This is a genomic window from Bacteroides caecigallinarum (assembly GCF_016901995.1).
Taxonomy (GTDB): Bacteria; Bacteroidota; Bacteroidia; order Bacteroidales; family Bacteroidaceae; genus Phocaeicola; species Phocaeicola cellulolyticus.
The window spans coordinates 57,672-115,342 of the sequence record NZ_JACJLE010000002.1; the positions used below are offsets into that span (position 1 = coordinate 57,672).

The window sequence follows — 57,671 nt, forward strand, 5'->3', positions numbered from 1 at the left end:
ACTTCAAGAAGGAACGGACCGTCTGTTGCAAGCATCTCCTCTATTCCGTCTTTAAGCTCTTCACGCTCAATAACTCTTCTTGAAGGAATACCATACGCCGATGCTATCTGCATATAGTCAGGATTCATCATCGGAGTGAACGAATATCTTCTGTTGAAGAACATTGCCTGCCACTGACGTACATTTCCCAGATAATTGTTGTTCATCAGAATCATCTTGACCGGAGCCTTCTGTTCCATGATTGTACCGAGTTCCTGCATTGTCATCTGAAGACCACCGTCGCCCATTATCGCACAAACAGTACGGTCCGGACGACCGAATGTAGCTCCTATGGCTGCCGGGATACAGTATCCCATTGTTCCCATACCGCCTGAAGTAACCACGCTCCTACTCTTAGTAAACTTGAAGTATCGGCATGCCATCATCTGATTCTGACCAACGTCTGTCACCAATATCGCTTCATGATTTGTAGCCTCACTGACAGCGTTTACTACCTCACCCATATTTATCGGACCATTTTCAGGATAAATCTCGCGTTTTATTACCTTGTCGAATTCCTGTTGCTCGTACTGGCTGAAACTCTCAATCCATGCAGTATGTTTATTAGGCTGGATAAGTTCTGTAAGCAGACCTAAAGTACGTTTGCAGTCACCAAGCACCGGAACATGTACAGGTACGTTCTTGCCTATCTCCGAAGGATCAACATCAAGGTGTATCACCTTTGCCTGTTTGGCGTATGTTTCAAGTTTTCCTGTCACACGGTCGTCGAAACGCATACCGACTGCAATAAGCACATCACATTCGTTGGTTTTTACATTTGGACCGAGATTTCCGTGCATTCCCAGCATTCCCTTGTTCAACGGATGAGCAGAAGGCATCGCCGAAAGTCCCAACAATGTACATCCACAAGGAATATCAGCTTTTTCTACAAACTTAAGCAACTCTTCCTGAGCATTACCTAATTCAACGCCCTGCCCTACGAGAACCAAAGGTTTTTGAGACTCATTGATAAGTCTTACAGCCTCAGCCAAAGCCTTAGGATCTGTTTCCGGATCAGGATCATAGCTGCGAATGAAATCAACATCCACCGGTTCGTAATCCGTCATTTCTATCTGGGCATTCTTCGCAAAGTCGAGTACCACAGGTCCCGGACGTCCTGAACGGGCAATATAGAAAGCTCTTGCCACAGCCCAAGCCACATCTTCTGCACGACGTATCTGATAGCTCCATTTTGAAATAGGCTGTGTGATACCAACTAGGTCAACCTCCTGAAAGGCGTCAGTGCCGAGAAGACCTGCTCCTACCTGTCCTGCTATCACCACTATAGGTGTACTGTCTATCATTGCATCAGCTACACCTGTTATGGTATTTGTCGCTCCCGGGCCACTTGTCACCAGACATACACCCACTTCACCGGAAACTCTGGCAAATCCCTGTGCGGCATGTGCAGCACCCTGTTCGTGACGTACCAATATATGGTTAAGTTTATCTCTATGATCATATAAAGCATCGAATACAGGCATTATCGCTCCTCCGGGATAACCGAAGATAGTCTTTACTCCCTGATGCTCCAGCGAGCGCATCAATGCTTCACCACCTGATATTTTCTCTTTCATATGTATATGCTTTTTAGTCAACAATTCTTACTCCACCTTTATCAGCCGAACTTACCATGCTTGCGTAAGCCTTGAGTGCCTTAGACACCTTGCGGTCGCGAGTGACAGGAGTCATCGGACGTGCGGCAAGTTCTTCATCCGAAAGTTTCACATTGATACTGCGGTTCGGTATATCTATTTCGATAATATCACCATCCACAATCTTGCCGATATTTCCTCCGGCAGCCGCTTCAGGAGATATATGTCCGATACTCAATCCCGATGTACCGCCACTGAAACGTCCGTCGGTAATCAGTGCACATTCCTTACCGAGATGTTTAGATTTGATATACGATGTAGGATAAAGCATCTCCTGCATTCCAGGACCACCCTTAGGTCCCTCGTGAGTGATTACTACCACATCGCCGCTTACAACCTTTCCGCCAAGGATACCTTCGCAAGCCGATTCCTGAGAATCGAACACCTTTGCAGGTCCCGAGAACTTCCAGATACTTTCGTCCACACCGGCAGTCTTCACTACACAGCCGTCCTGTGCGATATTACCTTTCAGCACTGCCAGTCCGCCGTCCTTGCTATAGGCATGTTCCAAATCGCGGATACATCCTGTGGCACGGTCTGTATCGAGTTCCTTATAATAATTGCCCTGCGAGCCAAGTTTGATAGAAAACTTTCCACCCGGAGCGCTTGTATATATTCTTTTTGCTTCAGCATCAACACTTTCTACAGAGATATCATATTTTGCAATAGCCTCAGCCAGTGTCATACCGTCAACACGTGAAACTGATGTATCGAGCAAACCGCCCTTGTTCAGCTGCGCCAGAATATTCATGATACCTCCGGCTCTGTTCACATCCTGGATATGATATTTCTGAGTGTTAGGAGCAACCTTGCAAAGACAAGGCACACGGCGTGACAACATGTCGATATCGTCCATTGTGAAATCCACTTCCGCTTCATGTGCTATTGCCAGCAGGTGAAGAACGGTATTTGTAGAACCGCCCATGGCGATATCAAGTGTCATTGCATTAAGGAAAGCCTGACGTGTAGCAATGCTTCTCGGCAATACGCTTTCGTCGCCGTCCTGATAATATTTATAAGCATTTTTTACGATGAGAGCCGCAGCATCCTTGAACAACTGCTTACGGTTTTCGTGAGTTGCGACTATAGTTCCGTTGCCCGGAAGAGCCAGACCGATAGCCTCGTTCAGACAGTTCATTGAGTTTGCAGTAAACATACCCGAGCAGCATCCGCATCCCGGACATGCATGTCTTTCTATCTGATCTACATCCTCGTCGCTCACTGTCGGGTCGGCCGACTTAATCATCGCATCTATCAAGTCAAGATGCTGACCGCCCCACTCTCCTGCTTCCATCGGACCGCCTGACACAAACACCGTAGGAATATTCAGTCGCATGGAAGCCATAAGCATACCCGGAGTGATCTTGTCGCAGTTTGAAATGCAGACCATAGCATCAGCCTTATGAGCGTTCACCATATATTCCACACTGTCGGCAATGATATCTCTTGATGGCAGCGAATAGAGCATTCCGTCATGTCCCATTGCTATACCGTCGTCTATCGCGATAGTGTTGAACTCAGCGGCAAAACATCCTAACTTCTCTATTTCCTCTTTCACCTGCTGACCTATCTCATGCAAATGTGTGTGTCCAGGAACGAACTGTGTAAATGAATTCACAATAGCAATGATAGGTTTGCCCATCATTTCCTTTTTCATTCCATTTGCCACCCATAATGCTCTTGCACCGGCCATACGTCGACCTTGTGTACTCATCGAACTGCGTAACTCATTTTTCATTTTTATCTCTCCTTATTTAATCAAAAAGCCTTTCTCATACACATGTGAGAAAGGCTTTCATCAATATCATATATATGCAACTACATACATGAACCTTCCTCACCTCTTGGTTCCAGGACCACGACGCGAATAATATGCAGGACTGCCAGGTTAATGATAATGTTAGTTGCTTTCATACTTTTTCTGTTATTTTTGTTATTACGATTGCAAAGGTAAAGGCTTTTTTGATATAAACAAATAAAATGATAGTTTTTTTTGAAGAAAAATATCATTTATCAGAGAAAAGGGCTTTTTTGCTACATATTATTACATAACATTTGACTTCGGGAAACATGACAAGCGCCTGAAAAAGGTAATAAAAGCATAATAATTTGTCAAAACAGGCTGTCTCAGAAAGCGTTGCACGTACGTGTAACGCGTGGAACACGAACGTGTAACAAGCGTAACACGAACGTGACGCGCGCGGAACACGAACGTGTTACGGTTTCTTTGATTAAGAAAAATAAAAAATCTTCTTTTTATTATTACACCAGCACATAAAAATGAAGTTTTTTATATACCTTTGTCACACTGATACTTAATTCTTAAATTATTATCTGGTACATTTTTGATTATTACTTACAACAGGCAAAGTAAATGTTAATATAGTAGAATTTCAATATGCGTAATTTCGTTGATAAAAAAGCTGGTGCAACCTTTTTGAAAGGGTATTCTTATACTTATGCAGTTCGTCAGAATCATATAGAATTGATTCTAAAAGTAAACAAGGGATTATATGGTGTTGTATGCCTGGTTCCAATCGGAATCAACCAACTTAGTCTTACATGTTGCTGGGGAACTTTCTTTAATCGTCTGAATAATCATGAAAATCCAGGACGCCTGCTTCAGATGTTAGAAAAACATTGCCCGACCGTATGTAATCTTTTTACCGGAGAAACTCCTTATACCTTTATTTCGTTCCCGGATGAAGACAATATTGGTGCTATATCATTCACGATAGATACAGAACCGGACTTTAATCTTTTAGATTTTATTGGTGATAAAAAAGTCTTGGATGAAGCTGATAAGTTATTCTCTTTTAATTGCAAGTTGTATAACGAAATAAAAGATAAGTGTCCTTTTGAGGGATGGAAGAAGGGACTTTATGATTTTAACGGTTAATTTAATATGTACATTTTTCAATGTATCCTTCCTGTTCATACACCCTACCATAATGATGAATCATTTCAACCAACCCGTTCAAACGTGAATCTATAATCTTCAGATTTTTATATCTAAGATATTGAGCGTCATACAGTCCCTTATTCCCGGATTTCAACCTTTCTTCTATATCTTCGGGAATAAGGAAACTCGCTCTGTCGCCCAAAAATTTATAAAACTCTGACTGATATATACATATACCTGCCAGATCAAAATCTCCAAAATGTATATATCTATTAGGAATTTTAATAAGCCATTCCCTTAAATCTGCCGACTGGGGGTATCTGGAAACAAACAAAATTTTATTATCTCCAAACAGATTTTTCTGACTCCGTATATGACGGAAGTTCTCACCATTTTCCATTCCCACCACTGTAACGTCTGACGGTATATAAAATTCATCCGGGTTTTGTATGAAAACAGCACTTCCTTCCGGAGGGGATATAACAAAATCACTATTCCCTATTCTTGCATGAACAGGTTCGTAACAGTTCACAAGAAAACCTCTGAAAGTTCGAAGCTTAAAAGTCTTGGAATCGCCTGTTTCCTGTACAAGCATACTGCGCTGCAAGTCTTTGTTCTCGCCGGAAAAGATTTCAATCCATCTTTCAAGAGAAGTGCCGGATGTATAATTATCTGAAACATATCTACCGAATGCCACAGGATCTGTAAGGCGATAGGAAACTCTGCTGCCACTGGCTATTCCGGTAATAAGCCCCTCTATCCTTAACTCATCAACTATCCATCGAGGAAGCGAGCTTGAAGGAAGAGTTTTTCCTTCAAGCATATAAAGTAATTTTTTCGCGACAGATATTGTAAATCTCTTTTTATTTATTTCCATATTATTACAAGGTATTCTTATTTTCGTGTAAGCAATGGCACTACCCTTGTATTGCTTTTCGCGTCTTTACTTAACAGATAAGTATATTTATAATCCTCAACATTATAGGTGGTAGGCGAACTGTTGATAAGTAATATGTTGCGGCAATTGGCAAATTCAAGTATGCCTTTCACATTATTGGGATGCAGCTTACCGATTTCATCCATCATACAATGCACCTTGAAATCTCCGAATTTCCTTGAGACTTTTTCCTTGAAGACATTGATAAGCATGATGTTTACCATTGCTTTAACCAGTATGTCTGTGCCGTCGGAACCAACATTCGCTATTTTTTCAACCCAGCCTGTGTCATTATCATTTTCGATAATACGGAACTCCAGATTAAAGGTATCAGAAACGACAAGACTATTCCTGGAAGGCTCATCCTTGAGCAGTTTACTGAATGAATTAAGATATTTTACAGCCTTGAGATTAACGTTCTCGCGCGAATCCTGTGAGAACAGGTCCATTTCACCCATGTTGAAGGTGTTCCCATCATTGAAATTCTTTATTTCTATAAGAAGCTGCATAAGTTTGTCGTTACTCTGCAAAGCTCTGAGTTCGATACTGCGGATAACTCCTGCAAAATTACGCTTGATGAAATCGTCATTAATATCTTTAATAGTCTTATTAATAAGACTTTCGCTTTGGGTAAGTTCTCCTGTTTCCTTTGATATGCGTCTTATTATGTTTACGTACCTTTCACTTATGCGGTTCTGATATTCTGTGATTTTATTGTTTTCCACAAACTCGCATAAATTGGATGCGAAATCCATGTAATCTGAATCACACGACAATGACTGAGGAAAACTGAAAGTATTTCTTGCAGTAAAGTTACTGTTAAACAGATTTACCGATTTTTTGAAATTCTCAGTATCCTTGCCAAAAGAAACAATCTGACTTTTCAACTCTTCCACTATCTTACCACAAGGTTTATTGGTAGGTAGTTCTTCATGAGTGTACGACTCCGGAGGACAGAAGCCTTCATCTTTGCGGAAATTCTCAAGAGCGCAAAGATCGTTCTTAATGGCATCACGTTCGGCCGACTTTTCGTTTATACTGTTTTTTACAGTTTCATACTGAGCGGTGAGTTTGTTTTTCCGCAACGCGTATTTTTCTTCAAGCTCGTCCAGATGCATCTCATTGTTCTTCTTGGTGTCGCGCAATTCCGGCTCACGGTCAAACAGTTCTCTCTTGTCTTTCTCATAATTCCACACCAACGACTGTTTTTGCGATATATAATCCAATTCAGACTTGAAAGCATCAATTTTTGCTTTATAGGAATTTATAACCGATGTGTCAGCTCCTTTACCGTTCAACTCCTCGTTCTGCAACTTGTGAAGTTCTTTTTTTCTGTTATCCGCATCTGTACACCGGTCGGACAGTTCATTTTGTACTGTCTGTATCTCTGCTTCAACAGCACTGCGTTCTTTCTTTTCCGCCTTTCTCAGCTCTTCATTAATCTGAATAATCCGCTTTTCTCTCTCCTGTTTCAAAAGATCTTCATTATTGCAACATTTTTGCCTTTCCTTTTCCTTGCCTCCAAGAAGTGTTTCTATCTCATCCAGCCTGTTTCTTTTCCACTCCAATTCTTTGCGTTCCCACGAAGCCTGTTCCGCCTTAATATTCTTAATCTGAAGAGGATATTGCTGTAACAGAATTTCAAGAACCTGCCTTTCGCCCGATATTGCTGAAATCTGCTTTCTGTACTTATTCTTTATCTCTTCAGTACGCTTCGTTTTTTCTTCATTCAGAAGGCTTATTTTTCTAGTATATTCATCTCTTTCGGAAGATTTGGCCTTAAACTCAGCTTTAAGCTGTTCCGGCGAGCGTAATTCACGCTGCACTTCAGCCAAATTAATTTTTACACCATAAAAAGAATTACTTCCATCGGTTGAGAGTTCAGGAGAAAGATTCTGATTGTAGAGTATAAGTTGTTCATCTGCAATCTTACCTATATTTTCCTGCCATCCTGGCCTGTTCTTGTCGAGCCATTCGCAAAAAGAGCCTTTGCTGCTGTTTATCAGGACATTCAATGATTCTATTTCTGCGTCCAACTGTTTCCTGCAGCGTAGAGCCTCATCTATTTTCGTATCATACTCTTTTTCAACTATCATAGTTTCCGCTTCTGACTTCTGTCTTAGGCGGTCGCACTCCAGTTTCAGACGGTCAGCTTTCACGGCGGTATCCTTTTCTTCGGAAGATATGTTTCTCAACCGTTCCTCACAGTCACTTATCTCATCCTTGAAATGAACAGTACACTCAACCCTTGTTTTCTGTTGTTTCAGGTTGGATATTTCTTCCAGCAGCTGTTCCTTGCTGTCGGCAAGTGTTTTAAGTTTCTCTTCATAAACAGAGCGTATTTCTTCAGCCTGAGTATTGCTTTTCTTTGTCAATTCCGCAATCCTTTTACCAAGTTCGTTTTCAAGGCTTAATACCCTTTTGTTGATTTCATTCTCAAATCTTGCAAGATCGGCATCAATGCTCTGTTCCATCAAAGAGTATTTGCTTATTACATCCCGATACGTACTCGTGAGTTCATTATACACCTTATTTAGAGACTCCAGTTCATATTTCAGTGCAGGTTCCCTATTTACTCTTGATATAACCTCGTCAATATGTTCCTGTTCATAATATTTTCGTTTTTCCCTTATCTTCTTAAGGTCAGACTCTATAATACCGCTTAACTTTACAAGCTTGTCGCGCTCTCTGTCAAACTTATCTTTTTCTTCTCCAAGCAAACGTGTAAACCGTTCGGCTTCCTCTTTAATTTGCAGAAGCTGTTCCTCCAGCTCAGGGAGCCTCAAGCGTGACACCCTTTCAGAATAATTGAGGTGCTGTCTATCGTCTTTAATCCGCTTTTCAGCATACAGAAGCATTCTGTAATTCTTTATTACCGTATCAGCCTGTTTCCTGACAGGTACCACTCCATTCCTATCCTGTTTTATCCACAGCATTACGTCGGAATATTCCTGCTCGAAAGTCTCTATCTGGTTCCGATAATAACTCAGGTCGACAACAAACTCATTATCATCCATTGACTGTATGATGGTATCCTTTATAAAATCGGCATCAAGCTTCGAGTTAAGGAATACATTCTGAATTGTACGCGGTATATTCTGGTATCGCGAGCTCTCTACAATGGCATACTTACGGAACTGAAGCAAATCCGGTTTTCTGTTGTTGCCGAATATTATATCACGAAACATATCATAGCCTGTAACCAGCGACGACACGCTTGCACCGGATTCCGACACTCTTGTACGAATCACACTCCAGTCGGCAGAAACCTCATTTTTGCCGTCAACAAACCACTCCTTACTGTATGGTGCATCAATAAAGCGGAAGGCAGCCCTACCCATCGACTTCGTTACAACTACGGTATAGGCACCGTTTTCGCGCATTACTTCATAAACTATATACGAGTTGGCAAAAGGAAGATAGAAAGAATCAAAATTCTTCTTTTCTTTCGGTATGCCCAATCTGAGTTTGTCTGCATTATAGAAAAACAGGACAGCACGCAAAAGAGTACTTTTACCTACTCCCTGGGTACCAATAAAATGCACATTGCCATCCAAATTGACTTCGCCATACGGTACATGTGCGCTGTTCAGAAATATTACCTTATTGAGATATCTCATCGTTCATTTCCTCCGATATTGTTATGCAGTCCACCAAATCCTCCATATAGTGAAATGCCATTAATACTTTATAAGTGTTATCATGTTCGTTCTCGAGCTCTATCATTCCTGCCTTTTCAAGTTCCGAAACAAGTTTCTCCACAACCTCATTATATTTCTTCTTATCCTGAAACAGTTTGGAAGCCTTATCCTTCAGCTCAATCTGGCAACTTATCTGAACTTCTATGTCTGCCGGTCGGAACTTAAACCCGGGACCGAATGTAGCATCATACGTTTTAAGGAAACTTAGGTAGTCAATCCACTTCATAACTGCTTCAAGTTTTCGCTCAAGATCAACTTTCGCCTCCTGTCGGGTGAACATATAATATCCGTCACCACCTTCGAGATAAAAACCAATGCCTTTATAATATTCGTAATAATCGGTCAAATCCTCTTCTATGGCATCATAATACCGCTTTATAGCAGGAGAAACGCTGTTTGCAGAAATAAATCCGCCCTTACTCAATATATTGAATATTTCTTCGGTATATTTCATGATTATTCTGATTATGATTATGAAATTATTGGGAACTATCGGTAATTGTTTGGAGTCATTTGGAATATATCAGAGGATATTCCACGTCATGACTTGTTTCATACTTGTCGGTGAAATTAAGTCCATCGGCATACTGCGATGCTATCTGGCAGAAAAACAAGATTCTCTCGACAGTGCTAAGCTCTTTATGATAATTGTAATTCATTACAAACTTAAACAGATGACTGCTTGATGCCGAGAAAGCATTATAAATTTCCTGTAAGTTTATCTGGTCAAGAACTTCACCTTCTGTTTTCATATATTCCTGAGGTATAGCATCGGCTATATTCTTCGGACCTTTAGCCAGGTTCTTCCTTTTTGATATGATTTTTCTTATTATCTCCAACGCCACCGCAGAAGTACGCAGATTATCTACCGAAAGTTTTATCCTGTAATTGGTCTGAGGCTCAATCCATACAGGATTTCTCATACTGACGACCTGACGTATATCAGTTTTTTCGTCTAAAAGGAACTGGTCACGGAGGTATTTCAAACGGCGGACTTTCTCGAATATCCTGTTCTGATAAGCTATAAGATTCAGGTAATGAATAATCTGCTTCTCGATCTCAATGAGATTATGATAAGAATCATTAAGCTGAAGTTTCACGTCATTCACCACTATACGCATTTGAGTGTCCATGGCAACTCTGAAAAAAACAGGCTGAGCGTTGTCTATTATATCTTCACTCCTATTGATGAGGAGTGCTATGTTCCTGCGTTTTTCATCAAGATTATTCAATTTTGAGAGCTTTACACGATAGTTTGGTTCATTCTTATAAGTATTGTCAATGTTGCGTTTCAAGTCTATTACATTACGCACTGTTATCATTGCAATATTTTTCAGACACCGTCTTACCTCTTTGTGATAATTATATTTCCGCTGCTCATTATCTTCTTTAAGATAATAATCGATATTTTCATTCAGACGTCCCAAATAATCATTTACAAACGAAACATTTATATTCTCATTGACCTGTAAAACATCCTCGAAGAATTTAAGATATACATCCTCCATTTCAAGGAAATTCCCGCTATCTCTTATTATTCCGTAGTCAATAAGATATTTAATTCTTTCTTCTTTATATTCAGTGAGTTCGAGTGCATAATCATATTTCAAGGAAGTTGAAGCTCTTTTCTGAAACATCTGTTTCAGCAGAAGTTTCTCTCTTTCAAGTACACGCAAAAGCTCATCAATAGATTTAAAGGTGTTCATAGTTCAAGATAAGAATTGTTACTGAAATGATAGTTACTAATTTAATGAATAAAATACTTTTCAACCATATCCTTGAGCTTATCCGATGACAGGTTTGCTATGCCTATTGATTCAATAAGTAGTTACATCGTATGAAGGAGACAGACGCCAAGTACCGTACACACCCATAACGAATGAAAAAATTCTTATTTGGATAACCTACGTCTGGCATCCCATGCCAATCTACCAATTTCCTCACCCCAAAGGATTACTTTTAACGACAGTACCATAATTTATGCTATTTAGAATGTCTGACACGCTGTACCTTTTTATCATCCCTACGCATCAGGTAAGGAGATTCTGGCAACTCCGGAAGAAGATTGTCTATGGTGTTAATCTGCCCGACCACTTTCAACAACACAATAAATGTTGACAACGAAATATTGCCCGATGTACCATTCTCGAATTTATGGATGGTTGTAAGTCCAATACCGGATTGCTCAGAAACATCTTTCTGAGTAAGTTTGCAACGAATCCTATATTCTTTAAATCTGTTACCTAATAACTTTACAAGCTCAGGCGTGGAGTATTCATAGAAATCTACCATATAAACCGCATTTATATATCATTATAATGATAGTTACATATATTTTCAAGCGTTAATCTTCACTATTATGAAGATTATAAATACAAAGCTATGTAATTTCTGAGAATAAAACTAATTTTTCTTAGAAAACTTATTGTCAGATTATACAATATTTAGTTATAAAATTATTATTTGTAAATATTTTTACGCTGCCCTATAAGCAACTATATCAATGAGTTCTTTGACAAGTTTAGCATTTATCCTCTTGTTTGGTCTTGCACCAGACAGTTAAAAAACTCGTAACGTTTCCCGTAGCGTGCAGGCTGTGTGAAGTTTATTTTTCTTGGTATGACCACTACATATTTCGTACTTTTGTTTAATTTTGCGGTATATCCATTAAAGGCATCCCTGCAGATATTCATATATTGGTTGAGCGCTCCTGATATTTCCATGTTTAACTTATGTGTAGATAATATAAAGTTACTGAAAATCAGGAACTTGACCAATTCTTTATGCTAACTCTTGTTAATTTAAGTCGCTGATTTTTAAGTATTAAAGGATGAGATTAAAATATCGCCGTCCTGGCATAGATAGCGTAACACGTTCGTGCAACGCGTTATGGTAATAATATCAAAACATTATATTTCTGATATATTATCACAAAAACATTATGATTTATTATTAACTTTGTTCCTTACTAAAAATATAAACATAAGCATGAAATTCATTTCAAGAATACATCAGCGTTGGCATGATTTCCTTCATAGCGATGAACTGAAAGAAAAGATATATTCTATTGTGTTTGAATCGGACACAAAAAAAGGAAAGCTGTTCGACATAATCCTCATAAGCAGCATCACCCTTAGCGTACTGCTTGTCATAGTAGAAAGTATGCACATATTCCCCCACTCTGCCTATTTAGTTCTAAGAATATTGGAATATCTGCTCACGCTGTTTTTCACTTTTGAATATCTGGCAAGAATATACTGCCTGAAAAAGCCTCAAAAATATATCTTCAGTTTCTTCGGTATAGTTGACCTACTGGCTACACTGCCTGTGTATATGAGTTTCTTTGTTACAGGTTCGCACTACCTTCTCGTGATACGGGCTTTCCGACTGATACGAATATTCCGCATCTTCAAACTCTTCACCTTTATAAACGAGGGCAACCTGCTGCTTCGTTCGCTGTGGATAAGCGCGCCCAAGATACTGATATTTTTTTTCTTCGTGCTGATACTCGTCACGTCGATGGGAACAGTGATGTACATGATAGAGGGCGACGTACCGGGCTCCGGCTTCAACAATATTCCCAACAGTATATACTGGGCTATAGTTACAATGACCACCGTGGGCTATGGCGACATCACTCCTGTCACAGCCATTGGCAGGTTCATCTCCGCAGTGATAATGCTGATTGGTTATACCATAATAGCAGTGCCTACAGGTATAGTTTCAGCCACAATGGTGAGCGAGCATAAAAAACTGGAAAAGCGGAAATGCCCACTCTGCAACCGCGACGGGCACGATTTCGAGGCCTTATACTGCAAATACTGTGGCGCGAAACTGAAAATGGAGAAGCCCCGGGAGTTTGTGAATGAGAGGCCGAATGATGAGAGATTCTAAAAGACAACAATTCAAACATAATATAATAATGAAAGGAAAAACAATCTTAATCACCGGTGCCACAAGCGGCATAGGTGAAGGCTGCGCAAGAAAATTCGCGGCAATGGGAAGCAAGCTTATACTGAACGGACGAAATACTGAAAAGCTTGAAAGTGTGAAACAGGAACTTGAAAAGACAGGAACAGAAGTCGCAACTCTTCCATTCGATGTTAGAAACCGTGAAGAAATGCGTAATGCCATAGACTCTCTGCAAGGAGAATGGAAGAATATAGATGTTCTGATAAACAATGCCGGTCTGGTTTTGGGCATTGATAAAGAACACGAAGGTTCATTGGACGAATGGGACGTAGTGATAGACACCAACATCAAAGGACTACTGGCAATGACACGCATGATTGTTCCGGGTATGGTGGAACGCGGATGCGGACATATTATTAATATAGGTTCCATTGCAGGCGATGCGGCATACGCAGGCGGCAGCGTTTACTGCGCAACAAAGGCTGCGGTAAAAGCACTGTCGGACGGACTACGTATAGACCTTGTTGACACTCCTCTGAGAGTAACCAACATCAAGCCGGGAATGGTTGAGACCAACTTCTCCGTTATCCGTTTCCGTGGAGACAAAAACAAGGCAGATGCCGTTTACGATGGGCTGAAACCACTTACAGGTGACGACATAGCCGATGTGGTTTATTACGCAGCATCAGCCCCTGCTCATGTACAGATAGCAGAAGTTCTGGTTATGCCTACTTATCAGGCTACAGGAACTGTATGCCACAGACAAAAATAAATTGCATACACTTACCATAAAAGCTAAGAAGTATAATCCAAAACAGCGTTTAAATACCATTTAAATACTATTTAAATACTATTTAAACAGTACTCAGATAAGATATAGTAACATGGCAGAACAATTCGGAAAAACATGGTGGGGCAGCGAATGGCTCCGCTCGCTTACTCATATAGACTATGATAACCGTATTCCTCGCGGAGCTACATACGCACGCAAAGGAAACGTTATAGACATAAAACTGAAAGACAATATCATCACTGCAAAAGTGTCAGGAAGCAGGATAACACCATATAAGGTCAATATCATCATTCCTCCTTTCTTCCCGGAACAGATTGACGCGCTGATGAATGAACTAATCAAGTATCCGGGCATTATATCACGGTTGATGAACAGGGAGATGGCCCCGGAAATCATGTCAATAGCCAGAAGCTGCGGACTCAAGATTTTCCCTGAAAAATGGACCGACCTGAAAATGCAATGCAACTGTCCGGACTGGGCCGTGCCATGCAAACACCTTGCTGCCGTAATCTACATGTTCAGCCGCGAGATTGACAATAATCCATTCATTGTGTTCAGTATGCACAATGTAGATATTATGGAAGAGCTTAAGAAACGCGGAATATTTATCGAAGAGACCAGCAATGATATATCAGTACAAAACATAAAGGAGGTGGTAAGAACAAAAGGCTCTAGGGAAGTGAGCCATGGGGAACCTGTGTTCAAAAGAATAGACTTCTCAAAACTGACTGACAAGTCGGAAGCCTTGCTCATGCTCCTGGCAGAAAACCCTCCTTTCTCCACTACAGGGGATTTCAAAGAAAAATACTCGACTGAAATAATGCGAGCAAAGAAGAATGTACAACGATTCTTCTCAAGGAGGCTTGACGCTTCGGGGCTTTTCCCTCAAACGGACATCATATCAGGCAAGGAGATTAAAGCCGATAGAGAATTTTCATTACAGTTTGACAGCAATCTGAAATGGAAAGTAATGAACATCAGCTATGAGGGACAGGAACCGATAACGGACTTTTTTGACGACGGTTCATTGCCTCTGGCTCTGCTAAATATAAACCCTGACTTTCTGCCCGACTATCATCCTTCGGTCATAGCTCTGAACCAGGCTCTGATATGTTCACTGCATCTGCTGTCGAAAGGAGCTGTAGCACCACAGATACTTCAGCTTTCAAGTAAAGAGTACGCCATCAGGTGGATTCCGGCTTATATCGACAGCCAGGTAAGACAACTAATGGATATGCTTGAAGATATTATTCCCGACAAACTGCTGGAATTCAGACCGGTGGAACGTAAAACAGGAAAATTTATTTACAACAAGGGAGAGTGGATTGTGTCGTTCTTTCTCGGAAAACTCATAAATAGACTTACGGCCGACAGCCTGAAATTGCCTGTAGAAGAATTATTCTTCAAGGAGAGACACCTTCCCTTCAGCGGTGTAGGAGAAAAAGAAACGCCGGGCGGAATAAAATCATGGATAGCATCATACTCGCTCATCGAATCAGACTACCGACCTGTTCTCTATGTAGAAGAAAGTACCGATGGCGGTTTCGACATTACCGTTGGCGTGGAAAACACACGCAAACCGGAAAAGGAAGTCACTGCACTGTCCGATATACTCTCACAACCCGAATATGAGCACGAACGCTTCACCATTCTGAGAAGCTTCACCCTGCTGGCAGGAATGATGAAAGACCTCAACGGATATATTGCTAATGGAGCAAAACAAGCTTTACACTACACCGAAAAGACATTCCTGCCCGTAATACTCGAAATAATACCTGCTGTAAGGATTCTTGATTTCAAGGTTTTCATGCCTAAATCGCTTCAGCAACTCATACGTCCGAAAGCATCATTGTTGCTGAAAAAGAAATCCGGAAGTGAGAAAGGCTTCCTGAGCCTTGCCGATTTGTTCACCTTCGACTGGGAAGTGGCACTTGGCAATGAGATAGTGTCGATGGAAGAGTTCATGAAACTGCAGAAGAATGCCGGAGGACTGATAAAATTCAAGCAGAAATATATCTATACCGATGCAGAAACTCTGGAAAAGCTTCATGACGCTTTCCACAAGATGGATAAACTCACTCCGGCGCAGTTGCTGCAGGCAGCCCTTACAGAGGAATACAACTCTGCACCTATACGCCTTACAGACGATGTGCGACAACTGATCAAGGAATTGACCGAACAGGAGAACATTGCCCTTCCACGGAAACTTAACGCACAACTGCGTCCATACCAGGAACGCGGATTCTCGTGGATGTACCGCAATATGCGCATAGGATTCGGTTCGGTTCTTGCCGACGACATGGGATTGGGCAAGACTCTGCAGGCTATAACTCTTATTCTGAAACTGAAAGAAGAGGGAGCATTGAAGGAAGGCAAAGTCATCATAGTTGTACCTACGGGGCTGCTCACGAACTGGCAAATGGAAATAAGCCGATTCGCTCCGTCGTTGTCAACATTCGTCTATCACGGTACTGGCAGAGATCTGAAGAGCTTTAAATCAGATATTCTGTTAACTACATACGGTGTTCTGCGCTCGGACAATGCCAAACTTAAAAAAAGACAATGGACTATAATGTTCATTGACGAAGCACAAAACATAAAGAACAACGATACGGCACAGAGTAAGGCTGTGAAGTCAATTCCTGCCACAACTCACATAGCTCTGAGTGGTACTCCGGTAGAAAACAGGCTTACAGAATTCTGGAGCATAATGGATTATGCCAACAAAGGCTATCTGGATACGCTTAAAGCCTTCAAGGAAAACTATGCGAACCCTATCCAGCTTTGGAATGACGGCGATTGTGCCGAGCGCTTCAGAAAAGTAACAGCTCCGTTCATGATGCGGAGAATGAAGACAGACAAGAATATCATTTCCGACCTGCCTGACAAGATAGAACTTGATGTATATGCTTCGCTCAAACCGGAACAGGCTGCTCTGTATGAAAAGACTCTGGAAGCTGCCATGAACGAAATAGAGGGAATACCTACAACAGACAACGAATCTTTGTTCAAACGACAAGGACTCATCCTCCAGATGATTATGGCGCTTAAACAAATATGCAATCATCCGGCACAATTCCTTAAAAACGGTGACCGGAGGTCTGAATTGTCAGGCAAGACAGAAATGCTGCTCGACAGAATAGAAGGGATTGTCGATGGCGGCGAAAAGGTGCTTGTCTTTACGCAATATCGAGAGATGGGTGATATGTTAGTGGAATTCATAACTGCAAGGACAGGTGAAAAACCACTGTTCTATCATGGTGGATGCAGTATTAAAGAACGTCAGACAATGATTGACCGCTTCCAGAACAACCGCACAGACAAGATTTTCATACTTTCGCTAAAAGCCGCAGGTACAGGACTAAACCTGACAGCCGCAACCCATGTAATCCATTATGACCTTTGGTGGAACCCTGCTGTTGAAGCACAGGCTACCGACCGTGCCTACCGTATAGGCCAAAAGAGCAATGTCATGGTTCACCGCTTTATCACCAAAGACACATTCGAGGAATGTATCAATGACATGATACAACAGAAAAAGCATCTGGCTGACATGACAGTTTCGAGCGGCGAAAGCTGGATAGGCAAACTAAGCAATAAAGAGTTACGAGAGATATTCGGCTGATAAAATACAATAATGTAAACATTTAGAATAATTTAGTGCTAATATGTTACATAAAAACAAAATATATATGAAATACCTCAAGTCCCTTCTCGTATGGCTATGCTTCATACCCACAGCAATACTAAATGGTGGATTCAGGGAATATGTATTAACCAAATATCTGGATACCGCACTGGCTACAGCCGCTAGCGGTATCCTGCTTAGTATCATGATACTGTTTATCACATGGCTGCTCCTTCCACGACTAGTCACACTTAATAGAAAAGAAAGTTTCATAGCCGGCATAATATGGACGCTGCTCACCGTTATATTTGAATTCACATCCGGAATAGGAACAGGTGTACCTATGAAAGAACTCATAGCAGCGTATAATCCGCTATCCGGAAATTTATGGATATTGGTAGTCCTAACAACAATGCTTGCACCGACAATAATATCAAGAATAAACAAACGATATGAATGAAAACAACTTCGACATAACATCCTGGCTGAAAGTTTTTCAAGAGAGACTTATCTCACTATTCGGCAACAGAATTAAGTTTTTCGGACTGCAAGGCAGTTACGGACGAGGCGAACAGACAGCCGACAGCGACATAGATGTGGTAATAATTCTTGACGAAGTAAATTTTAAGGACTTACAGAATTATCAGTCAATGCTTGACTCTTTCGATGAACATGACATGATATGCGGATTCGTATCCGGAGAAAGAGAACTGATTAACTGGGAAAAATCAGATCTCCTTCAACTGGTTCTTGATACGAAACCCATAATCGGTACATTAGATTATCTGCAAAAAATATCTAGCGATGACGACATACGCCGCTCCGTTTTGACCGGAGCCTGTAACCTGTATCATGCCTGTTCCCATAATTTTCTTCATGCAAAAGATATAAACACCTTAGTCGGACTCTATAAAGCTGCACGTTTCACCGTACGCATGAAACATTTTCTTGATACAGGCTCTTACATCAGTTCAATGAAACTCCTGTCAGAACATGTCACAGATAAAGACCGTACTATACTGAATATAGCATCTGCAGATTTTCAAGAAAACGACTTTACCAAACGAAGCCACATATTGATTGAATGGGCTAGTGAAATAATAACCGAATATCACGGATAAATTCTTTATTTCATAAAAAATCTATTACTGATTATAATAATTACAACTGTTTTAGTTATATTTGTTTTGGTTCATTAGATTATAAACAATAATATTTCCAATACATATCATTATGAAAAACGACAGAATTTCTTTCCCATGTACATGGAGTATGGGCGTTACGGTCATAACAGCCATAACAGTTATTATTCTGGTTGCATCAACATATTTTATCTGGACAGATGATTTTCCGTCATCAATGCTTTGGCTCAAATACACGCTCATAGTTGTTTTTATAGCTACCATTATAGGTGGATTAGGCTATATGCCGATACGGTTAACTATTGGAAACGATAAAATAATTTTACACAGACTGTTTGGCGCTATTAATATACCTATAAAGGATATTATAGCAATAAAAGCCATACCAAACTCAGAAACAGCTTTTTCTATTCGAATATTCGGCAGCGGTGGCCTATTCGGATATCTAGGAAAATTCAAAAATCCTAAGTTAGGCAGCTATACTATGTATGCAACTAATCTGAACGAATTAGTACTCATCCGTACGAACAGTAAGAAATATGTATTCAGCTGCAAAGGCAGGGATGAATTTATTGAGTCTTTACAACAAACAATAATAAAATAAAGGATATAGATACATGGCAAGCAACATTGACTTCATAGAGTTTATATGTTCCCAAATAAAAGGAATTGGAACAGTACGCTATCGCAAGATGTTTGGCGATTATATGATTTACCTCAACGAAAAGCCTATAATACTTGTATGTGACAATATAGCTTACGTTAAGAAGCACCCTTCGATTGCCAACTTAATGCAAGACAGTGAAGCCGGCATCCCATACAACGGTGCAAAGGAGCACTATATTCTGGACGTAGAGCACAAACATCCTTTGGTTGATGTGATAAGTACATTGGAAAAGGTATTACCATTGCCAAAAGAGAAAAAAGTAAAAAAGAAAAGTTCAAGAAATAATGTTCATCCTTTCCGTAAGATTCCTAATGTAGGACCAAAAACAGAACAGGGTCTTAAAGCCATGGGCTACACCACCACCGAATCATTAAAAGGTAAAAAAGCAGACGATTTATACCTGGAAGAGTGCTGTTTACTTGGTTACACTATAGACCGCTGCCAGCTTTACCTGTACCGTGCATTAGAATATTACATCAATACGGAAAAACCGGATACCGATAAATGTAAATGGTGGTACTGGAAAGATGAATATTTCCATCCTTCCCCATGCGGTGCAAAATGTGTAGAGTGTCCATCTTTCCCAAAAGACTGCAAGGGATGCCGCAAAATAAAAGGCAAAGTATTTTGGCTTCAATACACAGATTATGAAGTTTGTCCAATATGGAAATGCTGTAAGGAACAAAAACGTGAAAACTGTGGAGACTGTCCGGAATTACCTTGCACCCGTTTCATGAAAGATCCTACATTATCAGATGAAGAGAATGAGACCAATCTGAATAAGATGATTAACAATCTTACAAAAAATAATAAATATATGACAAAACATTTCATGGAAACTCAAAGACTTATTCTCCGTCCGTGGATTGAAGCAGATGCTGAAGCACTTTATAAATATGCCAAAGATCCTGCTATTGGACCTATTGCAGGATGGCCACCACATACATCAGTTGAAAACAGTAAAGATGTAATACGAGAAATTTTATCTGCTCCTGAAACATACGCTGTAGTATTGAAAGAAACAAACGAACCAATAGGCTGTGTAGGAATCATGTTCGGTAACGGTGTACATAGTGCGGATATTCAGGAAGGTGATGCGGAAATAGGTTATTGGATTGGTGTTCCTTACTGGGGACAAGGACTAATACCGGAAGCTGTAAACCGTCTTCTGAAACGTTGTTTTGATGAACTTGATACAAAAAGAGTATGGTGCGGATATTATGACGGAAATTTAAAATCACGCAGAGTTATGGATAAATGCGGCTTCAAATATCACCATACTGAAGAAGGAAAGATTTCTCCTTTAGGTGACGAACGTACCGAACATTTTACATTACTCACCAAAGATGATTATAATAAAAAGTAAAACCATGAATAAACAAATAAACTATAATATTCGTCCACTTGAAGAAAAAGACCTCTATGATATGCAGAACCTATTTCGTTCCACAGTATTAAACGTCAATATTAAAGACTATACAAAGGAAGAAGTGGAAGACTGGGCTTCATGCGGTAACGACATGGAACACTGGAAGGAAATCCTATTTAATAATCAATTTATAGGAGCGTTCGACAAACAGGACAACCTGATTGGATATTCTTCAATGAACAAGAGAGGTTATATGCATTCCATGTTTGTACATCCAGACTGGCAGGGTAAAGGTATAGCGACTCAGCTTCTTTATGAAGTTGAAAAGATAGCAAGACAATATGAAGTAAAAGAGATTACATCAGATGTAAGCAAAACTGCACGTCTATTCTTTGAACACAAAGGATATGTTGTGGAATGTGAGCAAAAACAACAGGCAAATCGTTTGAAACTGACGAACTACAAGATGAAGAAAGTTTTATGAACTTCTATGCAATATTAATTAGAAAAGAATTTCCCTGTTCATCAATATCAGACTTTTATACAGACAATTCTTTTCTGAAATATACCATATCCTTTAATGTTATCCCGTTTTCTACAATCGGATGATCATAATTGGCAGTAAAGAAATCAGGAACAATATGAGAAAATGTGAAACCGCAGTTTTTATAAAAAGAGATAGTGTTTATGCTCTCTCCTGTACCGACTATCATATATTTGAATTTGTCTGCATAACGTTTACATAAGAAATCCACCATTTTCTTTCCGTAACCTTTTCGTTGATATTGTGGAGAAACAGCTAAACTTTTAAGTTCACACACATTGTCACCTTCATTTGTCACGACTGCGGAGGAAATAGGTTCCTTACTCATGTTAAACATAACAAACATATCACCACGCTCCAAATAACGGTCGATCATTGACTCCTGTTCATCTGCCAACAACAGCAATTCTAAATATTCTTTCTTATTTGTTTCTATCTTACGTATTTCCATGATGTTACAAAGATACTAAATGATTATATGCAAGCAAATAAAAAAGAAACCGTAATTCTGGTACAATCATCAGTAATCTGTATATAAAGTCTTAATGGTAAAGTCAATACCTTTGTATCAGTACAAAAGATAAAGACTATGATTATGGGAAAAGCAAGATTACTGTTTTTTATTTTCATCTACTCCATGTTTGCAATGGCGTGCAGTCCGGAACCGGAAATACTATCCGGCAATAATTCAGAAACTGAAATTTCAAATGGGAACAACGACCAAGACGAAGAAAATACAAACAACGATAACCAGAATAACAATGAAGAAAATATGAGTAACTCAACAATTAAATTCTCAGTTAATGGTACGACGCTCACAGCCACACTAAAAGACAACGTATCTACAAGAGCTTTAGTAAATCTACTCAAAGAAGGGCCTCTGACCATAAACATGAATGACTATGCCGGAATGGAGAAAGTCGGCCCTATAGGAACTACCCTACCGCAATGTAACGAAAGACTCACCACACAACCGGGTGATCTGATTCTCTACCTGGGGCAGTATTTCGTGATTTATTACGCTCAGAATACATACTCGCTGACTCCACTTGGGAAAATAGACAATACTTCAGGCGATGAGCTGATTAGAATTCTTGGAAACGGCGATGTAACGGTTACAATCTCATTAAGCGAATAACAAGCCATTATTTATCCCGCCTCTGCAAATCGTTCTTCATACGAAATTTCAGAGGTGATACTCCTGTCTTACGCATAAAAAACTTTCCAAATACGGACTGATCGGAAAAGCCAAGTGCATCCGAAATTTCCTTAATGTCCATATCAGTACACTCAAGCATACGGCGTGCGTCAGAGCAGAGCATCTTCGATATATGAAAGCAGACAGTACTTCCTGTGACACTTTTGACCACCCGCGACAGATAGGTGGTCGTGATGTTCAGACTGTCGGCATAAAAACCTATTGAATGATGTTTGCGATAATTCTCTACAAGCAGCTTCTTGAAGTTACGGAATATCTCGTTTTCACGCTTCACATACACAGTAGTATCGTTGTTTTCCACGCACAAGACATCTGCTATCTGTAAAAGGAAGAAATTACAAAGGTTTCGTATTATTCCATCGTGATATACATTCATAGCATTAAGCCGGTCACCAAAAAGCGACATGGTTTGTTTCAGATAAGAGAACCTCCCACTTTCAATATCAAACACGGGAAGCCTGTAATTGCCGAGATACCTTGCCACCTGATTATACAGCGGCTGGCCGTCAGGAAGACTGTCAAAATACGAAGGTACGATATATACGATTTTCAGCGAAAAATCTGCATCGAAGTCTTCGATTGAGCTTGTCGTACTCGGTGTCAGAACAACAAGTTTTCCACGGTGAAGGTCATAATTGCCATAAATATCGGATAGCTTTGCTGTTCCGTTTATGACTAGAAGAAAGAAAAATCCCTTTTCAAATATAATTCCGCTATAATCACCAGGATTACCGTATAAATCACAACAACACGTATTTCCTGCCGTCATCCCAATTGATTTCATTACTTCATATACAGAGATATCCATAACCTGTTTTTTATTACAAAGATACCTTTTGTTTCGTTTTAAACCAAAATAAGTTGTTCTTTTATATCTGTCATTATAGATTTTAGGCTGAACTTTGCAGCTGTTTTACAAATGACAAATACAATATGAATAAATTTCTTCTAAGACGCTATCTCCTGTTCTGTGTGGCACTGTTTGTCAACGCACTGGGAATAGCATTTATCACCAGAGCAGCCTTGGGTACATCCCCCATTACCAGCGTAACTTACATTCTTAGTATGTTCACTCCTTTCACCATTGGCGAATGGACTATCATGCTGAACATACTGTTCGTCGTTCTCGAACCTTTCATGATTACACGTCAGGACCTGAAAGAAGACCTGCGCATGTTCCTGCTGCAGATCCCGATATCTTTCTGTTTCGGAATATTCATAGATATATGTATGCACTATATATTGTTCTGGCTCAATCCGGCAACATATCCAAGCATGATTATAGCTCTGCTGATAGGTTGCGTGATATTGGCTGTGGGTATCGCACTCGAAGTAAAGGCCAATGCGGCAATGATGGCTGGAGAATACTTCGTAAAGGTTATTACACGCCGTTTCCGTGGCGAGTTCGGATACATTAAACTTGGATTTGATGTCACACTGGTAGCTATTGCCTGCCTCCTGTCGCTTATATTCATGTCCGGCATATATGGTGTACGCGAAGGCACTGTAATTGCAGCTCTGATAGTAGGTCCTATTGTTCATTTCGTCAGTCCGTACTACAAGTTTCTCGATAAATGGATTACTCCTGCTACTGATGAAAAATTCACAGACGCAAAAGAGAACAAAAATATCATCATTACAATTGCCCGTGAATATGGTAGCGGCGGACATCTGCTTGGCGAAATGCTTTCTAAAGAGCTTGGAATAAAACTGTATGACAAAGAGTTTATCGGTATGGCCGCCAAACGTAGCGGTATGGATGAAAACTTCATTGCAAAGAACGAGCAGTCCATTCCATCATTCTGGCTTAAATGTATCATGTCGAAAAACAGCGAACAACCGCTGGAAGGTAGCCTTTCATCGGACGATGTTCTGTTTGTGGCAGAAAGCAAGATTATTCAGGAACTGGCAGAGAAAGAGCCGTGTATAATCGTTGGACGATGCGCTGATTTCATCCTGCAGGACTATCCGAAGGTATTGAAAGTGTTTTGCTATTCTGATATTGAAAATGCTGTTTCGCGCTGTGTCAGCGAATACGGTATAAAACGTGAAAATGCAGAGCAGGAAATACGCCGTATCAATCGCAACCGCATCCATCATTATGAATATTATACCGGTCGTAAATGGGGAGAGCCTCATCATTATAATATTATGTTGAATACTGGTACAATAAGCCTTGAAACGGCGTGCAAACTGATAAAAGATATTTACAGGAATATGTGATAAAAACACATATAAAAAATGAACTGTCATTCGCTCTTAAATGACAGTTCATTTTTTTAAAACGTATCAACGGTAATTTCCGTACTACTGATTTACAATACCGCGAACTTCATCCACTGTGAGTTTTCCTTCAAGAATTATTACCGTAAATTCCTTGCCTTCATCAACCAGCAGAACATATTCGTTTGCGTCCTTATTCTCTTTCGTATAAATGAACACTCGTTCTCCGCTGTCCTTTACACGCAATAATTCTTCATATCCGTTTTTGGTATTGATAAATGCCGTTTCTTTACGCAACAGATCTGATGCTTCCTGATTTTCGGACGAGAGAATTTGCAATCCGGTAAGTTTCTTTGCCACTTTATCTATATTTATATCACCGGTATTTGAACCATTCATCATGCTGAACATTTTCGGGGATACATAAACGGATGTCACCCCTTCCATTTCAGCTATTTTCTCAAAACGATTCTGTGCGTTAACAGACAATGCTGCCAGCATAATACTTACTATAATAAATAATCTTGTTTTCATCTTCTAAAGTTTTTAATATTGTCAATTTTTTCTTTTACATTTTTCGTCACATTTCTTGCTTTCTCTATTTGGGCGTCGCCTTTATTAAAAGCTTCGGCAAAAAGCTGTAGGGCATTTTCGGTTGCCATGTATGCTTCCTGAGGATTGTCGAATGTATCTTTCATCATCGTAGTGTCCTCCTGACTCTTTGGCATAAATACACTTATACCTATCAGTATCACTACAGCTGCTGCTATTCCCGACACATATTTATATAGAGTATAATATCGTGGCTTATCTGCCTTGCTTTGTTTTTCCCACATATCTATATTGTCGGAAATACGTTTCTCCATTCCTTCAGGAACTGTGGGTTCATCATTTTCTTTCATCTCTGCCAGACGACAGAACACCTCTTTGTCAACAGAGAATTCGGCTGATACTTCATCATGCATGAAATAATCTTCCAGAATTTTTTCTTCGTTGACATCGGTTTCGCCGTTATAATATTTTTCAAGCAAATGTCTGATTGTATCTTCCTTCATATCTTGTCCTTTAAATTAATAAACTGTTCCCTTATCTTTTTTCTGGCTTTCGAGAGTGTGGCACGTATGTTCACCTGGTTCAACCCCGTAGCTTTTCCTATTTCATCAAACGAACATTCGTTTACATCCCTTAGCCACATTACTTTTTTCTGTATGTCTGGCAGTCCGCCTATCATCTTTCTTAACCTGACATTTTCTTCTTTCTGTTCCAGCCTTTCACCAATATCATCGTCTGCCAAGCCAACCCGTTCTTCATCTATCACGTCCTCATAATTACTATGACTACTTCTTATGAAATCCATACACAGGTTCTTCACCAGAGTAACACAATATGCTTCACGGCAAACCGCCGCATCAAGCTCATCGCGTCTGTTCCATAATTTCAGATAAGCATCCTGAACAATATCTTCGGCATCCTGAACATTCCTGAGTATGGAATAAGCTGTCCTGTAGAGTTTTGCATGGTACGGAATGAAGAGTGACTTAAATTCATTTGCGTCCATTGCGTTTATCTGTTTCCTGTTGCACTAGTTTGTCTATATCCTCCTGTCTTATATTTCCTTTGAGCAGTATCAGAGCACAATCGTCTTTTCCTCCACATACTATAAGAAGTTCCTTAATTATATCTTTCTTTTCCTTGACAAGTATCTGCACGCTTCCATCCTGATCCTTGGCTCTGACCATTGTCTCATATCCGTGTCCATTCAGCGAAGCTACTCTTTTTGTAAATCTGGCTTTCACACGTTCACTGCATTCTTCCAGGTCGAGAACTCTGACGCTGTTAATACGTGCGGAGATATCATCCTTGTCTTCTTCATCCATAAACATGTGTCCCATTTTCATCAATATCCACGGAACACTTACATACTCTGCCCTATCGGCATCCTTAAACTCGTTGATAATAGAATTTACATTTACCGCACATAGCATCTGGGTTGAAAACAACATAGCTATAAAGAAATATTTTTTCATGACTGACTCATTTTTTTTAATGTTATACATAATCTTTGATGCGCATTCTATGTGAAAGACGGAACTTCCCGGTGAAATGTTGCATCAGAAAATAAGTTTTTTTACAAAAATATGAATATCTGAAAAACCAAAGTACATATCTGCCTAAAATTAAAAGCTTTTTTACTACCTTTGTGTCCGGATTTTTAAAACATACATTTTAGATTATGGAAAATAAGTACATCACCGTAGCATACAAACTTTATGCTATGATAGACGGCGAAAAAGAATTGATAGAAGAAGCTCCTGCAGAACATCCTTTCCAGTTCATCACAGGTATAGGATATACACTTGAAAGATTTGAAAAAGAAATAACAGCACTTGCTAAGGGAGACAACTTCAACTTTACTATCCCTTGTGCAGAAGCATACGGCGAAGTTGATCCTGAAGGAATAAAGACTCTTCCTAAATCTGCATTCTGCGGTCCTGACGGCAAGTTTGACGAAGACAACGTGTTCGAAGGAAACATCATCATGCTGAACGACGGCGAAGGAAACCAGTTCTATGCAAACGTTGGTGAAATCACTGACAGCACTGTAACTATCGACCTTAACCACCCTCACGCAGGCAAGGATCTGATATTCGAAGGTTCTGTATTGGAAATGCGTGAAGCTACAAACAAGGAAGTTCAGGACATCGTGAACTCTATGAGCGGATGCGGTGGCGGATGCAGCGGATGTGGCGGCGGATGCGGTGACCACGATGATGACTGCAGTGGCGGTTGCTGCGGATGTCATTAATTACATACGAAAAGACTGATTTAGCATAAGTGTAAATTACATTTTATTGTAGTTTACACTTTTTTTATGCCGTTTTTCATTGTATAAGCAAAAATATATATACATAAAGATAAAAAGAACTGTTATATGACATATTTTTAGAAAAACATTGTGTATCTTCGCATTATATTACAAATAACAGAAGTATGAACAAATCAAAGAAATTTATCGGAGCAGCCGTACTGCTGGCATTGATGACAGCATGCGGAAACGGTTCGAAGTTTAAGTACGAAACCGTACCTAACGACCCGATGCAGACACGCATCTACACACTTGACAACGGATTGAAGGTTTACCTGACAGTAAACAAGGAAACTCCACGTATCCAGACTTACATCGCCGTAAGAGTGGGTGGAAAGAATGACCCTGCAGAGACTACAGGTCTTGCACACTATTTTGAACACCTTATGTTCAAGGGAACACAGAAGTTCGGTACTACAGACTTCAGCAAGGAAAAACCTATGCTGGACGAAATAGAACGCCTGTTCGAAGTTTACAGAAAAACTACTGACGAGGCTGAAAGAAAAGCTATCTATCACCAGATAGACAGTGTGTCATACGAAGCTTCAAAAATAGCTATTCCTAACGAGTACGACAAGCTGATGGCAGCTATCGGTGCAAACGGTACAAATGCTTACACCAGCTACGACCAGACAGTGTATGTGGAAGACATACCGTCTAACGAAATTGACAACTGGGCCAAGATTCAGGCAGACAGATTCCAGAATGCTACAATCAGAGGATTCCACACTGAGCTGGAAACTGTTTACGAAGAAAAGAACATGTCGCTTACTAAAGACTTCAGAAAGGTATATGAAAATTTGCTGAGCGCTCTTTATCCTGACTATCCATACGGAACTCAGACTGTACTCGGTTCGCAGGAACATCTGAAGAATCCTTCTATCACAAATATCAAGAATTATTTCAATACATGGTATGTGCCTAACAATATGGCCATCTGTATGTCAGGTGATATGAATCCTGACGAAACTATCGAAATAATCAACAAGTATTTCGGTGAGATGAAACCTAATCCAAACTTGCCTGAACGTCCTCAGCCTAAGGAATCGCCTATCAAGGAACCTGTTGTGAAGGAAGTTATGGGACTTGATGCAGAAAGCGTAGCATTGGCATGGAGAATGCCTACTACAGTTGACGATGATGTCATCTCTGCACTCATCAGCTCTATTCTTTACAACGGACAGGCAGGTCTGCTTGACGTTAACCTGAACCAGCAGCAGAAAGTTTTGGGATGCTTCGCAGGCTCACTCGGTTTGTCGGACTACTATACTTATATGATAAGCGGTCAGCCGAAACAGGGACAGACTTTGGACGAAGTCAAAGACCTCATGCTGGCTGAAGTTGAGAAACTGCGTAAAGGTGAGTTCGACGAAGAACTGCTTCAGGCTACAATCAACAACTATAAGCTTTACTACATGAAACAACTTGAGAGCAACGAAAGCAGAGCCGACATGTTCGTTTCAGCTTTCGTCGACGGCGACCAGTGGAGTGATGTAGTAAACTTCATCGATAAGATGAGCAAGGTGAACAAACAGCAGGTTGTTGACTTTGCAAACAAATATTTTGCCGACAACTATGCTTTGGTTTACAAACGCATGGGTAAAGATCCTAACGAAAAGAAGATGGACAAACCGTCTATCACTCCTATCGTTATGAATCGTGACAGCGTAAGTTCATTCCTGAAAGAAATCCAGGCAAGCAAGGTTACTCCTATCGAACCTGTATTCCTCGACTTCGAAAAAGACATGCAGAAATTCACTGCAAAATCAGATATCGAAGTGCTTTACAAGAAAAACGACATGAACGATCTGTTCCAGATGATTTATGTATTCGATATGGGCAGCCAGAACGATAAGGCTCTGGGTACAGCATTCTCATACATGGAATACCTCGGAACATCCAAGAAATCGCTTGCTGAAATCAACAAGGAATTCTATCGTCTGGCATGCTCGTTCAGCGTACATCCGGGACTGGACCGTACATACGTAGTGCTTTCAGGTCTTCAGGAAAATATGCCTCAGGCAATGCAGCTGTTCGAAGAGATTCTTGCTGATGCACAGGTTGACGAAAACGCTTACAAGAACTATGCGGCTGACATATTGAAGAAACGTGCGGATGCCAAACTCAACCAGTCTGCAAACTTCTCACAACTGCTTTCTTACGCAATGTGGGGCGAACACTCACCTTCGAAGAACATCCTGTCTGAAAAAGAACTTACAGAGATGAATCCTCAAGAACTTGTAGATCGCATACATAAGTTCAACTGCTACAAGCATCGCATCATGTACTATGGTCCTGCCGATGAAAAAGAACTTACTTCTTTAATCGACCAGTATCATAACGTACCTGCCCAGCTTCAGGATGTACCTGCACCTGCATACGACTACAAGTATCAGCCTACTACTGAAAACAAGGTTTATTTTGCCGAATACGATGCAAAACAAATCTATTTCACAGGTATTTCAAACTTCGAAAAACAATATGATGCTGCAATCCAGCCTACTTTGAGCATGTACAACGAATACTTCAGCGGTGGCATGAACTCAATAGTATTCCAGGAAATGCGTGAAGCAAGAAGTCTTGCATATTCATCATACGCTTTCATCGCTTCTCCTTCTAAAAAGGAATATCCATACATTTTCCGTTCGTTCATCGCTACCCAGAACGACAAGATGATAGACGCCATGAAGGCTTTCGATGAGATAATCAACAATATGCCTGAATCTGAAAAAGCATTCAAGCTGGCTCAGGAAGGAACTATCAGCCGCTTGCGTACTGACAGAATCACAGGTATGAATATCTTGTGGGAGTATCTTGACCTTCAGGACAAAGGTATCGAGGGAGATCCTAGAAAAGCTTTGTTCGAACAGGCACAGACAATGACTCTGAAAGATGTGAAAGACTTCCAGCAGAAATGGGTTAAAGACCGCAAATATACTTATTGTGTTCTTGGTAACGAAAAAGACCTTGACATGAAATCACTGGAAAAATACGGTAAGATTACAAAATTGTCACAGAAAGATATTTTCGGATATTGATCTCATATAATTTATAGTGTAAAGAGACCTGTACTACTGAGTGCGGGTCTCTTTCTTTTTTTACTTAACCAGCAGAAACTGTTACAGAAACATTACATACCTGTTACATTTTACTTTGTCTGATTATATCATATAGCCTACTGCATACACCGATACATATCTATATGCTAATTTTGCGCCGTAATAAGATTGACATTTATATGAATAAGGTAAAAAGTTTGTTTTGCATCTGCATTGCAGCTGTGGGAATGCAGAGTATCGATGCACAGACACGTGCAGAACTGGAAATCAGAGAAAATCCCAAATTGGCAACGGGGAAGTATTTGGCATACGAGGCACCAACTACCCCATTGACACCGGCTCCGGAAGGATATGTGCCATGCTATATAAGTACATATGCCAGACATGGTTCACGCTATCTGACAGGGAAAGACAAGTACGAACCGGCTCTGACAATAATGGAGGAAGCAGAGAAAAACAACGGACTGACCGATGACGGAAAAAAGACACTGGAAATCCTGAGACAGCTTGCTGAAATAGCCGAAAACCGCTACGGAGAGCTTACTCCGAAAGGAGCACGACAACATCAGGGACTTGCAAAAAGAATGTTTGAAAATTATCCTGAAATATTTACAGACGGAGCACATATTGATGCCCGCTCTACATATAAGACACGTGCATTCCTTTCGATGGCAGCAGCCTGTGTAGAATTGAAAGGCCTGAACCCGAAACTGAATATCACAACAGATGCAAGCCAGCATGATGTGTATTTCATAAAATACAAGAATCCGATATATTCCGACAGCTGCCAGCACAATGCTGATTCGGTATTTGCAGAAGCAGAAAAGCGTTTCGTTCATCCGGAACGTATCATGAAAGTGCTTTTTAAACCGGAATATATTTCAAAAGTCAAGAATCCGGGAAAGCTGGAATGCGACCTTTTCGAATATCATGGTATAAGCCAGAGTTCGGACAATATGCCAGACCTTTCATTCCTTTTCAACGGAAAAGAGCTTTTCGACTTGTGGCAACTGAACAACTTCGAATGGTATTACGAACAGGGACCATCACCTCTGAGCGGTGGCAAGATGCCTAATCTGGCACGCAATCTGCTGAGAAACATAGTTGAGGCTGCCGACACAGCTCTTGTATCAAAAAAACCTTGCGCAACTCTCCGTTTCGGTCATGACACGAACCTTGCCCCATTGGTGGCTCTGATGAATATTGACGGGTTCAACCATTCTACAGCCGACTGGGACTCTATTCCTCAATATTACCAGACATACCGTATGATTCCGATGTGCGGAAACCTGCAACTCATATTCTTCCGCAAGAAGGACAGCAAGGATATCCTGGTCAAGCCACTGCTTAACGAACGGGAGGTACATCTGACAGGAATAAAAACAGACTGTTTTCCTTTCTATCACTGGGAAGACATCAGAAAGGCATGGATAGAACTTACAGACAAGATTTATCTTCCGGAATTGCCTGAAGATTATGAAACAGACTAGCATATCATATTTTTTACACAAAAAGCAAGTCTCTATTGGTTATTCATTAATAAAGAATTACATTTGTAATAAACGAATAAAGACATGATACTAATAGCAGACAGTGGAGCAACAAAAACGGATTGGCTAATCAGCGATGCAAATAAATCAGAGATACTCAAGACCGAAGGTATAAACCCTTTTCATCAGGACGAGGACTACATTCGCAGAATAATAGAAACTGATTTATTGCCACAAATAGAAAAAAACGACAGTATAGACAAAGCCAAAATCTCAGAAATATATTTTTACGGTGCAGGATGCCTGCCTGAACCAGCTGAAAAAATCATAAATATTTTACAGGATTTTTTCACCGGAACCAAAGTCCATGCATATACAGACCTGATGGGCGCTGCAAGGGCATTATGCGGGAAAAAGCCGGGAATAGCTTGTATTCTTGGTACCGGCTCAAATTCATGCATGTATGACGGGAAAGACATAATAAAGAATGTTTCCCCGTTGGGATATATACTGGGAGATGAAGGAAGCGGCGCATACCTTGGAAAAAGATTTATTGCCGACTGCCTTAAAGGACAACTACCGGAAAATATTAAAAATGACTTTTTGATCAATTGCGGTTTAACGGTAGAAGACATATTGCGGAAAGTTTACAGAGAGCCACAGGCAAATCGTTTCCTGGCATCCTTAACACCTTATATATATAATATAAGACACGAAGCACAGGTAAAAAATTTCCTATATGAATGTTTTACTGATTTCTTCGAAAGAAATGTAATGAAATACGACACGAGTCTGGAGATTTCGTTTACAGGTTCCGTTTCCTGGTATTTTCAGGAAGAAATAAAAGAAACAGCCAAACGGCTTAACCTGAAAACAGGTAAATTTATAAAAGAACCTATATGGGGACTGAAAGAATTTCACAATAACCAATAAATCAATAAAGTTATGAAGAATTTAAGATTTGAAGCCATTGTAATAGCAATAGGATTGCTTTTACTTGGAGTGTTCATCGAACGCGGAATCAGTAGTTTCGCCGACAAGGATCGCAGCGTAAACGTCAAAGGACTTGCAGAAATGGAAGTACCTGCCGACAAGGTTACATGGCCATTGGTTTACAAAAGTCTGGGAAATGATTTGAGTGGACTGTACGACCAGATTAACAAATCGAACAAGACCATTACACAATTCCTTATCAGCAAGGGTATAGAAGAGAAAGAAATCAGTGTTAATGCACCTGAAATAATAGATATGAAGGCTGAACGCTACAGCAATCAGGAAAGTACGTACAGATATAACGTCACATCTGTTATCACAGTCACATCAGACAAGGTAGATCTGATAAGAAAACTCATCAGCAGTCAGGGTGGACTCCTGAAACAAGGTGTGGCAATCACATCGGGTGACTACAGATACAACGTACAGTACGAATATACAGGTCTGAACAAAATCAAGCCGCAAATGATTGAGGAAGCTACAAAAAATGCACGACAGGCTGCAGAAAAATTCGCGGAAGATTCTGACAGCGAACTTGGCAAAATCAGAAAAGCCAACCAGGGACAGTTCAGTATCACAGACCGCGACGCCAATACACCGTACATAAAGAAAGTAAGAGTGGTAACTACCATAGATTATTCTCTTGAGGACTGAAACTTATTTATATAATATTGCAGGAGGCATGCTTACACATGTCTCCTCTTATTTTATATAATCTTCTATTTTTCAGCATAAAAGCGGACAAAAAGTTGCATATATGGATATAAGTTAATATCTTTGCGCCCGATTTAGATAAACAACATAAAGTCTAACACAATTAATTATTTAAAAACAATTTTTTATTTTAATGGAAAACTTAAAGAACATTGCTCCTATTGAAGATTTCAACTGGGATGCGTATGAAAGTGGTGACACACTAACAAATGTAAGCAAAGAAGAACTTGAAAAGGCTTACGACAGTACTCTTAACAAAGTAAATGACCGTGAGGTTGTTGATGGTACTGTAATCGCAATGAACAAACGCGAAGTTGTAGTTAACATTGGCTACAAATCAGACGGTATCATTCCATTGAGTGAATTCCGTTACAATCCAGACCTGAAAGTAGGTGATACTGTAGAAGTATATATCGAAAATCAGGAAGACAAAAAAGGTCAGTTGATCTTGTCTCACAAGAAAGCACGTGCTACTCGTTCTTGGGATCGTGTTAACGCTGCTCTTGAAAACGAAGAAATCATTAAGGGTTACGTTAAGTGCCGCACTAAGGGTGGTATGATCGTTGACGTATTCGGAATCGAAGCATTCTTGCCAGGTTCTCAGATTGACGTTAAGCCTATCCGCGACTATGACGTATTCGTAGGTAAGACTATGGAATTCAAAGTTGTTAAGATCAACCAGGAATTCAAGAACGTAGTTGTATCTCACAAAGCTCTTATCGAAGCTGAACTCGAACAGCAGAAGAAAGAAATCATCGGTAAACTTGAAAAAGGTCAGGTACTTGAAGGTACTGTTAAAAATATCACATCTTACGGTGTATTCATCGACTTGGGTGGCGTAGATGGTTTGATCCACATCACAGACTTGTCTTGGGGCCGCGTAAGCGATCCACGCGAAGTTGTTTCTTTGGATCAGAAGTTGAACGTTGTTATCCTTGACTTCGATGATGACAAGAAACGTATCGCTCTTGGTTTGAAACAGCTTACTCCACATCCATGGGATGCTCTTGATCCAAACTTGAAAGTTGGTGATCACGTTAAGGGTAAAGTAGTTGTTATGGCTGACTACGGAGCATTCATCGAAATCGCTCCAGGCGTAGAAGGTTTGATCCACGTTTCTGAAATGTCTTGGTCACAGCACTTGCGTTCAGCTCAGGACTTCATGAAAGTTGGTGACGAAGTAGAAGCTGTTATCTTGACTCTTGACCGCGAAGAACGTAAGATGTCACTTGGTATCAAGCAGTTGAAAGCTGATCCATGGGAAAACATCGAAGAAAAATATGCTGTAGGTACTAAGCACATCGCAAAAGTACGTAACTTCACTAACTTCGGTGTATTCGTAGAAATCGAAGAAGGTGTTGACGGATTGATCCACATCTCTGACCTTTCTTGGACTAAGAAAATCAAACACCCATCAGAATTCACTCAGATTGGTGCTGAAATCGAAGTTCAGGTATTGGAAATCGACAAAGAAAACCGCCGCTTGAGCCTTGGTCACAAGCAGTTGGAAGAAAACCCATGGGATGTATTTGAAACAGTATTTACTGTAGGTTCTATCCACGAAGGTACAATCATCGAACTTTTGGATAAAGGTGCAGTAGTTTCATTGCCTTACGGTGTTGAAGGCTTCGCTACTCCAAAACACCTTGTAAAAGAAGACGGTTCTCAGGCTCAGCTTGACGAAAAACTTCCATTCAAGGTTATCGAATTCAACAAGGAAGCTAAGCGTATCATCTTGTCACACAGCCGTGTATTCGAAGACGCTGCTAAGGCTGAAGAAAAGGCAGAAAAGAAAGCTGCAAAGAAATCATCTAAGAAAGAAGAAGCTCCAATGATCCAGAACCAGGCTGCTTCTACAACTCTTGGTGACATCGATGCTCTTGCTGCATTGAAAGAACAGTTGGAAGGTAAGAAATAATTTTTGCCTACTGCTATAAAATTTTTAAGGCTGAATCCTCAACAGGGTTCAGCCTTATTTTTTATATATGTATTCCATAATCGTGCTTTATCACATCCATCACAAATACGCTCTCCAATGATGCAAGGGTATCTATCCTGCCAAGTACATTCAGTATAAATCCCTGGTAATACTTCATATCCGGTGCATGTATCTTGAGAAGATAATCAAAACTGCCTGAAATATTATAACACTCTGTCACTTCCGGTATCCCGGCAATAACTTCCGAAAAGTTACGTGCAATGTCATAGTTTAAGTGCTGCATCTTTACCTTACAGAAAACCATAAAACCCTGATTAAGTTTCTCTGCATCAAGCACAGCAATATATTTCTTGATATACCCACCTGATTCAAGACGTTTCAGACGTTCAAAAACCGGAGTTGACGACAGGCTCACTTTAGCTGCAAGCTCTTTTGTTGTCAATCTGGCATTCTCCTGCAAGATACGAAGTATCTGCAAATCCACCTTATCTAATTTCTCTACACTGTTCATAGGGCAAATATTCTGTTTTATTCGATTTTCGATACTAAAATAAGAATAAAATCACATAAAGCATATACATAATAGTGATATTTTCTATATTTCACACAAATATTGGATAACATCACCACAAAACATAACTTTGCAGATGTAACAATAAAGCTATAGAGATTATGACAGATACACAGAAACTACATTTCGAGACATTACAGCTACACGTTGGACAGGAAAATGCAGACAAGGCAACAGGCGCAAGAGCTGTACCTATATATCAGACAACATCATACGTATTCAACAATTCTGCTCACGCCGAAGCTTTGTTCGGACTTCAGGAAAGCGGAGAAATATACGGACGACTGGGAAATCCCACACAGGGTATTTTCGAACAAAGAATAGCGGCCCTGGAAGGTGGAAAGACTGCTCTTGCAGTAGCGTCAGGAGCGGCGGCAATTACATATTCATTCCTGAATATCGCAAAACAGGGCGACCACATTGTAGCTGCAAAAACTATTTATGGAGGAAGCTACAACCTCCTGGCACACACTCTTCCTACATACGGCATCAGTACTAGCTTTGTAGATCCGGACAACATTGAGAATTTCGAACACGCCATACAGGAAAATACAAAAGCCGTATTCATTGAAACACTAGGCAATCCTAATTCAAATATAATAGATATACAGGCAGTTGCCGACATAGCCCACAAGCATAACATACCTCTGATAATAGACAATACGTTCGGAACACCATATCTTATCCGCCCAATAGAATATGGCGCAGATATAGTGGTACATTCTGCCACAAAATTCATCGGCGGACACGGAACTTCTCTTGGCGGAGTTATTGTAGATTCAGGAAAATTTGACTGGAAAGCTTCCGGGAAATTTCCGCAACTGACAGAGCCTGACGCATCATATCACGGAATAATATTTACCGATATCAATCCTAGCACTGCTTTTGTGACAAGAATAAGAACCACACTGCTCAGAGATACAGGAGCAGCTATAAGCCCGTTCAATGCCTTTATGCTTCTGCAAGGCCTTGAAACTCTGTCATTGAGAGTTGAACGCCACGTAGAGAACGCACTTAAAATAGTTTCCTACCTTGCTTCACATCCAAAAGTAAAGAAAGTGAATCACCCTTCGCTCACCTCCCATCCAAATCATGAGCTTTATAATAAGTACTTTTCCAAAGGTGGAGGCTCAATCTTCACTTTCGAAATTAAAGGAGGCAAGGAAGAAGCACACAAGTTTATCGACAGTCTGAAAATATTCTCGTTGCTTGCCAACGTAGCAGACGCCAAATCGCTGGTGATACATCCTGCAAGCACAACACATTCGCAGTTAACTGATAGCGAACTTATGGAACAGAACATACATCAGGGAACTATCAGACTATCCATAGGTCTGGAACACATTGATGATTTGAAAAATGATTTGGAACAGGCTTTAAATAGTATTTAGATAACCCCTCATAATATAATTATAGCGGCTCAAATCCGATAAAGAACTTGAGCCGCTACGATTATATTCAAAAAAATTAAATTACAATTTTACCTTCTCTGATTCTGGTTTTGATTCATTATTCAGTCTGTCAAGAGCTGTTACCACATATCGGTACTTGGTCTTTCCGTTCTCATAAGGCAATTTATAGAAAGTATCCCTCGTTATGGCAACAATCTTCGATGCATCTTCAAGATTTACCTTTTCCTTATTCTCAAATCTATATACTACATACTGAACAGCCTCATCCATAACATGCTTTGCTTTAGGAGCGGTCCAGAAAAGAATATATCCATATTCTGTCCATACATCTTTTAACTTCTTGACCTTTCCAGGAGCTTTGTCGTCGATAAACGGATACAATGGCTGCAAAGCTGGATACTTGTGATAATTCTTTGCCAATATAGCTCTATAATTACCAGGATTATCCATCACAGCAGCTGCATACCACTGACAACTACCCTGTATGGCTGGCAATGAACGCTGCAAATTATATTTAGCTTCCATCTGATGTACTGAAGGCTTCTTCAAATCCGGTTTCTTCACTGTTCTATACACATCCTGGCCTATATACAGAGGGCGTGCACTTGATTTCTCAGCCCACCACTTAACCAAAGTTTCATAATCGGCAGCTGGATGGCCTATCTCCCAATATACCTGCGGAATGTTATAGTCTATCCAACCTTTGTTCACCCACAACAGGACATCGGCATACAGATCATCGTAATTCTGCAGTCCGCGAGTTTCGCTACCTTCCGGCGATGTTCTCTTGTTACGATATATTCCGAAAGGAGAAATACCGAACTTTACCCACGGTTTGCACTCACGAATTGTCTCATGAAGTTCCTTGATAAGAACATTTACATTATCTCTTCTCCACTCGTTTCTGTCTGTAAATCCACGACCGTAAGCAGCAAAGCTTACATCATCAGGAAAATTCTCTCCCGGATTAGGATAAGGATAGAAATAATCATCCATATGAATGGCATCTACGTCATATCGGTTTACGATGTCGCGCACAATCTTGCATATATACTTTCTGTTGTCTGGAAATCCTGGATCGAAATAAAGCTGTCCAGCATACTTCACAAACAGTTCCGGATGTTTGTTGTAAGGATGCAGAGGAGACAATCTGGTTGTTCCCTTAGTACAGGCACGATAAGGATTAATCCATGCGTGCAATTCCATACCACGCTTGTGGCATTCATCAATCATAAACTGCAGCGGATCCCATGTCGGAGATGGCTGTAGTCCCTGAACACCTGTAAGGAAACGGCTCCAAGGTTCATACGACGATTTATATAATGCATCAGCCTCTGCCCTAACCTGAAAGATTATGGCATTAATACCTGCTCCCTGCAAATTATCCAGCTGTTTCAAAAGAGTCTGTTTCATTGTCTCTACAGGCATGCCCTGGAACTGTCCGTTTACACACTGTATCCATGCCCCGCGAAACTCACGTTTAGGAGATGCTGTCTGAGCACTGAAAGCGAAAGTATTCAGCAACAAGGCAGCAAGCACAATCAAAGTTTTTATTCTATTCATGATCAATATAGTTTTCGAGGGTACAAAGATAGTGCAAACCGAATGAAGTACAAAGTGAAAACAGTGTTTTCAACTTTTAATTCCGAGGTGCAGCCTATCTCATTAAAAGATAAACAAAAACGCACACATATATGTTAAAAATATAAAGTTTGAACTCTCAGTATAAATATGTACATTTGCATAAAGTTTTAAAACCATAAATACAGAATAATATGTTGAACAATTTTTGCTTTCAGAATCCTACAAAACTGATTATGGGCAAAGGTATGATTGCCCAGTTAAGTAAAGAAATACCTGCCGACAAGAAAATAATGATCACTTTCGGAGGTGGCAGCGTAAAGAGAAACGGAGTATATGAGCAGGTAAAGGAAGCCCTGAAAAATCATAACACAGTTGAATTCTGGGGTATAGAACCAAACCCGGCCATAGAAACACTGCGCGAGGCTATCGCACTGGGAAAAGCAGAAAAAGTAGATTTCCTTCTGGCTGTTGGTGGCGGCTCTGTAATCGACGGAACAAAACTCATCTCAGCAGGTCTGCTTTATGATGGCGACGCATGGGACTTGGTAAAAAAAGGAAAAGCCGACACGACAGTTCCTCTGGGAACAGTTCTTACTATACCTGCCACAGGTTCGGAAATGAACGACGGTGCCGTTATTTCATGCAAGGAAACTAAAGAAAAGTATGCTTTCTTCTCAAACTTCCCCAAGTTTTCAATCCTTGATCCTGAAGTAACTTTCTCATTGCCAGACTATCAGATAGCATGCGGTATTGCAGATACATTCGTACACGTTATGGAACAGTATCTCACTAAAGCCGGAGAATCAAGATTAATGGACCGCTGGGCTGAAAGCATCCTTCAGACACTGGTCGAGATTGCTCCGAAAATCAAGGAAAACAAGCAGGACTACCAGAATATGGCAGACTTCATGATGTGTGCTACAATGGCTCTTAACGGATTTATTGCTTTGGGAGTTTCACAGGACTGGGCTACACACATGATTGGTCATGAAGTGACAGCTCTCACAGGACTCACTCACGGACATACACTCGCGATAATCCTTCCTGGTACAATGGACGTACTCCGCCAGCAGAAGAGTGAGAAAATCATGCAGGTAGGCGCAAGAGTGTTCGGAGTAAGTTCAGGAACACACGATTTCCGTATAAACGAAACTATACGCAAGACTCGTGAATTCTTCAATTCTCTTGGTCTCACAACATCTCTCTCAGAAAACAATATTGGCAGAGAAGTGATAGACGAAATAGAACGTCGTTTCAATGAAAGAGACGTACATTTTGGTGAGGACGGACTGGTAACCGGTACAGTTGCAAAAGAAATCCTCAACAAGGTATATTAATTCTATTTTTCAAGATAAATAGAAAAGTAAAGAATCCTCTTATCAGAACTATTTGCCATGATAAGAGGATTTTTTCTGTCAGATATAAAAAATTTTATTTCAACCGTTCGAGAGCTTTCTGATAATCAGGTTCCTCCGAAACATTCTTCACAAGCTGGCGGTAAATAATCTTTCCTGTTTCATCAATAACTATTACAGCTCTTGTAGTCAACCCTCTCATAGGACCTTCAGTTATAACCAAACCATAATTCTTTTCAAAATCCTCACTACGGAAAACCGATAGCGGTATTACCCTGTCCAATCCTTCCGTAGAGCAAAATCTTGATTGAGCAAAAGGCAAATCCTTCGAAACGCAAAGCACCACGGTATTTTCAAGAGAAGCCGCATCAGCATTAAAATGTCTTACAGAAAGGGCACATGTCGGTGTATCCAGACTCGGAAAAATATTCAACACCACCTTCTTCCCTTTGAACGATGAAAGGGAAACCTCGTTCATACCCTTGTCTGTTGCAGAAAAGTCCGGAGCCATCACTCCTACTTCCGGCATATAACCGTTTGTGGATACCTCTACTCCGCGGGTGATAACTCTTTCCTGGGCAAATGTAGAATTATATGACATTATGCCAAATAAGAACAGAGATAAAAGACTGATTTTCTTCATAACTTAAATTATATTGGTTCGCTTGCAAATATAATTTTTATTTTGTAATGATTACAAATCGAAATATTACCTTTCAGTATTATTTGAGCTTTTTAGCTTTTATATCAAAAAAAGACTGCCCCAATATAAAGTTTGAGACAGTCAAAAAGAGTTATGAAAGAATCATATATATTATCGGAATCAATATTCCAATCAGCAAATACCATTTACCTCTTCCCGCAATACCATTCTTTCCTTTAATCATAAATAGTCCGGAAATGGCAAAGAAAACGAGTGAGAAAGCAAAGAAATCACCCATAAAACTCCATCCGTTTATGCGGTTATAATGAAGCCTGTTAAACCAGTATATCACAGGACGTTTTTCATGAGTTTCGTATTCAGTAACACCGGTTAGAGAGTTGTATATTCCAACTCCCCCTTCCAACATAATTCTGAAGTGTTCATCGTCAATTTTAAGAACCTTCTTGAGATGTGGCAGTTCAGAATCTGCGTTCCATTCAGCAGTTATCTCATCTGCATCCATCCCCTTCTTCAGCTCCACCTTTGTTTCTGTGGTTTTGAAAGCTGGGTCTTTTCCGTCCATGTGGTTAAGAAGGAACCCTGACACTCCATAAACCAGACACAGTCCCACCATCAGAAATCCCAGGTCACGATGGATAACCCTCAACCAATATGAAAGGCTTTTATTCAACAACTTCATAGTCAGTTCCTTCTACGAAATATATTGAATAATAGTCTTTGTTGTTTTCCTTCATCCACTTACGCATATTTTCTATATTGCTCAATTCAGCATCGCAAGTTTCACCATTGCCTTCTTTTCCCTGCTTTTCCTTCAGTTCTTCTTCTGCCTGGTCAATATATTCCTTCGTAAGTTTGTTTTCTTTCAGAATTCCCTTGATAACAAGCTCTGAACCGATAAGTTCACGATTGAAGCCACCGATGTTTCCTCTTGCCTCTACACGGATAGATGTTTTCTGGTCATTACCCATAACAAAACATCTGCGTCCAGAATGCTTGCACGTATGAGTCACGAAACCTTTAAGGGTAATTTCCTTGCCTACTTCCTGTTCTGCATTCTTCAGGATTTCCTCTACATACAAAGCTTTTGAAACGTCTATCTTCTGGGCAGCCAGCTCTGTGGTAGAAGATTCATCCGACTGCTTTTTGCTGTTTCCACATGATGTAAACGCCACACTTACAGCTAAAGCTGCAATAAAAAAGTAAAGTTTTTTCATTTTAAAAAGTTATGATTAAGTTTATAATTATTTTTTTAAGGTTTACTCAAATCTGTTTTTAGGCAATAATATAAATGCAATAACACCAGTAATACCCGTCAGAGCAACTACTGCAGATACTATAAGATTCTTTTGCAAAGCTAATCTTTTTCTCATAAACACAAAAACCAACAGTGCCAATATAACTGACAGTATCCATGCCGATGCCGAGAAATGAAGAACATAACAATTAATATAGCCATTATCCGGCGAAGATGGCGATAAAATTACAGGGAAAACAATATCTGCGACTCTGTCCCAAGTTCCAATTTCTTTCTCCTGATGATAAGTTGTCAATGACTCCAAAGTAGATGTTTTAAGTCCATAGCAGTCCATCGACTCAGAGTTATATATTCTTACCGTCCAGTAAAGTAAATTACCCATAATTGTTATGTCATCCTTTGTAATATCAACAGGGCGTACATCCATCTTGACAAATCTGTAACCACCGTCTTCATTGCTTTCAACTATTCCCAACTCTCCATTCTTTCCGAAAAGGTAACCATAAAATCTTTTATCGCTTACCTCGCGCATGACAAACCATTTTACATCTACCTGCTTGCTAACTCCTGTGTTCTTCACAAAAGGACGTCCGTTAACCATTTTTACGTGAAATAACTCGCCTTTATTGTCCAGGCAGAAATAACCTTCCTCATAAGCTTTACGCACAGTAGGATTACCCCAAAAAGCCTTTGCCGGGAATTCGAATCCTTTTTTCAGAAGCTCATCAGTAAACATCTTACTTTTTGCGTCATTTACAGAGTTCGTTTCAGCATTTACGAAAACCATTTCATTATCGTTCATTCTGAAATAATCACCCGGCAATGACAGACTTCCCCTTTTCGGCATAGCCTCAAGCAATACTCCCATCTTTGGTTGAGGAGAATATACATCCGACGGTCTGAAACGATAAACCACCTGTTTCGAACGAAGAACTTTTACATCCATTGCATAACCTTCAAGTGAGTCAGGCAAGTTTCCATTCATAGCCAGCTGCCTGTAGTTCATCAGCGGCAAGAGAGAATCGTATTGCGAGCGTGGATATACATTTCCTTTCACATCGCGGAAAGCATCATTCATCTCACGAAAATCTATTATACAAAGTTCTTTCAAACGTGAACTGTAGTACATCAGAGGATATCCATTTGACTCATACACTATTTTCTTTACCAGAGCCGGTATTGACCACGAAGTTATTACTGTAGTCAGAACAAGGATTGCCACATATATAATATTCTTAAATCTCATATCAAAAAACTGTTTTTATTGTTAACGATTAAATCATATCACTGAATTCCCTGTTTAAATCTGACACACGAATAGAAAGGAAAAACAAACGACGAAACAAGCACGAGAATCATGCCCCATCCAAAGTAGGAATAGGTCTCAGGATAAACAGAAACAAACAGTACAGACAACAGTCCTACTGAAATCAGCATGTTGAATATTCTCTGCTTCCAGCTTGGTTCTACACATATCCATGACGTAAATCCATATCCGGCAAGTCCGGCAGTAATCCAAGGCAGAAACTGCGATACCATCATATGCACTACTTCAGAAGGCATAACCATACCTATAATAACAGACATGAATACAATGCAAGCTAAATACAATGCAAATAACACTCCATAACCATACAGCAGCATTGCAGACACCAGTCTTGTTTCGCTGGCAGGAAGATGTAATGTCAGTTTGAATCTCTTGTTCATCATTTCAGGAACAAACTGTACTATAGCCATCGAAATACCCGACAATGGTATCAGATACATCATAAGATTTGATACCGATACTCCCTGAAAAATAAATCCATACCAAATATTTACCGCCTCTTCTATTCTTATGGCGTACGTAATGTCAATATAAGAATATACTGCTACAGCAGCCAGCAGGACAAAAACCACTAGAATAAACTTTCTTGTCTTCATCCATTCTTTATACGATAGAGCCTTAAACAAATTCATATTTTATCACTTTATTATTATCAATATTTTCCTGTCAGACCAATAAATGCATCCTCAAGTGAGAGATGCTCCTCTGTAATCTCCTTTACTCCCATTACAGAGAGCTTTGCCAGTACCTCTTCTTTATTCAGGAAAGAATAAACTTCCCATTTATCACCAAGCACTGACGGATTCCAGAAGTCATTGTCGGTCGATAGCCTGAAATCCTGTCCCGGTGTGACAAATCTGTATCGCCTGAAGTTGTTCATTATCTCCTTGACCGGTCGGTGAAGAAGCAGACGGCCATAATCCATAATCATACAGTCATCTATGAGCATTTCCATATCCTGAATGATATGCGAAGTCAGGAACACAGTCTTGTTTTCTGCCGAAGCATATTCCTTTAAATATTCTACAAAGAGACGACGATAACCCGGATCAAGTCCCATAGAAAAGTCATCCAGAATCAGCAAATCAGGATCCTGTGCAAACAAAAGTCCCAAGGCTACCTGTGAGCGCTGTCCGCACGACATAGTAGAGATTTTCTGTGTGGGAAGGACCTGCAGTTTTTTAAGAAGTTCATAATATGCTTCCTTCTTCCACTTTGGGAAAAATGCCGAATAAAATTTCTCTATCTGCTGCACATTGAAATATGTATGCTGTACATGTCCTTCAAGCAACAACCCTACCCTTGATTTCGTGGCTGGACTTATGTTATTCATATCCTCACCAAACAGACGGCATACACCGGAGCGGGGTTTCAAGTATCCATTCAGAATGTTTATAATGGTTGTCTTCCCCGTTCCATTCTTACCTAACAGACCTAACACCTTACCTTTTTCTACGTCAAAACTAAGGTCGGCATAAATCAGTCTGTCTCCATAATAATGCGTTATTTTATCGCATTCTATAATCTTCTCCATATATATTATTTTTAAACATTAGAATTTAACTCCAGCCGAAAGGCCGCATACAAAGTGTTTCTTGCCTTTCATATTGGTATTCAAGGCTGTCAGAAACGAAAAATCTACACTCGAATACAGTGACAGTTTTTCCGAAATTCCTCTTTCATATCCCAAAGAGACGCATGATTTCACCTGACTTGCTATGTTATAATCATATTCCTGAACAAGCAGATTATCAAGGGAGACAGGAACTTTCTGGTTTTCTGAAACAACAGTGTATGTTCCGTCTTCGTTCATGTTTCCCCATCCTGTTGAATATCCGCCTTTTATCAACATGGTGTAAATATTTTTCTTCTTAAACCAGTTCTTTCTCGCAAACAAACCAGCATGGACCGTATTGATATCCTGCTTTCTGTAGAACGGATACTGCGAAGCTTTTACAAGACGTGAATAATATCCAGCATCTATACCTGCCGACCACTCGGAACGCCGTATTCCTTTTCCTGAAAGAATTGAATATGTGATATCAACCACTTTCCATTCCTTCTCGCCTACTTTATTGCTACCATAATAGACTATTTGTGATACTCCATTTGCATCAGTGCTTTCCTTATATGAGTTCTCATTATTCTCGAGCGATTTGCTGAATACATTCAGTTCCAACACATGAGATATACGAGACTTTTCTATTATAAGTTTCGAATTGTACTCCAGTAATGCAGAATTATGATTACTGTAAGTAATTGAAGTAGAGGAACCTGTTCCGAACTGTCCATTATCCTTATAATAACCAAATTCATTAAACCACTTCATACCGGTTGTTTCCCATAATAGTTGCAAAGCACCACCATTAGTCTGCGTAAACAAAGGAAGAGCATTAGAGGTATATCCACTCTCGCCAAATAATTCGCTACGCCCATAAAAGCTACCGAAACTTATCAGCGAAGTATATTGCCTGTCCGTATTACCATAAATATTAAATGATACCCTCTGAATGTTTCTTCTATAAACATAGGCAGAACCTAAAGTTACGTTATCGGTAATTTTATACTTGCCTCCAAAAGACAGATTCAAATCCATCATAGAATTCTGATGCCTCAAATCCTTGAACTTGGCATAGTTCTCAACGGCATATTCCAATGAAGCTCCCAACGAGATTCTTGGGTTCAGCGAGTACCCTGCTTTTCCGCTCAATGAATACCATTCTCTGCGTTTGACTCCAGCATTGGATCTGTCCACCTCTACAATATCGAAAGGAGTATATTCAGGATTAATGAATACAGAACCTGACATGTTGTTTCCTTTATCCATACCATATGATATTGCGCCAGACAATATCAGACGTTCATTGAAACGATAATACGACTCTGTTCTGATTTCAAAATCCCTGCTATCGTCAGACTGATAACAATTAACCATATCACCTTTACGGATATGACCATTCATCTCAAGATAAGATAAGTTTGAACATTTCATTTCCGTTAGGAAAGAAACATTCTCACTCTGTGATGCATAAAATTTCAAAATAGTCTCATCATAATCCATATCAGCAACAGCATGATTATTATCTGCACGAACAGGTATAGCAACGAGAAGAATTATTCCCGTTGCCATTGCCATTCTAAGGTTTCTGGTATTCCTTAAATACATAATCAATTCCTTAATGAAGCTTTACTTCTCAGATGGAAATCTACCGTAGAATTATTTGTATCCTTATAGATTATTCTTGCACCATTCTTTATTGAAGCCTCAGCATCAATTCCACTTGGGTCGGTAGAACCTTCTACTCCTAGTGAATAATTATATACAAGTTTACCTTCATTTTCCTTGATAGCCTCAGTAGCTTCCTTATCTACATTTCTGTAAAGAGTATAGCCCATCTTGGCAGTCATTTCCACATAACCTGCATCAATTGTAGGCAGAAGTCTTTTCTGATTGTTAGACTGTCCTTTTGCAAACACTTCTATACCATCTACAACCCACTCTACAGGAACTTTTCTACGGACCTGATTAGAACCGTACATGTTTTCATTTTCAGGATTGTCAACAAAATCCTTTAGAGTTGTTCCCTGAGGACGTACTATATAGAATGCCGGACTGGAATTGCTTAAAGGCCACGCCTTACCCAATCCGTAACTATAAACTTTCAGATAGTGTTCTGTAGGGATTAATTCAGAAGGAGTTGGATAGTAAGAAGTCTGATTATAATCCTCTATATCATAACAGCAATAATACTCACTGTTAGCATAGTTTATTGACTGCGAATATGTCTTTGTATTATCAACAGCTCCACAAATTGCTATAACAATCTGTTTTCCAGGCTCCAGTTTTACGTTGTTTTCAAAATACCACAAACCATTTCCGGCAGGTATCCATCCTTGCGATGCATAAAACAACTCTCCATCAACATAGTCATTATTTGTACTCTGCGAATTATAAGGATTTACCATTGCAAGAGCAAAATCACTTATATCTAAAGTTGCAGACGAATTGTTATAGAGTATCACATACTGGTCTCTTGCAAAATACCCAGAACCGTCGTCTTTTGGACATCCGCCTACGTATAGTTCTTTAATAACCACCGAACCGCCTTTTGACAAATCCAGATTTATTACAGCTTCTACATTTTCTGCACTGGCATTTACGTTGCTGTTTACTCCATTAAAAAGATAAACCTCCGCATCGACCACTCTTTGTTCCGAAGCAGAAGCCTCATATATACCCTTAGGCACTTCAAACAGAGCAGCACCTTCCGCACTGCTCTTTTCAGTAAACACAGCTCCGGTAGAAGTATTCTTCAACGATACTTCCACACCTTCTGATGTGTTATAGCCCTCGGGATATACCAACTGAATTTTTACTTTACTTAATTCATATTGCGGATTATCTTTCTCCGTACATGAATAAACGAATAAGCTAAGCATCAAAATGCTTAAAGCGAAAAAAAATTTTCTCATAACAGTTATAATTTTAGTTTAAATGAAATTCCGTAATTAAAAGGAGTAATCAGGCTTGAATCAAACAATGATGTTTCGTTTCCTGTCTGTTCATTTTTTATCTTCTGCATATTGTAGAAGAAGTTATTTGCGAAAAAAGAGACAGTAAGATACTTGCCTATTTCTTTTGACACATTGAGATTGGCTGAGAAATAAGGTGAATAACTCTGTTTCTTGAAGATATATCCATAACTGCTCTTTACAGCAAGTTTAGTCAACTCATTATATAAGTCCTTATCATTATCGTATGCCCACAACAGCTTATCCATAAATGGAACTTTGGTATCCATATCATCGCGGGATACATAATACAATGGATAAGTCACTACATAATTTTCTCCATCATAAATATCTTTATCCGTAGCGGACGGCAAATAATCACCTCTGCCGTCAATTACATAACTTCTTGTTCCTCCACTGTACTCACTCAAATTCTGACGTGTATTCATAAATGTTCCTTCAAAACGCAATGAGAAGATCATTCTCAGTTTAGGTATATGAGTGATAAAAGTCAGATTTGTATTTAAGCGTTTACTTTCGAAACCATTATAATTACCTGTTCCGCCAACATAATATCCTATATATTTATATGGTTGCCCGTCTGAACTTGTCAGGTTAACCCTGGATGGCACAATAACTTCATCAATACCTCTATATCTGTAATACTTTCCATCTATTCGTACTGAAGTGTTTATTGATCTGATCTTATCAAAATCCAATACCCACTCCAGTCCCATTCTCGAAGACGAAGAACCATTTATACTCATGCTTGCCGACTGAAAATCATTTACAACTTTGTAATCCAGTTCCTGCGAAGGAAAAGTTCCTGTTTTATCGGATACGGTAACGATACCGGTATTACGGTCAATACTGTAAATTCTGTCTGAAGAAGGAATCAGACAAGACTCCAAAGCACTCTGGTCAGTAAGTTTATAATCAAAAGGTGAATAAAACCTCGTGCTGGTATATGGACTCATCATACTGTTATAATAAAAGGATAATGACATTCTTACCCATTTAAAATTAACGTCTGCACCCACTTCACGCATTATGCTATATTGCCACTTCAGTGATGAGTTATATATAGGAGTAACCGGATGAGTGTGGTATGCATAATATGTAGTTCCGTCAGCCATTGTTCCTGGAGCAAAAGCCAGTCTGTCAACGTATGTTTCCCTAGGATAAAGTATCTCAAATGAAGGAAGTTTTACAGCTTTCCCCCATCCCATTCTGACAGTTGCTCCTCTGAAGAATCCTTTATCAGAATTACCAAACGAATATTTCGCACTGATTCTTGGGGACAGACTTGAAACTGTTCCATAATCAGAACCGGATATTACAGTCATGTCATTTCTCAAACCAGCTTTCAGATTCAGACTGGAATTTTTGAATGCTACATTCAAATCCTCTTCTATATATGAGGCCCAGTTATTTATATACGGCAGATTATCGTATCTGTATTCTCTCCAGGTCGGTGCAACGGACATATCTGTATAATATTCTCCTCTTCCCAGATTTCCGTCTGACTTAATATCGGAGCCCAAAAGTAAATTACTCGTTATATTTCCAATCTTATGTGTCCACTTGGCTTTAACATAAGCAGAATAATTTATCGGACGGTTGTCATTATATGTAGTGACATACCAGTATCCGGTAGGCAACAGAATTATTGGCGACGAAGGATTGTCTTCATATCTGGAAGCTACGAAATACCCTTCTTCTGTGGTATGCAAAGCAGGCATGGCCGATGATGCAGATTGGTTTGTCTTCACTTCCGACATCTTATCAGAATAAGAGAAAGTCATTCCCCATCTCAGATTTGAAAGCCAATTAGAGTTTATCATATAATTGAAAGCGACGCTGCTCCACAAGGCATTATCTTTTTCCTTGGTATAAGTCTCCTTGAAAGCATCCGGATCTGATTCTGAATTCAGTCCTCCCACATTACCATTCAGGCTGAAATCCATGGAAAGATTCCGTCCTGACGAATAATTTACTGCATTGGAATACTTGAAGCCAAAGGCATTCCTCATATATGAAGTATATGGAGATGCAATATCAGAGACAGAACGTACACGCTCATATGACAGATTGACTATCCCTCTTTTTCCTCCCAGGTCGATACCCTTACTCAATGAATATGACTGCGTGTTGGGACGTACTGATATGTTTGCAAAAAGAGGACTTTTACCTTTTCGTGTTATTATTCTGACAACACCATTTGTCAAGTCACCATATTCCACAGAAGGAACACCTGTAATAACGTCTATTCTTTCTACGTTATTATTACCCACATTCCTTAAATCAGTTCCACCTGTAGATTGAGCAGTAGCATTACCGGAAAGTCTTACTCCATCCATCTCAACTACAGTTCCAAAATCAGGATTACCCATCTCCGTAGTTTCACCTCTCAAAGTAACAACCTGTTCTGATGATGTCAAGGTTTTATATTTGTTTGTCTGTTCACCTGGTAACAGGCTTAAGGCATCCGTTACACTTACACTCTGTAAATGGTCTAATGCTGTCCTGTTCAGGGTATAAGTCGTGGCTGCATCATTTGCTTTTCTCTCAGCCGTAACAGTCACCTCGTCCAAAGCCAAAGATGTTTCAGAAAGATAAAATACTACATCAGCATTCTTCATGAGATATATTTTCTCCTTTTTCTCTGTGTAGCCCAAACATCTAATGATAATTTCATAATTACCCTCAGAAAGACTATTTACCAGAAAACTTCCATTTACATCTGTCACGGTACCAATACCCGTACCCTCAACCCATACAGTAGCAAACTCTATTGGCTTTTTAGATTTTACATCAAGTATTTTCCCTGAGATATTATATGAAAATCCGGTTATAGGAGTAATTAAGAATATTAATATTAACAACAAATTAGGTCTCATAAAATGCCTTTAATTTTCAATCGCAAAATTATCGCGATAGCAAAAGGATGACAATACCTAAAAGTAGGTATAAATACACACCGAACTTCCTACTTTTTAATCATTAATAGGTATTTATCGTTACAATTCCATTAAATCTACATCAACACCATTAACAGACATTTGACAATAACCCTGAGTTATTGTATCTTTGCAAACACATAGGGACTAGTACATACACAAAGGCTATACATGCTTAAGGAAAAAAGGCATTTAAAGTTCATGCGCTTTTTCCTTCCGATATTATTTATATTCTATTTCGGGGGAATAACACTGTTTACACATACCCATGTAGTAAACGGAGTTATCATTGTACATTCCCATCCATACAAAAGTGAACATACTCATACGGCACAACAGGCCGAAACAATCTTTTTCCTATCTTCATTTTATACATACGGTGATATTCCACAGCCGTTGACTCCGGTATTGTGGCTCACGCTACTTGCTGTTCTGATAACACCTGCTGTCTGCAACAAGCCTCACTGTGCTACATACGGAGTTGTCTCTCTGCGTGCCCCTCCGACATTAGACTGATATAATCAATTCTTTATTTATACTGTATGCTTTCGTTATGAAAGTGTACACATATATCATGTCTAAAAATTAAAACGCAAAATCAAATGAAAACAATATATACCATTATATTGGGAACAATACTAACATTGCTCCCCTACCAGCTATATGCATACAAACTTAATGAATCGGACGCTAACATGATTGGGCACGTGACAGACAAACATTCACACGAGCATCTTCCTTTTATTACAATAAGCCTGAAAGGTACTACTATCGGTACAACCACCGATGAAACCGGTCATTACTTTCTGAAAAACCTTCCTGAAGGGACATTCACAGTGGAGGTTTCATCAGTAGGCTACAAAACTGTACGCAAAGAAATAAACTTCAAGAAAGGTAAAACCATCGAAATGAATTTCGAAATAGAGGAAGACCTCATTTCATTGGAAGGTGTTGTGGTGTCTGCAAACAGAAACGAAACTACCCGCCGTATGGCACCTACACTGGTAAATGTAGTTTCTATGAAGACATTTGAGAATACAAACTCTTCATGTCTGGCTCAGGGTTTGAACTTCCAGCCTGGTGTGAGAGTGGAAAACAACTGCCAGAACTGCGGATACCAGCAAGTCAGGATAAACGGCCTGGATGGTCCTTATACACAAATCCTTATTGACTCCCGTCCTATCTTCAGCGCCCTTTCCGGAGTTTACGGTCTTGAACAGATTCCAGCAAATATGATAGACCAGGTGGAAGTAATGCGTGGTGGCGGTTCTGCTCTGTTCGGCTCGTCAGCCATTGCAGGCACCATAAACATCATAACAAAAGAACCGATAAGAAACTCGGCACAGATATCACACACTATTACCGGTATCGGTGATGGCAGCGTATTCGAAAATAATACAACAATGAATGCTTCACTGGTCACAGAAGATCAGAAAATGGGAATCGCTGTTTTCGGACAAAACAGAGAAAGAAACGGTTATGATAACGACGGCGACGGTTTCACAGAACTTCCTAAACTCAAGAATCAGACTGTAGGTATGCGTTCGTATATCAAGACAAGTACTTACTCCAAACTTACAATGGAATATCATCATCTGCAGGAATTCAGACGCGGAGGTGACATGCTCGACAGGCCTGCCCACGAAGCAAACATAGCCGAACAGCTCACTCACAGCATAAACACCGGAGGATTGAAATTCGATTACTTCTCACCAAACGAGAAACATCGCGTGAGCATCTATACATCAGCCCAGCATATTAACCGCGACAGCTACTATGGTGGCGGGCAAGGCAGTGAGGCTGCACTCAAGGCGTATGGAGGGACTACCGACCTCACATGGATAGCAGGAACGCAATACAACTATCACTGGGACAAATGTCTGTTCATGCCTGCCGACCTTACAGCCGGTACAGAATATAATTACGACAATCTGAAAGACAACCAGTGGGGTTATAACAGATACGTAGCACAGAAAGTAAGAATTATGAGTGCTTTTGCACAGAACGAATGGAAAAACGAAATATGGAGTTTCCTTATCGGTGGGCGTCTGGACAAACACAGCATGCTGAGCAAACCTATATTCAGCCCACGAGCAAACCTTCGTTTCAACCCTACTGAGAATATCAATCTGCGTGCAAGCTATTCATTCGGTTTCCGTGCTCCACAGGCATTCGATGAAGACCTTCATATAGAGAATGTGGGAGGTACAGTTTCGATGATTCGTCTGGCAGAAGATTTGAAAGAAGAAAAATCACAAAGCACAAGCATCTCTGCCGATATGTATCACAACTGGGGCGACTGGCAGGGAAATCTCCTAATAGAAGGATTCTACACAAACATCTCAGATGTATTTGCACTGACAGAAATCGGTATTGAAAACGGTATCCTTATCATGGAACGCGGAAACGAAAAAGGTTCTGTTGTTTATGGAGGAACACTGGAGGGCAAACTTGCATGGCGCAATATCTGGCAATTGCAAGCAGGATTAACACTCCAAAAAGCTGAATATAAGGAAGCAAGATCATGGGGTGAAGATGTAGCAGAAGAAAAAAGAATGTTCCGTACACCAAACACATACGGATACTTTACAATGACATACGCTCCGGTGAAACAGTTTAATGTAGCGTTATCAGGTACATATACAGGAAGTATGCTGGTGGAACATCACAAAGGATATATCGAAGAAAACAGAACAGAAAAGACAAGAAGCTTTATGGATATAGGATTAAAAGTCTCTTATGACTTCAGTCTGTATAAGAGTACAACTCTTCAGCTAAATGCAGGGGTACAGAATATATTCAATGCCTATCAGAAAGACTTCGACAAAGGTGCAAACAGAGACTCAGGGTATATCTATGGCCCTGGAATGCCACGTTCTATATTTGCAGGCATAAAGATAAGCTACTGATAAATAAGTACACATAAAAAAAGCCTGGTTCATATTGTGCAATATTGCCACAATAGAACCAGGCTAAATTATCACTTATTTTCAGGCATCATAACCAACACCCTGTAGTTGTTCTGTTTCATAACTTTGCCGACATATTCCGAAAGTTCTTTTGGAGTGACAGACAAGATTGCCTTTTCTGCCTGAGCAAATACTTCGGCCGGTTTAAGTTCGTTGCCTGCCATCATAGAACACCAATAACTGTTGGTATGTTCGTTCTCGGCATACTGCTTAACCATAAATTCCTTCACCTTGTCAAGTTCTTCTGCCGGAGTTTCCTTTGCCAGCTTTTCAAACTCGCTGCGGATTATTTCAAGCGCACGGTCTTTCTTTTCAGGCTTAACCTGGAATATAGTCTGATATGTGACTGACACTTCTGACAGTCTGTCCTGAGAGCCCTGAGTATATATGCTATATACTGCACCTTCCTTTTCGCGAACCTCATTCAATAGACGTGTAGAGATTATCTGTGCCGACATTGAAGCCATCAGTCTGTTCTTGAACGAGTAAGGCATCTTTCCGCTGATGATGACAGCAGCACTACCCTGAGGCACTTCCATCTTCATTGTGAAATCCTTTTCTTCGCTACCGGACTTGATTTCTACCGCACTGTTATATTTCAATTCCTGTTTCTTTCCTTTCACAGAGGGCAGTGAAGCGATATACTGTTCAACAAGTGTCTTTAATTCAGTTTCATCAAAATTTCCGCTGAATACAAATGTAAAGTCCGCTGCATTGGCAAGCTGCTCATGTATGATAGAAAGGATATTATCACGGTTTGCCTTCTCAATATCACTTACACCGAACACCTGCTTGTTAGGCGAAGTATAAAGGAATTCCTGAACCTTCTTCTGGAAAACAAAACTAGGGTTCTGCTCCTGATTCTGAATCAATCCCTTATACAGATTCTGCATTGCAGCAAATTCATCCTCTGTTACTGTCAGTCCTGTGAAAGTCATGTATATCATCTCCATATAAGTCTTCAGATCCTTCGGAGTGGTATTTCCGTAAAGACTACGTACATAATCCTCAAAAGCAACTTTCAGGGATACCTGCTTGCCGGCCATCAGCTTGGTAAGATCAGAATTGGTAAAATTACCCAGACCGTGCTGTTCCAATACGGCAGGCATAAACATCAGGTCCGCAGCCTTGTCATTGCCATAAACCGAAGTACCGCCCTTTGCTACAGCCATCATATTGATTTCGTCAGCCTTGAAGTCAGTTTTCTTCAATATCACTTTGGCACCGTTTGAAAGAATCCATTCCTTGGCACCGAAATCAGAAAGCATGTTTTCCTTCACCACCTTTCCGGCTGCAGGCAATTCGCTTACCAGTGGTTCATCCTTTACATTGTCAACGTAAGGAGCAATGTTTTCTGCTTCCACCTGAGAAAGCAATGCAAGTATATCATCATCCTTAGGACATGACTCCCCTTCGCGTGCAGGCATCATACCGAGAACAACCAGATTTTTATCCGAAACAATCTGCGAGAACACCTGATTTACAGCTTCCACTGGTATCTGGTTTACAATCATGCTCATCATCTGATATTCTGTCTCTATACCAGGTATAGGCTTCTTGTCGATAAAGTTACGTACATACGATTCTGCAAGAGTCTTGTTTTCCTGCTGGTTGCGGTTATTGTATGCCTTTTCAAGCTGAGAAAGATATTCTGTACGGCAACGCGCATATTCAGTGGCAGTAAATCCTCCCCTCTTGGCACGGAGAGCCTCACGATAGACAGCCTTCAGTCCTTCGTTGAAGCTGTTACCCTTAGGAACCATAGCCATTTGGAAAGCCTGTTTAGTCTTTGCCATAATAAACTCACCGTAAAATGCAGAAGCTACGGCAAACGGAGCATCCGCCTTCTGTCCCAGTTCGTTCAGTCGTATCTGAAGCATCATCTGGGCCATATCGAGCAGATAAGAAGTTGTAACATCAGCCATCGTACCCTTCAATGAATCAGGCAGGGCATCATACTTGAACATAATCTGAGCCACATATTTATCCTGCTCCTTATCCGAGCCGAAAGCGACAATAGGCTTTTCATTGTCTGCCACAGGGTAGTAAACCCTTTCTGCCGGATTTACAGGTTTCTCAATCTTTGAGAACAGTTCCTTAATCTTGCCTTCTATGCGGTCCACATCAATGTCCCCCACCACTACTATACCCTGCAGGTCAGGACGATACCACTTTTCATAATAGTCGCGCAAAGCCTGATGAGGGAAATTGTCCACCACTTCCATGGTTCCTATAGGAAGACGGTGTCCGTATCTGCTGTCAGGATATATCACCGGAAGCAGTTTCTCCAGAATTCTCATATTTGGAGGCAGCTGGCTTCTCCATTCCTCATGTATAACAGAACGTTCCTCGTCTATCTCCTTACCTTCCAGCAAAAGACCGTCAGCCCAGTCGGACAGAATCATCAGACATGAATCCTGCACCCCGATACGTTCAGTTGGCACACTGGAGATACGATATACGGTTTCATCAATGCTGGTATAGGCATTCAGGTTATAACCGAACTTCACACCTACAGACTCCAGCCATTTTATCATTGAGTTTCCCGGAAAATTCTTAGTTCCGTTGAAACACATGTGTTCAAGGAAATGCGCCAATCCGCGCTGGTTGTCCTCTTCAAGGATACTACCCACCTTCTGGGCGATATAGAAGTCCACCTGGTTCTTAGGATATTCATTATGACGGATATAGTATGTAAGTCCGTTATCCAGTTTACCTATTCTCACTTCCTTATCCACAGGTACCGGAGGCATCTGCTGTGCCCTGACAGCTACCGGCAAGCAGGCAAATCCTGCAATGGCTACAAAAGCCAGTTTAATAATTCTTCTCATAACTTTTATATTGATTAGTTGTTCTTATGCCGCAAAGGTATGCGCAAAGAAAATTAGTTTATGTTATCGCTATGTTATCTTTACGTTAAGACATCATTCATCCCTGTATTCCAGAATATCTCCCGGCTGGCAGTCCAGTTCCTTACAGATAGCCTCCAAAGTAGAGAAACGTATAGCTTTAGCCTTTCCCGTTTTAAGTATAGAAAGGTTTGCCGGAGTAAGGTCTATGCGTTCGGCCAGTTCACCAAGCGAAATCTTGCGTTTCGCCATCATTACGTCCAAGTTCACTATTATAGGCATATATGTCAGTTTTTTAATCTATCAAATTGTCAAATCCTGTTCTTCTTTCATTCGTATTCCTATCTCGAAAATACAGGCAGTCAATACAAACATCATCCCCAAGATTATAAATAACACACAAACCTCAGTCGGCATTTCA

General features: G+C 40.1%; 49 protein-coding genes and 1 pseudogene (2 of these 50 cut by a window edge). 22 read left to right on the forward strand and 28 right to left on the reverse strand.

The features are described from left to right. Together ilvB and ilvD are read right to left on the reverse strand one after the other, a co-directional pair. Positions 1–1,616, reverse strand: the 5' portion of a protein-coding gene (ilvB, locus tag H6A61_RS00915; protein ID WP_204390408.1) for a biosynthetic-type acetolactate synthase large subunit. It extends 85 nt beyond the left edge of the window; only the first 1,616 of its 1,701 coding nucleotides appear in the window; the start codon lies at positions 1,614–1,616; the stop codon falls past the left edge of the window. A 13-nt stretch (positions 1,617–1,629) separates the two neighbouring features. Further along, the gene (ilvD, locus tag H6A61_RS00920; RefSeq protein WP_204390409.1) at positions 1,630–3,432 is read right to left on the reverse strand and encodes a dihydroxy-acid dehydratase; all 1,803 of its coding nucleotides are present in this window, start codon (positions 3,430–3,432) and stop codon (positions 1,630–1,632) included. A gap of 660 nt (positions 3,433–4,092) precedes the next feature. Here ilvD and H6A61_RS00925 point away from each other — a divergent pair. Continuing rightward, the gene (locus H6A61_RS00925) at positions 4,093–4,593 is read left to right on the forward strand and encodes a hypothetical protein (protein WP_154042863.1); all 501 of its coding nucleotides are present in this window, start codon (positions 4,093–4,095) and stop codon (positions 4,591–4,593) included. 1 nt (position 4,594) lies between these two features. Here the strand turns inward: H6A61_RS00925 and H6A61_RS00930 are convergent, their stop codons facing one another. From H6A61_RS00930 to H6A61_RS00955, 6 genes are all read right to left on the reverse strand, one after another. Beyond that, positions 4,595–5,473 (reverse strand): hypothetical protein, encoded by an 879-nt coding sequence (locus H6A61_RS00930; RefSeq protein ID WP_204390410.1) that lies wholly within the window; start codon positions 5,471–5,473, stop codon positions 4,595–4,597. Between the two features lie 17 nt (positions 5,474–5,490). Continuing rightward, positions 5,491–9,153, reverse strand: coding sequence for an ATP-binding protein (locus tag H6A61_RS00935; RefSeq protein ID WP_204390411.1), 3,663 nt, complete (start codon positions 9,151–9,153; stop codon positions 5,491–5,493). After that, positions 9,137–9,688 (reverse strand): condensin complex protein MksE, encoded by a 552-nt coding sequence (locus H6A61_RS00940; RefSeq protein ID WP_204390412.1) that lies wholly within the window; start codon positions 9,686–9,688, stop codon positions 9,137–9,139. The genes H6A61_RS00935 and H6A61_RS00940 overlap by 17 nt, the downstream gene beginning before the upstream one ends. Before the next feature lie 55 nt (positions 9,689–9,743). Continuing rightward, a complete protein-coding gene (locus tag H6A61_RS00945) occupies positions 9,744–10,940 on the reverse strand; it encodes a hypothetical protein (RefSeq protein WP_204390413.1) in 1,197 nt (398 codons plus the stop codon). Positions 10,941–11,217: 277 nt separating this feature from the next. Beyond that, positions 11,218–11,526 (reverse strand): helix-turn-helix domain-containing protein, encoded by a 309-nt coding sequence (locus tag H6A61_RS00950; protein ID WP_204390414.1) that lies wholly within the window; start codon positions 11,524–11,526, stop codon positions 11,218–11,220. A 236-nt stretch (positions 11,527–11,762) separates the two neighbouring features. Further along, positions 11,763–11,957, reverse strand: coding sequence for a hypothetical protein (locus H6A61_RS00955; RefSeq protein ID WP_204390415.1), 195 nt, complete (start codon positions 11,955–11,957; stop codon positions 11,763–11,765). A gap of 265 nt (positions 11,958–12,222) precedes the next feature. Here H6A61_RS00955 and H6A61_RS00960 point away from each other — a divergent pair, with 265 nt between their 5' ends. The 9 genes and pseudogenes from H6A61_RS00960 (at position 12,223) to H6A61_RS01005 (ending at position 21,229) form a co-directional block, all read left to right on the forward strand. Next, entirely contained in the window at positions 12,223–13,128 is a 906-nt protein-coding gene (locus H6A61_RS00960; protein WP_204390416.1) for an ion transporter, read from the forward strand. Positions 13,129–13,156: 28 nt separating this feature from the next. Further along, positions 13,157–13,918 (forward strand): SDR family NAD(P)-dependent oxidoreductase, encoded by a 762-nt coding sequence (locus H6A61_RS00965; protein WP_204390417.1) that lies wholly within the window; start codon positions 13,157–13,159, stop codon positions 13,916–13,918. A 112-nt stretch (positions 13,919–14,030) separates the two neighbouring features. After that, entirely contained in the window at positions 14,031–17,564 is a 3,534-nt protein-coding gene (locus tag H6A61_RS00970) for a DEAD/DEAH box helicase (protein ID WP_204390418.1), read from the forward strand. A 67-nt stretch (positions 17,565–17,631) separates the two neighbouring features. After that, positions 17,632–18,027, forward strand: coding sequence for a hypothetical protein (locus H6A61_RS00975; protein WP_204390419.1), 396 nt, complete (start codon positions 17,632–17,634; stop codon positions 18,025–18,027). Next, complete coding sequence (locus tag H6A61_RS00980) at positions 18,020–18,688, forward strand: nucleotidyltransferase domain-containing protein (protein ID WP_204390420.1); 669 nt, start codon at positions 18,020–18,022, stop codon at positions 18,686–18,688. Before H6A61_RS00975 ends, H6A61_RS00980 begins: the two co-directional genes overlap by 8 nt. 112 nt (positions 18,689–18,800) lie before the next feature. Further along, entirely contained in the window at positions 18,801–19,313 is a 513-nt protein-coding gene (locus tag H6A61_RS00985; RefSeq protein ID WP_204390421.1) for a PH domain-containing protein, read from the forward strand. A 187-nt stretch (positions 19,314–19,500) separates the two neighbouring features. Beyond that, positions 19,501–20,100, forward strand: a pseudogene (locus tag H6A61_RS00995) (helix-hairpin-helix domain-containing protein); the annotation flags it as partial. Positions 20,101–20,208: 108 nt separating this feature from the next. Beyond that, positions 20,209–20,742, forward strand: a complete 534-nt coding sequence (locus tag H6A61_RS01000) for a GNAT family N-acetyltransferase (protein WP_204390457.1) — start codon at positions 20,209–20,211, stop codon at positions 20,740–20,742. 4 nt (positions 20,743–20,746) lie between these two features. Continuing rightward, positions 20,747–21,229 (forward strand): GNAT family N-acetyltransferase, encoded by a 483-nt coding sequence (locus H6A61_RS01005; RefSeq protein ID WP_204390422.1) that lies wholly within the window; start codon positions 20,747–20,749, stop codon positions 21,227–21,229. A 55-nt stretch (positions 21,230–21,284) separates the two neighbouring features. On the opposite strand, the gene H6A61_RS01010 is transcribed toward H6A61_RS01005, so the two are convergent. Then, entirely contained in the window at positions 21,285–21,740 is a 456-nt protein-coding gene (locus H6A61_RS01010) for a GNAT family N-acetyltransferase (RefSeq protein WP_204390423.1), read from the reverse strand. A gap of 144 nt (positions 21,741–21,884) precedes the next feature. Here H6A61_RS01010 and H6A61_RS01015 point away from each other — a divergent pair, with 144 nt between their 5' ends. Then, positions 21,885–22,427, forward strand: a complete 543-nt coding sequence (locus tag H6A61_RS01015) for a cyclophilin-like fold protein (RefSeq protein WP_204390424.1) — start codon at positions 21,885–21,887, stop codon at positions 22,425–22,427. Positions 22,428–22,434: 7 nt separating this feature from the next. Here the strand turns inward: H6A61_RS01015 and H6A61_RS01020 are convergent, their stop codons facing one another. Then, complete coding sequence (locus H6A61_RS01020) at positions 22,435–23,316, reverse strand: helix-turn-helix domain-containing protein (RefSeq protein WP_204390425.1); 882 nt, start codon at positions 23,314–23,316, stop codon at positions 22,435–22,437. A 125-nt stretch (positions 23,317–23,441) separates the two neighbouring features. Here H6A61_RS01020 and H6A61_RS01025 point away from each other — a divergent pair, with 125 nt between their 5' ends. Continuing rightward, a complete protein-coding gene (locus H6A61_RS01025; RefSeq protein WP_204390426.1) occupies positions 23,442–24,731 on the forward strand; it encodes a cytidylate kinase family protein in 1,290 nt (429 codons plus the stop codon). 84 nt (positions 24,732–24,815) lie between these two features. Here the strand turns inward: H6A61_RS01025 and H6A61_RS01030 are convergent, their stop codons facing one another. The 4 genes from H6A61_RS01030 to H6A61_RS01045 are packed head-to-tail and all read right to left on the reverse strand — an operon-like array spanning position 24,816 to position 26,758. Then, positions 24,816–25,265, reverse strand: coding sequence for a DUF4252 domain-containing protein (locus H6A61_RS01030; protein ID WP_204390427.1), 450 nt, complete (start codon positions 25,263–25,265; stop codon positions 24,816–24,818). Continuing rightward, positions 25,262–25,786, reverse strand: coding sequence for a hypothetical protein (locus H6A61_RS01035; RefSeq protein ID WP_204390428.1), 525 nt, complete (start codon positions 25,784–25,786; stop codon positions 25,262–25,264). Before H6A61_RS01035 ends, H6A61_RS01030 begins: the two co-directional genes overlap by 4 nt. Next, positions 25,783–26,289 carry an RNA polymerase sigma factor gene (locus H6A61_RS01040; RefSeq protein WP_204390429.1) on the reverse strand — a complete coding sequence of 169 codons (507 nt, stop codon included), beginning with the start codon at positions 26,287–26,289 and terminating at the stop codon, positions 25,783–25,785. Before H6A61_RS01040 ends, H6A61_RS01035 begins: the two co-directional genes overlap by 4 nt. Further along, entirely contained in the window at positions 26,276–26,758 is a 483-nt protein-coding gene (locus tag H6A61_RS01045) for a DUF4252 domain-containing protein (RefSeq protein WP_204390430.1), read from the reverse strand. The genes H6A61_RS01040 and H6A61_RS01045 overlap by 14 nt, the downstream gene beginning before the upstream one ends. 206 nt (positions 26,759–26,964) lie before the next feature. Between H6A61_RS01045 and H6A61_RS01050 the strand changes: the two genes are divergently transcribed. The 6 genes from H6A61_RS01050 (at position 26,965) to rpsA (ending at position 35,771) form a co-directional block, all read left to right on the forward strand. Continuing rightward, positions 26,965–27,537 carry an FKBP-type peptidyl-prolyl cis-trans isomerase gene (locus tag H6A61_RS01050; protein ID WP_204390431.1) on the forward strand — a complete coding sequence of 191 codons (573 nt, stop codon included), beginning with the start codon at positions 26,965–26,967 and terminating at the stop codon, positions 27,535–27,537. 185 nt (positions 27,538–27,722) lie between these two features. Then, positions 27,723–30,635, forward strand: coding sequence for a M16 family metallopeptidase (locus H6A61_RS01055; protein ID WP_204390432.1), 2,913 nt, complete (start codon positions 27,723–27,725; stop codon positions 30,633–30,635). 200 nt (positions 30,636–30,835) lie between these two features. Further along, the gene (locus tag H6A61_RS01060; protein WP_204390433.1) at positions 30,836–32,146 is read left to right on the forward strand and encodes a histidine-type phosphatase; all 1,311 of its coding nucleotides are present in this window, start codon (positions 30,836–30,838) and stop codon (positions 32,144–32,146) included. Positions 32,147–32,230: 84 nt separating this feature from the next. Beyond that, positions 32,231–33,079 (forward strand): ATPase, encoded by an 849-nt coding sequence (locus H6A61_RS01065; RefSeq protein ID WP_204390434.1) that lies wholly within the window; start codon positions 32,231–32,233, stop codon positions 33,077–33,079. Between the two features lie 12 nt (positions 33,080–33,091). Beyond that, positions 33,092–33,793, forward strand: a complete 702-nt coding sequence (locus H6A61_RS01070) for an SIMPL domain-containing protein (RefSeq protein ID WP_204390435.1) — start codon at positions 33,092–33,094, stop codon at positions 33,791–33,793. A gap of 193 nt (positions 33,794–33,986) precedes the next feature. After that, on the forward strand, positions 33,987–35,771 hold the full coding sequence (gene rpsA / locus H6A61_RS01075; RefSeq protein WP_154042894.1) for a 30S ribosomal protein S1: 1,785 nt from the start codon (positions 33,987–33,989) through the stop codon (positions 35,769–35,771). A 61-nt stretch (positions 35,772–35,832) separates the two neighbouring features. On the opposite strand, the gene H6A61_RS01080 is transcribed toward rpsA, so the two are convergent. Beyond that, a complete protein-coding gene (locus tag H6A61_RS01080; protein WP_154042895.1) occupies positions 35,833–36,303 on the reverse strand; it encodes an Lrp/AsnC family transcriptional regulator in 471 nt (156 codons plus the stop codon). A gap of 161 nt (positions 36,304–36,464) precedes the next feature. Between H6A61_RS01080 and H6A61_RS01085 the strand changes: the two genes are divergently transcribed. Further along, positions 36,465–37,754, forward strand: a complete 1,290-nt coding sequence (locus H6A61_RS01085) for an O-acetylhomoserine aminocarboxypropyltransferase/cysteine synthase family protein (protein ID WP_204390436.1) — start codon at positions 36,465–36,467, stop codon at positions 37,752–37,754. Between the two features lie 81 nt (positions 37,755–37,835). Here H6A61_RS01085 and H6A61_RS01090 read toward each other — a convergent pair whose 3' ends face one another. Then, a complete protein-coding gene (locus tag H6A61_RS01090) occupies positions 37,836–39,338 on the reverse strand; it encodes a glycoside hydrolase family 10 protein (protein ID WP_204390437.1) in 1,503 nt (500 codons plus the stop codon). 215 nt (positions 39,339–39,553) lie between these two features. On the opposite strand from H6A61_RS01090, the gene H6A61_RS01095 reads away from it, so the two are divergent. After that, entirely contained in the window at positions 39,554–40,696 is a 1,143-nt protein-coding gene (locus H6A61_RS01095; RefSeq protein ID WP_204390458.1) for an iron-containing alcohol dehydrogenase, read from the forward strand. A 94-nt stretch (positions 40,697–40,790) separates the two neighbouring features. Here the strand turns inward: H6A61_RS01095 and tpx are convergent, their stop codons facing one another. From tpx to H6A61_RS01140, 9 genes are all read right to left on the reverse strand, one after another. Continuing rightward, positions 40,791–41,315, reverse strand: a complete 525-nt coding sequence (gene tpx, locus H6A61_RS01100) for a thiol peroxidase (protein WP_239469049.1) — start codon at positions 41,313–41,315, stop codon at positions 40,791–40,793. Between the two features lie 193 nt (positions 41,316–41,508). Beyond that, positions 41,509–42,057, reverse strand: coding sequence for a PepSY-associated TM helix domain-containing protein (locus H6A61_RS01105; protein WP_154042899.1), 549 nt, complete (start codon positions 42,055–42,057; stop codon positions 41,509–41,511). Then, complete coding sequence (locus H6A61_RS01110) at positions 42,041–42,592, reverse strand: hypothetical protein (protein ID WP_204390438.1); 552 nt, start codon at positions 42,590–42,592, stop codon at positions 42,041–42,043. Before H6A61_RS01110 ends, H6A61_RS01105 begins: the two co-directional genes overlap by 17 nt. 42 nt (positions 42,593–42,634) lie before the next feature. Further along, positions 42,635–43,879 carry a DUF4857 domain-containing protein gene (locus tag H6A61_RS01115; RefSeq protein WP_204390439.1) on the reverse strand — a complete coding sequence of 415 codons (1,245 nt, stop codon included), beginning with the start codon at positions 43,877–43,879 and terminating at the stop codon, positions 42,635–42,637. A 38-nt stretch (positions 43,880–43,917) separates the two neighbouring features. Next, the gene (locus tag H6A61_RS01120; protein ID WP_204390440.1) at positions 43,918–44,592 is read right to left on the reverse strand and encodes a hypothetical protein; all 675 of its coding nucleotides are present in this window, start codon (positions 44,590–44,592) and stop codon (positions 43,918–43,920) included. A 20-nt stretch (positions 44,593–44,612) separates the two neighbouring features. Continuing rightward, a complete protein-coding gene (locus H6A61_RS01125; protein ID WP_204390441.1) occupies positions 44,613–45,494 on the reverse strand; it encodes an ABC transporter ATP-binding protein in 882 nt (293 codons plus the stop codon). Between the two features lie 18 nt (positions 45,495–45,512). After that, positions 45,513–47,126: a DUF6850 family outer membrane beta-barrel protein gene (locus tag H6A61_RS01130; RefSeq protein WP_204390442.1), complete on the reverse strand. Its 1,614-nt coding sequence runs from the start codon at positions 47,124–47,126 to the stop codon at positions 45,513–45,515. A gap of 2 nt (positions 47,127–47,128) precedes the next feature. Next, positions 47,129–48,433: a DUF4876 domain-containing protein gene (locus tag H6A61_RS01135; protein WP_204390443.1), complete on the reverse strand. Its 1,305-nt coding sequence runs from the start codon at positions 48,431–48,433 to the stop codon at positions 47,129–47,131. Between the two features lie 5 nt (positions 48,434–48,438). Then, on the reverse strand, positions 48,439–51,372 hold the full coding sequence (locus H6A61_RS01140; RefSeq protein ID WP_204390444.1) for a TonB-dependent receptor: 2,934 nt from the start codon (positions 51,370–51,372) through the stop codon (positions 48,439–48,441). 231 nt (positions 51,373–51,603) lie between these two features. Between H6A61_RS01140 and H6A61_RS01145 the strand changes: the two genes are divergently transcribed. After that, the gene (locus tag H6A61_RS01145; RefSeq protein ID WP_204390445.1) at positions 51,604–51,948 is read left to right on the forward strand and encodes a hypothetical protein; all 345 of its coding nucleotides are present in this window, start codon (positions 51,604–51,606) and stop codon (positions 51,946–51,948) included. An 86-nt stretch (positions 51,949–52,034) separates the two neighbouring features. Then, the gene (locus H6A61_RS01150) at positions 52,035–54,341 is read left to right on the forward strand and encodes a TonB-dependent receptor (RefSeq protein ID WP_204390446.1); all 2,307 of its coding nucleotides are present in this window, start codon (positions 52,035–52,037) and stop codon (positions 54,339–54,341) included. A gap of 71 nt (positions 54,342–54,412) precedes the next feature. On the opposite strand, the gene H6A61_RS01155 is transcribed toward H6A61_RS01150, so the two are convergent. From H6A61_RS01155 to H6A61_RS01165, 3 genes are all read right to left on the reverse strand, one after another. Then, positions 54,413–57,232, reverse strand: coding sequence for a M16 family metallopeptidase (locus tag H6A61_RS01155; RefSeq protein WP_204390447.1), 2,820 nt, complete (start codon positions 57,230–57,232; stop codon positions 54,413–54,415). Positions 57,233–57,325: 93 nt separating this feature from the next. Further along, on the reverse strand, positions 57,326–57,532 hold the full coding sequence (locus tag H6A61_RS01160; RefSeq protein WP_204390448.1) for a helix-turn-helix domain-containing protein: 207 nt from the start codon (positions 57,530–57,532) through the stop codon (positions 57,326–57,328). A 21-nt stretch (positions 57,533–57,553) separates the two neighbouring features. Continuing rightward, positions 57,554–57,671: the end of a DUF2975 domain-containing protein gene (locus H6A61_RS01165; protein WP_204390449.1), read on the reverse strand. It continues 338 nt past the right edge of the window; 118 of the gene's 456 nt are visible here — the last part of the coding sequence; the start codon falls outside the window, past its right edge; the stop codon is at positions 57,554–57,556.

Bases quoted from the DNA above. Each gene is read 5' to 3' on its own strand.
- ilvD (WP_204390409.1), bottom strand. From the start codon at position 3,432: ATGAAAAATGAGTTACGCAGTTCGATGAGTACACAAGGTCGACGTATG.
- H6A61_RS00925 (WP_154042863.1), top strand. From the start codon at position 4,093: ATGCGTAATTTCGTTGATAAAAAAGCTGGTGCAACCTTTTTGAAAGGG.
- H6A61_RS00930 (WP_204390410.1), bottom strand. From the start codon at position 5,473: ATGGAAATAAATAAAAAGAGATTTACAATATCTGTCGCGAAAAAATTA.
- H6A61_RS00935 (WP_204390411.1), bottom strand. From the start codon at position 9,153: ATGAGATATCTCAATAAGGTAATATTTCTGAACAGCGCACATGTACCG.
- H6A61_RS00940 (WP_204390412.1), bottom strand. From the start codon at position 9,688: ATGAAATATACCGAAGAAATATTCAATATATTGAGTAAGGGCGGATTT.
- H6A61_RS00945 (WP_204390413.1), bottom strand. From the start codon at position 10,940: ATGAACACCTTTAAATCTATTGATGAGCTTTTGCGTGTACTTGAAAGA.
- H6A61_RS00950 (WP_204390414.1), bottom strand. From the start codon at position 11,526: ATGGTAGATTTCTATGAATACTCCACGCCTGAGCTTGTAAAGTTATTA.
- H6A61_RS00955 (WP_204390415.1), bottom strand. From the start codon at position 11,957: ATGGAAATATCAGGAGCGCTCAACCAATATATGAATATCTGCAGGGAT.
- H6A61_RS00960 (WP_204390416.1), top strand. From the start codon at position 12,223: ATGAAATTCATTTCAAGAATACATCAGCGTTGGCATGATTTCCTTCAT.
- H6A61_RS00965 (WP_204390417.1), top strand. From the start codon at position 13,157: ATGAAAGGAAAAACAATCTTAATCACCGGTGCCACAAGCGGCATAGGT.
- H6A61_RS00970 (WP_204390418.1), top strand. From the start codon at position 14,031: ATGGCAGAACAATTCGGAAAAACATGGTGGGGCAGCGAATGGCTCCGC.
- H6A61_RS00975 (WP_204390419.1), top strand. From the start codon at position 17,632: ATGAAATACCTCAAGTCCCTTCTCGTATGGCTATGCTTCATACCCACA.
- H6A61_RS00980 (WP_204390420.1), top strand. From the start codon at position 18,020: ATGAATGAAAACAACTTCGACATAACATCCTGGCTGAAAGTTTTTCAA.
- H6A61_RS00985 (WP_204390421.1), top strand. From the start codon at position 18,801: ATGAAAAACGACAGAATTTCTTTCCCATGTACATGGAGTATGGGCGTT.
- H6A61_RS01000 (WP_204390457.1), top strand. From the start codon at position 20,209: ATGGAAACTCAAAGACTTATTCTCCGTCCGTGGATTGAAGCAGATGCT.
- H6A61_RS01005 (WP_204390422.1), top strand. From the start codon at position 20,747: ATGAATAAACAAATAAACTATAATATTCGTCCACTTGAAGAAAAAGAC.
- H6A61_RS01010 (WP_204390423.1), bottom strand. From the start codon at position 21,740: ATGGAAATACGTAAGATAGAAACAAATAAGAAAGAATATTTAGAATTG.
- H6A61_RS01015 (WP_204390424.1), top strand. From the start codon at position 21,885: ATGGGAAAAGCAAGATTACTGTTTTTTATTTTCATCTACTCCATGTTT.
- H6A61_RS01020 (WP_204390425.1), bottom strand. From the start codon at position 23,316: ATGGATATCTCTGTATATGAAGTAATGAAATCAATTGGGATGACGGCA.
- H6A61_RS01025 (WP_204390426.1), top strand. From the start codon at position 23,442: ATGAATAAATTTCTTCTAAGACGCTATCTCCTGTTCTGTGTGGCACTG.
- H6A61_RS01030 (WP_204390427.1), bottom strand. From the start codon at position 25,265: ATGAAAACAAGATTATTTATTATAGTAAGTATTATGCTGGCAGCATTG.
- H6A61_RS01035 (WP_204390428.1), bottom strand. From the start codon at position 25,786: ATGAAGGAAGATACAATCAGACATTTGCTTGAAAAATATTATAACGGC.
- H6A61_RS01040 (WP_204390429.1), bottom strand. From the start codon at position 26,289: ATGGACGCAAATGAATTTAAGTCACTCTTCATTCCGTACCATGCAAAA.
- H6A61_RS01045 (WP_204390430.1), bottom strand. From the start codon at position 26,758: ATGAAAAAATATTTCTTTATAGCTATGTTGTTTTCAACCCAGATGCTA.
- H6A61_RS01050 (WP_204390431.1), top strand. From the start codon at position 26,965: ATGGAAAATAAGTACATCACCGTAGCATACAAACTTTATGCTATGATA.
- H6A61_RS01055 (WP_204390432.1), top strand. From the start codon at position 27,723: ATGAACAAATCAAAGAAATTTATCGGAGCAGCCGTACTGCTGGCATTG.
- H6A61_RS01060 (WP_204390433.1), top strand. From the start codon at position 30,836: ATGAATAAGGTAAAAAGTTTGTTTTGCATCTGCATTGCAGCTGTGGGA.
- H6A61_RS01065 (WP_204390434.1), top strand. From the start codon at position 32,231: ATGATACTAATAGCAGACAGTGGAGCAACAAAAACGGATTGGCTAATC.
- H6A61_RS01070 (WP_204390435.1), top strand. From the start codon at position 33,092: ATGAAGAATTTAAGATTTGAAGCCATTGTAATAGCAATAGGATTGCTT.
- rpsA (WP_154042894.1), top strand. From the start codon at position 33,987: ATGGAAAACTTAAAGAACATTGCTCCTATTGAAGATTTCAACTGGGAT.
- H6A61_RS01080 (WP_154042895.1), bottom strand. From the start codon at position 36,303: ATGAACAGTGTAGAGAAATTAGATAAGGTGGATTTGCAGATACTTCGT.
- H6A61_RS01085 (WP_204390436.1), top strand. From the start codon at position 36,465: ATGACAGATACACAGAAACTACATTTCGAGACATTACAGCTACACGTT.
- H6A61_RS01090 (WP_204390437.1), bottom strand. From the start codon at position 39,338: ATGAATAGAATAAAAACTTTGATTGTGCTTGCTGCCTTGTTGCTGAAT.
- tpx (WP_239469049.1), bottom strand. From the start codon at position 41,315: ATGTCATATAATTCTACATTTGCCCAGGAAAGAGTTATCACCCGCGGA.
- H6A61_RS01105 (WP_154042899.1), bottom strand. From the start codon at position 42,057: ATGAAGTTGTTGAATAAAAGCCTTTCATATTGGTTGAGGGTTATCCAT.
- H6A61_RS01110 (WP_204390438.1), bottom strand. From the start codon at position 42,592: ATGAAAAAACTTTACTTTTTTATTGCAGCTTTAGCTGTAAGTGTGGCG.
- H6A61_RS01115 (WP_204390439.1), bottom strand. From the start codon at position 43,879: ATGAGATTTAAGAATATTATATATGTGGCAATCCTTGTTCTGACTACA.
- H6A61_RS01120 (WP_204390440.1), bottom strand. From the start codon at position 44,592: ATGAATTTGTTTAAGGCTCTATCGTATAAAGAATGGATGAAGACAAGA.
- H6A61_RS01125 (WP_204390441.1), bottom strand. From the start codon at position 45,494: ATGGAGAAGATTATAGAATGCGATAAAATAACGCATTATTATGGAGAC.
- H6A61_RS01130 (WP_204390442.1), bottom strand. From the start codon at position 47,126: ATGTATTTAAGGAATACCAGAAACCTTAGAATGGCAATGGCAACGGGA.
- H6A61_RS01135 (WP_204390443.1), bottom strand. From the start codon at position 48,433: ATGAGAAAATTTTTTTTCGCTTTAAGCATTTTGATGCTTAGCTTATTC.
- H6A61_RS01140 (WP_204390444.1), bottom strand. From the start codon at position 51,372: ATGAGACCTAATTTGTTGTTAATATTAATATTCTTAATTACTCCTATA.
- H6A61_RS01145 (WP_204390445.1), top strand. From the start codon at position 51,604: ATGCTTAAGGAAAAAAGGCATTTAAAGTTCATGCGCTTTTTCCTTCCG.
- H6A61_RS01150 (WP_204390446.1), top strand. From the start codon at position 52,035: ATGAAAACAATATATACCATTATATTGGGAACAATACTAACATTGCTC.
- H6A61_RS01155 (WP_204390447.1), bottom strand. From the start codon at position 57,232: ATGAGAAGAATTATTAAACTGGCTTTTGTAGCCATTGCAGGATTTGCC.
- H6A61_RS01160 (WP_204390448.1), bottom strand. From the start codon at position 57,532: ATGCCTATAATAGTGAACTTGGACGTAATGATGGCGAAACGCAAGATT.